The 54,359-nt window shown below is 69.0% G+C and carries 57 protein-coding genes, 1 tRNA gene, 2 pseudogenes and 1 riboswitch (2 of these 61 running past the window's edge); of the genes and pseudogenes, 13 read left to right on the plus strand and 47 right to left on the minus strand.

From position 1 onward, the window contains the following. Positions 1-1,461: the 5' portion of an aminomethyl-transferring glycine dehydrogenase gene (gcvP, locus tag ACFVY3_RS12455; RefSeq protein WP_400159950.1), read on the minus strand. 1,413 nt of this gene lie to the left of the window's left edge; 1,461 of the gene's 2,874 nt are visible here — the first part of the coding sequence; it begins with the start codon at positions 1,459-1,461; its stop codon lies beyond the left edge, outside the window. 158 nt (positions 1,462-1,619) lie between these two features. Continuing rightward, a riboswitch (glycine riboswitch) is annotated at positions 1,620-1,717 on the minus strand. Between the two features lie 474 nt (positions 1,718-2,191). Further along, on the minus strand, positions 2,192-2,731 hold the full coding sequence (locus ACFVY3_RS12460; protein WP_400159951.1) for a TetR/AcrR family transcriptional regulator: 540 nt from the start codon (positions 2,729-2,731) through the stop codon (positions 2,192-2,194). A gap of 67 nt (positions 2,732-2,798) precedes the next feature. Between ACFVY3_RS12460 and ACFVY3_RS12465 the strand changes: the two genes are divergently transcribed. Continuing rightward, positions 2,799-4,361, plus strand: coding sequence for an MFS transporter (locus ACFVY3_RS12465; protein ID WP_400159952.1), 1,563 nt, complete (start codon positions 2,799-2,801; stop codon positions 4,359-4,361). A gap of 131 nt (positions 4,362-4,492) precedes the next feature. On the opposite strand, the gene ACFVY3_RS12470 is transcribed toward ACFVY3_RS12465, so the two are convergent. Together ACFVY3_RS12470 and ACFVY3_RS12475 are read right to left on the minus strand one after the other, a co-directional pair. Then, positions 4,493-4,975, minus strand: coding sequence for a Dps family protein (locus ACFVY3_RS12470; protein ID WP_400159953.1), 483 nt, complete (start codon positions 4,973-4,975; stop codon positions 4,493-4,495). Between the two features lie 122 nt (positions 4,976-5,097). Next, positions 5,098-5,916: a sigma-70 family RNA polymerase sigma factor gene (locus ACFVY3_RS12475; protein WP_290258733.1), complete on the minus strand. Its 819-nt coding sequence runs from the start codon at positions 5,914-5,916 to the stop codon at positions 5,098-5,100. 216 nt (positions 5,917-6,132) lie between these two features. On the opposite strand from ACFVY3_RS12475, the gene flgN reads away from it, so the two are divergent. Continuing rightward, positions 6,133-6,654 carry a flagellar export chaperone FlgN gene (flgN, locus tag ACFVY3_RS12480; protein WP_400159954.1) on the plus strand — a complete coding sequence of 174 codons (522 nt, stop codon included), beginning with the start codon at positions 6,133-6,135 and terminating at the stop codon, positions 6,652-6,654. Here the strand turns inward: flgN and ACFVY3_RS12485 are convergent. The 29 genes from ACFVY3_RS12485 to ACFVY3_RS12625 form a co-directional block, all read right to left on the minus strand. Next, positions 6,651-7,001 carry a carbon storage regulator gene (locus ACFVY3_RS12485; protein ID WP_400159955.1) on the minus strand — a complete coding sequence of 117 codons (351 nt, stop codon included), beginning with the start codon at positions 6,999-7,001 and terminating at the stop codon, positions 6,651-6,653. The two genes, flgN and ACFVY3_RS12485, sit on opposite strands and share 4 nt — an antisense overlap. A gap of 9 nt (positions 7,002-7,010) precedes the next feature. After that, positions 7,011-8,471, minus strand: coding sequence for a hypothetical protein (locus ACFVY3_RS12490; protein ID WP_400159956.1), 1,461 nt, complete (start codon positions 8,469-8,471; stop codon positions 7,011-7,013). After that, on the minus strand, positions 8,449-10,497 hold the full coding sequence (locus ACFVY3_RS12495) for a flagellar biosynthesis protein FlhA (RefSeq protein WP_377973073.1): 2,049 nt from the start codon (positions 10,495-10,497) through the stop codon (positions 8,449-8,451). Before ACFVY3_RS12495 ends, ACFVY3_RS12490 begins: the two co-directional genes overlap by 23 nt. 40 nt (positions 10,498-10,537) lie before the next feature. Beyond that, positions 10,538-11,620, minus strand: coding sequence for an EscU/YscU/HrcU family type III secretion system export apparatus switch protein (locus tag ACFVY3_RS12500; protein ID WP_364138786.1), 1,083 nt, complete (start codon positions 11,618-11,620; stop codon positions 10,538-10,540). Then, a complete protein-coding gene (locus ACFVY3_RS12505; protein WP_400159957.1) occupies positions 11,620-12,378 on the minus strand; it encodes a flagellar biosynthetic protein FliR in 759 nt (252 codons plus the stop codon). Before ACFVY3_RS12505 ends, ACFVY3_RS12500 begins: the two co-directional genes overlap by 1 nt. Position 12,379: 1 nt before the next feature. Then, entirely contained in the window at positions 12,380-12,655 is a 276-nt protein-coding gene (fliQ, locus tag ACFVY3_RS12510; protein WP_290258740.1) for a flagellar biosynthesis protein FliQ, read from the minus strand. Next, the gene (gene fliP, locus ACFVY3_RS12515; RefSeq protein WP_400159958.1) at positions 12,652-13,521 is read right to left on the minus strand and encodes a flagellar type III secretion system pore protein FliP; all 870 of its coding nucleotides are present in this window, start codon (positions 13,519-13,521) and stop codon (positions 12,652-12,654) included. The genes fliQ and fliP overlap by 4 nt, the downstream gene beginning before the upstream one ends. Beyond that, on the minus strand, positions 13,518-14,102 hold the full coding sequence (fliO, locus tag ACFVY3_RS12520) for a flagellar biosynthetic protein FliO (RefSeq protein ID WP_400159959.1): 585 nt from the start codon (positions 14,100-14,102) through the stop codon (positions 13,518-13,520). Before fliO ends, fliP begins: the two co-directional genes overlap by 4 nt. Continuing rightward, positions 14,103-14,831: a flagellar motor switch protein FliN gene (fliN, locus tag ACFVY3_RS12525; RefSeq protein ID WP_290258742.1), complete on the minus strand. Its 729-nt coding sequence runs from the start codon at positions 14,829-14,831 to the stop codon at positions 14,103-14,105. It lies immediately after the preceding gene. Continuing rightward, complete coding sequence (locus ACFVY3_RS12530) at positions 14,828-15,715, minus strand: flagellar motor switch protein FliM (protein ID WP_400159998.1); 888 nt, start codon at positions 15,713-15,715, stop codon at positions 14,828-14,830. Before ACFVY3_RS12530 ends, fliN begins: the two co-directional genes overlap by 4 nt. 58 nt (positions 15,716-15,773) lie before the next feature. After that, positions 15,774-16,643 carry a flagellar motor protein MotB gene (locus tag ACFVY3_RS12535; RefSeq protein WP_400159960.1) on the minus strand — a complete coding sequence of 290 codons (870 nt, stop codon included), beginning with the start codon at positions 16,641-16,643 and terminating at the stop codon, positions 15,774-15,776. Beyond that, positions 16,640-17,461, minus strand: a complete 822-nt coding sequence (locus ACFVY3_RS12540; protein ID WP_290258745.1) for a motility protein A — start codon at positions 17,459-17,461, stop codon at positions 16,640-16,642. The genes ACFVY3_RS12535 and ACFVY3_RS12540 overlap by 4 nt, the downstream gene beginning before the upstream one ends. A gap of 4 nt (positions 17,462-17,465) precedes the next feature. After that, a complete protein-coding gene (locus ACFVY3_RS12545; RefSeq protein ID WP_290258747.1) occupies positions 17,466-17,753 on the minus strand; it encodes a flagellar FlbD family protein in 288 nt (95 codons plus the stop codon). 222 nt (positions 17,754-17,975) lie between these two features. After that, positions 17,976-19,145, minus strand: a complete 1,170-nt coding sequence (locus ACFVY3_RS12550) for a flagellar hook protein FlgE (protein WP_400159961.1) — start codon at positions 19,143-19,145, stop codon at positions 17,976-17,978. Positions 19,146-19,175: 30 nt separating this feature from the next. Beyond that, on the minus strand, positions 19,176-19,634 hold the full coding sequence (locus ACFVY3_RS12555) for a flagellar hook assembly protein FlgD (RefSeq protein ID WP_400159962.1): 459 nt from the start codon (positions 19,632-19,634) through the stop codon (positions 19,176-19,178). A gap of 18 nt (positions 19,635-19,652) precedes the next feature. Continuing rightward, complete coding sequence (locus ACFVY3_RS12560) at positions 19,653-21,329, minus strand: flagellar hook-length control protein FliK (RefSeq protein ID WP_400159963.1); 1,677 nt, start codon at positions 21,327-21,329, stop codon at positions 19,653-19,655. Beyond that, positions 21,326-22,018: a C40 family peptidase gene (locus tag ACFVY3_RS12565; protein ID WP_400159964.1), complete on the minus strand. Its 693-nt coding sequence runs from the start codon at positions 22,016-22,018 to the stop codon at positions 21,326-21,328. The genes ACFVY3_RS12560 and ACFVY3_RS12565 overlap by 4 nt, the downstream gene beginning before the upstream one ends. Continuing rightward, complete coding sequence (locus tag ACFVY3_RS12570) at positions 22,015-22,449, minus strand: flagellar FliJ family protein (RefSeq protein WP_400159965.1); 435 nt, start codon at positions 22,447-22,449, stop codon at positions 22,015-22,017. The genes ACFVY3_RS12565 and ACFVY3_RS12570 overlap by 4 nt, the downstream gene beginning before the upstream one ends. After that, positions 22,446-23,774 (minus strand): FliI/YscN family ATPase, encoded by a 1,329-nt coding sequence (locus tag ACFVY3_RS12575; protein ID WP_364138799.1) that lies wholly within the window; start codon positions 23,772-23,774, stop codon positions 22,446-22,448. The genes ACFVY3_RS12570 and ACFVY3_RS12575 overlap by 4 nt, the downstream gene beginning before the upstream one ends. Continuing rightward, a complete protein-coding gene (locus tag ACFVY3_RS12580) occupies positions 23,771-24,457 on the minus strand; it encodes a FliH/SctL family protein (RefSeq protein WP_400159966.1) in 687 nt (228 codons plus the stop codon). The genes ACFVY3_RS12575 and ACFVY3_RS12580 overlap by 4 nt, the downstream gene beginning before the upstream one ends. Next, positions 24,447-25,460: a flagellar motor switch protein FliG gene (gene fliG, locus ACFVY3_RS12585; RefSeq protein WP_400159967.1), complete on the minus strand. Its 1,014-nt coding sequence runs from the start codon at positions 25,458-25,460 to the stop codon at positions 24,447-24,449. Before fliG ends, ACFVY3_RS12580 begins: the two co-directional genes overlap by 11 nt. Next, positions 25,457-27,073: a flagellar basal-body MS-ring/collar protein FliF gene (gene fliF / locus ACFVY3_RS12590; protein ID WP_400159968.1), complete on the minus strand. Its 1,617-nt coding sequence runs from the start codon at positions 27,071-27,073 to the stop codon at positions 25,457-25,459. Before fliF ends, fliG begins: the two co-directional genes overlap by 4 nt. Beyond that, positions 27,073-27,378 carry a flagellar hook-basal body complex protein FliE gene (gene fliE / locus ACFVY3_RS12595; RefSeq protein WP_290258759.1) on the minus strand — a complete coding sequence of 102 codons (306 nt, stop codon included), beginning with the start codon at positions 27,376-27,378 and terminating at the stop codon, positions 27,073-27,075. The genes fliF and fliE overlap by 1 nt, the downstream gene beginning before the upstream one ends. Beyond that, positions 27,378-27,770, minus strand: a complete 393-nt coding sequence (locus ACFVY3_RS12600; RefSeq protein ID WP_400159969.1) for a flagellar basal body rod protein FlgC — start codon at positions 27,768-27,770, stop codon at positions 27,378-27,380. The genes fliE and ACFVY3_RS12600 overlap by 1 nt, the downstream gene beginning before the upstream one ends. Then, positions 27,770-28,111, minus strand: a complete 342-nt coding sequence (gene flgB / locus ACFVY3_RS12605; protein ID WP_400159970.1) for a flagellar basal body rod protein FlgB — start codon at positions 28,109-28,111, stop codon at positions 27,770-27,772. Before flgB ends, ACFVY3_RS12600 begins: the two co-directional genes overlap by 1 nt. Positions 28,112-28,281: 170 nt before the next feature. Further along, entirely contained in the window at positions 28,282-28,671 is a 390-nt protein-coding gene (locus ACFVY3_RS12610) for a hypothetical protein (RefSeq protein ID WP_400159971.1), read from the minus strand. After that, positions 28,664-29,182 carry a flagellar export chaperone FliS gene (fliS, locus tag ACFVY3_RS12615; RefSeq protein ID WP_400159972.1) on the minus strand — a complete coding sequence of 173 codons (519 nt, stop codon included), beginning with the start codon at positions 29,180-29,182 and terminating at the stop codon, positions 28,664-28,666. The genes ACFVY3_RS12610 and fliS overlap by 8 nt, the downstream gene beginning before the upstream one ends. Before the next feature lie 2 nt (positions 29,183-29,184). Further along, positions 29,185-30,519, minus strand: a complete 1,335-nt coding sequence (fliD, locus tag ACFVY3_RS12620; protein WP_400159973.1) for a flagellar filament capping protein FliD — start codon at positions 30,517-30,519, stop codon at positions 29,185-29,187. A 127-nt stretch (positions 30,520-30,646) separates the two neighbouring features. Further along, complete coding sequence (locus tag ACFVY3_RS12625) at positions 30,647-31,834, minus strand: flagellin (protein ID WP_400159974.1); 1,188 nt, start codon at positions 31,832-31,834, stop codon at positions 30,647-30,649. Between the two features lie 292 nt (positions 31,835-32,126). On the opposite strand from ACFVY3_RS12625, the gene ACFVY3_RS12630 reads away from it, so the two are divergent. From ACFVY3_RS12630 to fliW, 4 genes are read left to right on the plus strand one after another with little or no spacing between them, the layout of a single operon-like run. Continuing rightward, complete coding sequence (locus ACFVY3_RS12630) at positions 32,127-32,615, plus strand: flagellar protein FlgN (RefSeq protein WP_400159975.1); 489 nt, start codon at positions 32,127-32,129, stop codon at positions 32,613-32,615. A 9-nt stretch (positions 32,616-32,624) separates the two neighbouring features. Further along, positions 32,625-34,043, plus strand: coding sequence for a flagellar hook-associated protein FlgK (flgK, locus tag ACFVY3_RS12635; RefSeq protein WP_400159976.1), 1,419 nt, complete (start codon positions 32,625-32,627; stop codon positions 34,041-34,043). 2 nt (positions 34,044-34,045) lie between these two features. Continuing rightward, the gene (flgL, locus tag ACFVY3_RS12640) at positions 34,046-34,969 is read left to right on the plus strand and encodes a flagellar hook-associated protein FlgL (protein ID WP_400159977.1); all 924 of its coding nucleotides are present in this window, start codon (positions 34,046-34,048) and stop codon (positions 34,967-34,969) included. After that, positions 34,966-35,355, plus strand: coding sequence for a flagellar assembly protein FliW (gene fliW, locus ACFVY3_RS12645; RefSeq protein WP_400159978.1), 390 nt, complete (start codon positions 34,966-34,968; stop codon positions 35,353-35,355). The genes flgL and fliW overlap by 4 nt, the downstream gene beginning before the upstream one ends. A gap of 26 nt (positions 35,356-35,381) precedes the next feature. Here fliW and ACFVY3_RS12650 read toward each other — a convergent pair whose 3' ends face one another. From ACFVY3_RS12650 to ACFVY3_RS12675, 6 genes are all read right to left on the minus strand, one after another. Further along, positions 35,382-35,942 (minus strand): hypothetical protein, encoded by a 561-nt coding sequence (locus tag ACFVY3_RS12650; protein ID WP_400159979.1) that lies wholly within the window; start codon positions 35,940-35,942, stop codon positions 35,382-35,384. Positions 35,943-36,196: 254 nt separating this feature from the next. Continuing rightward, positions 36,197-36,499, minus strand: a complete 303-nt coding sequence (locus tag ACFVY3_RS12655; RefSeq protein ID WP_400159980.1) for a DUF4193 domain-containing protein — start codon at positions 36,497-36,499, stop codon at positions 36,197-36,199. Between the two features lie 165 nt (positions 36,500-36,664). Beyond that, the gene (locus ACFVY3_RS12660; RefSeq protein WP_400159981.1) at positions 36,665-37,153 is read right to left on the minus strand and encodes a GyrI-like domain-containing protein; all 489 of its coding nucleotides are present in this window, start codon (positions 37,151-37,153) and stop codon (positions 36,665-36,667) included. Positions 37,154-37,262: 109 nt separating this feature from the next. After that, positions 37,263-38,048, minus strand: coding sequence for an enoyl-CoA hydratase/isomerase family protein (locus ACFVY3_RS12665; RefSeq protein WP_400159982.1), 786 nt, complete (start codon positions 38,046-38,048; stop codon positions 37,263-37,265). Next, the gene (locus ACFVY3_RS12670) at positions 38,045-39,343 is read right to left on the minus strand and encodes a CaiB/BaiF CoA transferase family protein (protein ID WP_400159983.1); all 1,299 of its coding nucleotides are present in this window, start codon (positions 39,341-39,343) and stop codon (positions 38,045-38,047) included. Before ACFVY3_RS12670 ends, ACFVY3_RS12665 begins: the two co-directional genes overlap by 4 nt. Further along, positions 39,340-40,659, minus strand: coding sequence for an MFS transporter (locus ACFVY3_RS12675; RefSeq protein ID WP_377973052.1), 1,320 nt, complete (start codon positions 40,657-40,659; stop codon positions 39,340-39,342). The genes ACFVY3_RS12670 and ACFVY3_RS12675 overlap by 4 nt, the downstream gene beginning before the upstream one ends. A gap of 257 nt (positions 40,660-40,916) precedes the next feature. On the opposite strand from ACFVY3_RS12675, the gene ACFVY3_RS12680 reads away from it, so the two are divergent. Genes ACFVY3_RS12680 through ACFVY3_RS12690 form a run of 3 tightly spaced genes read left to right on the plus strand, consistent with a single transcriptional unit; the run spans position 40,917 to position 43,070 of the window. Beyond that, on the plus strand, positions 40,917-41,741 hold the full coding sequence (locus ACFVY3_RS12680) for an IclR family transcriptional regulator (protein ID WP_400159984.1): 825 nt from the start codon (positions 40,917-40,919) through the stop codon (positions 41,739-41,741). Further along, positions 41,738-42,496 (plus strand): FadR/GntR family transcriptional regulator, encoded by a 759-nt coding sequence (locus ACFVY3_RS12685; protein WP_400159985.1) that lies wholly within the window; start codon positions 41,738-41,740, stop codon positions 42,494-42,496. The genes ACFVY3_RS12680 and ACFVY3_RS12685 overlap by 4 nt, the downstream gene beginning before the upstream one ends. A gap of 10 nt (positions 42,497-42,506) precedes the next feature. Further along, entirely contained in the window at positions 42,507-43,070 is a 564-nt protein-coding gene (locus ACFVY3_RS12690; protein WP_400159986.1) for a hypothetical protein, read from the plus strand. Between the two features lie 60 nt (positions 43,071-43,130). On the opposite strand, the gene ACFVY3_RS12695 is transcribed toward ACFVY3_RS12690, so the two are convergent. Both ACFVY3_RS12695 and ACFVY3_RS12700 read right to left on the minus strand, forming a co-directional pair. After that, positions 43,131-43,204: transfer RNA gene (locus ACFVY3_RS12695), tRNA-Thr, on the minus strand. 154 nt (positions 43,205-43,358) lie between these two features. Further along, entirely contained in the window at positions 43,359-44,249 is an 891-nt protein-coding gene (locus tag ACFVY3_RS12700; RefSeq protein WP_364138827.1) for a DsbA family protein, read from the minus strand. Between the two features lie 306 nt (positions 44,250-44,555). Between ACFVY3_RS12700 and ACFVY3_RS12705 the strand changes: the two genes are divergently transcribed. Then, complete coding sequence (locus ACFVY3_RS12705) at positions 44,556-45,965, plus strand: trehalose-6-phosphate synthase (protein WP_290258804.1); 1,410 nt, start codon at positions 44,556-44,558, stop codon at positions 45,963-45,965. After that, the gene (gene otsB, locus ACFVY3_RS12710; RefSeq protein WP_400159987.1) at positions 45,955-46,758 is read left to right on the plus strand and encodes a trehalose-phosphatase; all 804 of its coding nucleotides are present in this window, start codon (positions 45,955-45,957) and stop codon (positions 46,756-46,758) included. Before ACFVY3_RS12705 ends, otsB begins: the two co-directional genes overlap by 11 nt. 28 nt (positions 46,759-46,786) lie before the next feature. On the opposite strand, the gene ACFVY3_RS12715 is transcribed toward otsB, so the two are convergent. Next, on the minus strand, positions 46,787-47,188 hold the full coding sequence (locus ACFVY3_RS12715; RefSeq protein ID WP_290258782.1) for a VOC family protein: 402 nt from the start codon (positions 47,186-47,188) through the stop codon (positions 46,787-46,789). A gap of 247 nt (positions 47,189-47,435) precedes the next feature. Here ACFVY3_RS12715 and ACFVY3_RS12720 point away from each other — a divergent pair, with 247 nt between their 5' ends. Both ACFVY3_RS12720 and ACFVY3_RS12725 read left to right on the plus strand, forming a co-directional pair. Continuing rightward, complete coding sequence (locus ACFVY3_RS12720) at positions 47,436-48,518, plus strand: ABC transporter ATP-binding protein (protein ID WP_290258783.1); 1,083 nt, start codon at positions 47,436-47,438, stop codon at positions 48,516-48,518. Positions 48,519-48,638: 120 nt separating this feature from the next. After that, positions 48,639-50,060, plus strand: coding sequence for a DUF4032 domain-containing protein (locus ACFVY3_RS12725; protein WP_400159999.1), 1,422 nt, complete (start codon positions 48,639-48,641; stop codon positions 50,058-50,060). A gap of 21 nt (positions 50,061-50,081) precedes the next feature. Here the strand turns inward: ACFVY3_RS12725 and ACFVY3_RS12730 are convergent. From ACFVY3_RS12730 to ACFVY3_RS12750, 5 genes and pseudogenes are all read right to left on the minus strand, one after another. After that, positions 50,082-50,216, minus strand: a pseudogene (locus tag ACFVY3_RS12730) (FAD-linked oxidase C-terminal domain-containing protein); the annotation flags it as partial. A 95-nt stretch (positions 50,217-50,311) separates the two neighbouring features. Beyond that, positions 50,312-50,701: pseudogene (locus ACFVY3_RS12735) on the minus strand (alpha-amylase family glycosyl hydrolase); the annotation flags it as partial. A 394-nt stretch (positions 50,702-51,095) separates the two neighbouring features. Further along, the gene (locus ACFVY3_RS12740; protein ID WP_400159988.1) at positions 51,096-52,094 is read right to left on the minus strand and encodes a sugar ABC transporter permease; all 999 of its coding nucleotides are present in this window, start codon (positions 52,092-52,094) and stop codon (positions 51,096-51,098) included. Further along, positions 52,091-53,752 (minus strand): ABC transporter permease subunit, encoded by a 1,662-nt coding sequence (locus ACFVY3_RS12745; RefSeq protein ID WP_400159989.1) that lies wholly within the window; start codon positions 53,750-53,752, stop codon positions 52,091-52,093. The genes ACFVY3_RS12740 and ACFVY3_RS12745 overlap by 4 nt, the downstream gene beginning before the upstream one ends. A gap of 121 nt (positions 53,753-53,873) precedes the next feature. Continuing rightward, positions 53,874-54,359, minus strand: the 3' end of a protein-coding gene (locus ACFVY3_RS12750) for a maltose ABC transporter substrate-binding protein (protein WP_290258788.1). 819 nt of this gene lie beyond the right edge of the window; only the last 486 of its 1,305 coding nucleotides appear in the window; the start codon falls outside the window, past its right edge; it ends in the stop codon at positions 53,874-53,876.

Below are 54,359 nucleotides of genomic sequence, written 5' to 3' on the forward strand. Positions count from 1 at the left end.
CAGCAGCTGGGTCTCGGAGCGGTGGGTGTTGAAGACCGGGTGCTGAAGGTAGTCGGAGCTGCGTTCGACGGCGGCGTCCAGGGCGAAGGCAGTATCCGTGCCTGAGGCAGGGTCGGCCACGCTGGCGCCGAAGGCGGCGACGACGTCGGCGACGATCGCCGTCGTCGTGGCCTCATCGGCGGAGATGCCGACGGTGTCCGCGTCGATGGCGCGCAGGTTGATGCCCTTGGCGTCGGCGGCGGCGATGATCTCGGCGGCCTTGCCCGGCACCGAGACGGTGACGGTGTCGAAGAACGAGGTGTGCAGCACGTCCAGGCCGGCGGCCTTGAGCGATGCGGCGATGGTCCGGGCGTGGCCGTGGGTGGTCTCGGCGATGGCCTTGAGCCCGTCCGGGCCGTGATAGACGGCGTAGAACGAAGCGACGATGGCCAGCAGCGCCTGCGCGGTGCAGATGTTGGAGGTGGCCTTCTCGCGGCGGATGTGCTGCTCGCGGGTCTGCAGGGCCAGGCGGTAGGCGGGGATGCCGGCGGAGTCCTTGGAGACGCCCACCAGGCGGCCGGGCATGGAGCGCTCCAGGCCCTTCTGGACGGCCATGTAGGCCGCGTGCGGGCCGCCGAAGAACAGCGGGACGCCGAAGCGCTGGGCGGAGCCGACGGCGATGTCGGCGCCCTGCTCACCGGGAGGGGTGATCAGGGTCAGGGACAGCAGGTCAGCGGCGACGGTGACGAGCGCGCCGCGTTCCTTGGCCTCGGCGATGACGGCGGAGTGGTCGAAGACGCGGCCGGAGGCGCCGGGCTGCTGCAGCACGATGCCGTTGATGGTGCCCTCCGGGAGACCCTTGGACAGGTCGGCGACTTCCACCTCGAAGCCGAGGGCCTCGGCGCGGCCCTTGACGATCGCGATGGTCTGCGGGAGGCAGTCGGCGTCCATGACGGTCTTGCCGTCGCGGGCGTCCTTATTTTTGTTGGCCCGGCGCATCATCAGCACGGCCTCGGCGACGGCGGTGGCTTCGTCCAGCAGCGAGGCGTTGGCGATCGGCAGGCCCACCAGGTCCTGGACCATGGTCTGGAAGTTCAGCAGGGCCTCGAGCCGGCCCTGGGAGATCTCGGGCTGGTACGGCGTGTAGGCGGTGTACCAGGCCGGCGCCTCGAGGATGTTGCGGCGGATCACGGCCGGGGTGACGGTGTCGTAGTAGCCCTGGCCGATCATCTGCACGGCGGTCTTGTTCTTGGCGGCGAGCTTGCGCAGCTCGGCCAGGACCTCCACCTCGCTCAGCGCGGCGGTCAGCGCCAGGCCGGAGTCCTGACGGATGTCCTTGGGAACGGCGGTGTCAACGAGCGCGTCGACGGTGTCGTAGCCGACGGCCTTGAGCATGGTCTCGACGTCGGCCTGGCGGCGGGCGCCGATATGCCTGTCGACGAAGGACGTGGAGGCTGAGGTAACGGTCACAAGGAACTCCATAACTAAGGCGGCGCAGGGTACGCCGCAGTGATTCGGGTTCCTCCCCGCTCTGTATTGGACCTGAGAGTTTCCGCGCGACCCTTGGCGGGGTCCCGCTTGCACCGTCGGTGAGCGCGGTATCCCGGGGGGACATGTGGCGCGCTGCTTTCCAGAGTGGCCTCGCCGCGGCGGTACATGGGCCTGAGAGATTCCTGGGGAGGATTTGCTCCTACGGCGCCTGCGTGTACCACTGGCAGGACTCTCCCGCCGCAGATCAAAGGCATATTCAGTTGCTCGTGACCATGGTCACAGCATTCATTGTCCTATGCCGGAGCCCACGTCCGCAAACTTCATTTCTCCCCGCCCGACGCTCCCTCACTTTCGGCGCGATTTCCCGCGACCCTCCCTCACGTCCGCCCCACTTTTCCACGACGCTCACTCAGGTTCAGCCCGATCTTCTGCGACGCTCCCTCACCTCCGGTCCACGTTTCCACGACGCTCCCTCAGGTTCGGAGGTTATTTCCAGACCGCCCGCTCACCCGACATGCGGGTGCATCCCTCAAATGAGCGCGGGACGTGAGGGAGCGTCCGCTGGAGAGGCACCGGACGTGAGGGAGCGTCCGCCGGAGAGGCACCGGACGTGAGGGAGCGTCCACTGGAGAGGCACCGGACGTGAGGGAGCGTCCGCCGGAGAGGCACCGAACGTGAGGGAGCGTCCGCTGGAGTGACGCCGGACGTGAGGGAGCGTCGTTTAGGGGCGGAGGCGGTCGACGGCGGCGAGGAGGCTCTCGACGTCGTCGTCCACCGCCAGCGGCGTGGCACCGGCGCTGCGGGCCAGCATGGCATTGAAATACAGCCCGTCCCCCATGTAGAGCACCGCCTTGGCCATTCCGGGCCCGACGTCGGCGGCGAGCAGTTCCAGCCAACTGGCCTGCACGCCGGCCATGCGGCGCAGGGTCTCGGCGTGCGCCACCTCGGCGAGCCGGGTGGCCGCGACGAAAACCCGGTCCAGGGCGGTATCAGCCCAGACCGAGGACCTAATGAAGTAGGCGGCGGCGCCCTCCGGCGCCGCGGCCATGGCGGCCAGGTCCTCGGCCAGCAGCAGGTCCAGCCGTTCCAGGAGGACCGCGATCATGGCCTCCTTGTTCGGGAAGTGGTACAGCAAGCCGCCCTTGGAGACCCCGGCCCGCTTTGCCACCGCGTCGAGGGTGGCGGCCCGCTCCCCCTCGGCGATGAGCAGGGACTCGAAGGCGTCGAGGACGGCCTCGCGGGCGACGGGTTTCCTGGGCATGGCTCCCATCATGCCCGGTGGATGCCGGATTTCTTAACTATACCGTCCAGACGGTACAGTTATTCGGATGAAGACCCTGCTTCCTCTTGCCGCGAGTCCCGCGACGCGCTCCCGGGCGCCGTGGCGGGACTGGCTGGCGTTGTCGCTGCTGATGTTCCCGGTCCTCCTGGTGGCGGTCGACAACACCGCACTGACCTTCGCCCTGCCCGCGATCGCCCGGGACCTAAATGCCACCGGCGTCCAGCTGCTGTGGATGGTCGACGTGTACCCGCTGGTGCTCGCAGGCCTGCTGGTCGCGATGGGCAGCATCGGGGACCGGATCGGCCGCCGGCGGCTCCTCTTCACCGGCGCGGCCGGCTTCGCGGCGGTGTCCGCAGCGACGGCATTCGCCCCGGGCCCCGAGTGGCTGGTGGCCGGCCGTGCGGCACTGGGGTTCTTCGGGGCCATGCTGATGCCCTCCACGCTGTCCCTGATCCGGAACATCTTCCCTGAGCCGAACCGGCGCCGCCTGGCGGTGGCCATCTGGGCCGCGGGCTTCTCCGGCGGCGCGGCCCTGGGGCCGGTCCTGGGCGGCTGGCTGGTGGAGCACCTCTGGTGGGGCGCGGTGCTGCTGATGGCGGTTCCCATCATCGTGCCGCTGCTGGTCCTTGGCCCCGCCTTCATTCCGGAATCCCGCGACCCGAACCCCGGGCCGGTGGATCTGCCCAGCATCGCGCTGTCCATGCTGGCAATGGCGCCGGCCGTCTATGGCATCAAGATGCTGGCCGTGGAGGGCGCCGGTCCGGTGCCGCTGGCGGCCCTCGGCGCGGGGCTGGTCATGGGGTACGCCTTTGTCCGGCGGCAGCGCAGGCTTGCCGCGGGCGCAACCACCGCTCCCCTGCTGGACCTGGGCCTGTTCGGCAATCCCGTGTTCAGCACGGCCATCACGGCCAACGTCCTGGCGCTGTTCTCCTACAACGGCTTCATCCTCTTCCTTGCCCAGCACCTCCAGCTCCTGGAGGGGCAGACGCCGTCCGAGTCCGGGCTGGCGATGGTGCCCGCGCTGGCCGCGACCGTGGCGGCCGGGCTGCTGGTGGTCCCGCTGGTGCGGAAGGTCCGGCCCGGGTTCGTCGTCGCCGGCGGCCTGCTGTTCAGCGCCGCCGGGTACGCGCTGGTGGCCTTCGGTGACCACAGTTCCGGGCCGGCGATGCTGCTGGCCGCGCTGCTAGTGCTGTGCCTGGGTGTGGGGGCGGCCGAGACCATCTCCAACGACCTGATCCTCGGTGCGGCCCCGGCCGCAAAGTCGGGAGCCGCGTCCGCGATCTCGGAGACCGGGTATGAGGTCGGTTCGCTGCTGGGCACGGCCGTGCTGGGTTCCATCCTGACGGCGTCCTACCAGCGGAATCTGATCCTGCCGGCTGGCCTCCCCCAGGCCGACCCGGCTGCCGCCGGCCAAGCCCGGGAGACCCTGGCTGGCGCGGCGGAACTCGCCGCGACCCTGCCCGGGCCCCTGGCCGACGCCGTGATGACCGCCGCCCGCGCGGCATTCGACTCGGGCGTCCACATCACCGCGGCGATTGCGCTCATCCTGATGGCCGGCGCCGCGGTGCTGGCCGCCGTCGTCCTCCGCCGGGTGCCGCGGGCCCACTGACCCGGGTCCGTTCACTCACGCTCACTGACTCGGGCGCCCCAAAGGGACACCAGCGGCCCTGCACCGGCCCAAAAACGGCAGCGTCCGACGCCGGGACTCCCGACGTCGGACGCTGCACTGTGTCCTTCGGTTTACTTGCCGGCGTCCGCCGTCGTGACGGAGGCCGTGGCCCGCATGGTTTCGGCGTTGACCAGCCAGGCGAACTGCTCGAGCTTGGCGATGAAGGCGTGCAGCAGGTCCGCGGTGGTGGGGTCCTCCTCGTCCACCTCGTCGTGCACCTTGCGCATGGTGCCGACGGCGGCCTCCAGCGCGGCCACGATCTTCTCGATCGCGTCCTTGGTGTTGATCAGGCCGGTGGGAAACTCGGGCAGGGCGGCGGTCTTCGACACCGTCGAGCTGCGGCCGTCCGGGAGGGCGTGCAGGGCCCGCATGCGCTCGGCCATCTCGTCCGCGAAGGTGCGGGCGGCGTCGATGATCTCGTCGAGCTGCAGGTGCAGGTCGCGGAAGTTGGTGCCGACGATGTTCCAGTGCGCCTGCTTGCCCTGGACGTGGAGTTCGATCAGGTCCACGAGCACGGCCTGCATATTTCCTGCGAGGGTGGGTGTTGCTTTCATGAATCCTCCTTGGTGGAGCGTCTGGACGGGCTGATGCCACAGACGCTACCGCAGGCAGGAGACGGCAGGGAGGGTTTTCACGATAAGCTTAGTAAGTGAACTTACTAAGCTGGATTCGGAGTCTAAACGGCCTGATTCAGCGCGGGTCCCTGCGGGAATATCGCCCGCGTGATCCCGCCGGCGGTGGCCTCGGACAGCTGGGCCAGGTAGTCGTTGCGGCGCCGAGGCGTGATCCGGGATTCGGGCTCGAAGCCGCGGTCCGGGTCGTCGGCGTAGTGCGCGGTGAGACCGTCGCGCATCAGCCGGATGGCTTCGGCGCGCTGCTGGGATACCGCGGCGTGGGTGGAGCCGAGTTCCGCGGCGAGGTCCTTGACGGTCCGGTCGCCGAAGTAGATCTCCTCCACCACGTAGCGCATCCGCTCGGGCAGCGACTTCACGGCGGCGCGCAGGTATTGGAGCCGCTCGTCGGCCAGGACCGAGCTCTCCGGAGACAGCGTTTCGGCGGCCAGGGTGTCGACGACGGCGTCGTCCAGCGGGGTGAGGGTGCGCGAGGCATCCGCGAGCGCTGCCTCCACGACGCTTTGCTGGACACCGAGGGCCGCGGCGATCTCGTCGACGGTGGGGGTCCGTCCGAGGGCGGAGGCCAGGGTCTCCTGAACCGACATGGTCTCTTTGATCCGGCGGCGTGCCGAGCGCGTCGCCCAGTCAGAGGCACGCATCTCGTCGGCAAATGCGCCGAGGATGCGGCGGCGGGCGAACGCGCCGAAGGGAACCCCGAGCTCGGGGTCGAAGGAATCGGCCGAGGTAATCAGGGCTACGGCACCAGCCGACGCCAGGTCATCGCGCGAGAGGTGGGACGCCTTCGAGCACAAATCTGAGACGAGGTAGCCAACCAGCGGAAGGTGCTGAGTGACCATCTCGTTGCGTTCCACGCGATTCAATAGTGTGTCCCCCCATGAGACCGGTTCAGGAGCTGTAAAACAGCGGAAGCCGCATCCCCAAACGGCCCCGTGCTCCCCCCATGGGAGTCGGTCTTCGACGGTCGGGTGCAGCACCCAGATCGAAACCTATCACCTGATCCGGAATCTGCGTGTACCCTCAGGAAAAAGCTTGGCCGAAAATGCGGAAAGCCGTCATACGGCCGGGATGGCAAGGGAATGGGGCCCATGGGTGCGGGGGATCTTTCGGCGGCGCTGTGGCAGGAACGCCGGCAGCTTGAGCTGCTGTTGTTCCGGCTCGAAACGCAGCGCCTCCATCTGGCCGCCGGCAACCTCGCCTGGCTGAATTTCACCTCTTCCGAAATCGAAGCCGTGCTGGACCGGCTCCGCTTCGAGGCGCTGGCCCGCAACGTCGAATCCGCGGCCGTGGCCGGTGAGTGGGGCCTCCCGGCGCAGGCCACCTTAGTAGAGCTGATCGCCGCCGCGCCGCCCGGCGCCTGGCCCACGGTCCTTCAAGATCACCTCAACGGGTTGCGGGCCCTGCTCCGGCGGCTCGCCGCTGCCTCCGCAACGAACGAAACTGCACTCCTGGGGCTTGAACCGCCGGCGGCCGCGAGCGCCGAGGCGATGCTCGACCAGCTGACGCTGGCCGCCAACATCGAACGTGCCCTGACCATCACCCGGCGCGCCGCACAGCCGCTGATGGCCCAGTACCTCGGGGACGACGCGAACTCGCTCTAGCCGTTGGCTCCGGCAACGGGTTCGGCGTCGGATGCCGGTGTGGCGGGGTTGGACTGTGCCGGTGAGGCGGGGACCGGTGCGGACGGCACCGGCGTGGCGGGTGCGGGGCCCGGCGCGAGCAGGCCGCGCAGCGCGTCCTCGGTGCCGGACCCGTCGTCGGCTCCCGCTTGGGCGGCCGCGAGGTTCGCCGCGGCGATCGCCTCGATGACTTCACGGCGCTGGATCGGGACGCCGCGGGGTGCCTCGATGCCGATCCGGACGCCGTCGCCGCGGCCCTCCAGAACAGTGATGACGATGCCGTCGCCGATCATGATCTGTTCGCCCGGCTTGCGTGTGAGTACCAGCATGCTCTCAATCTACCCTTCGCTGCCGTCTGCGGCGGCCCATGGAAGCGGGTGACCGGCCGGCTTCCCGTCGATCCATCCCACCGGGATGTTCAGTGCCTCGACGGTTTCCGGCGAGGAGGTGTAGGCGGCGCCGACGACGGCCATGGCGTCGATCTCCAGCCGCGACCGGACCAGGTTGATCCAGCGGGCGGTGTCCGCGTTTTTCCGGCCGGCGTCCACCACCACCCAGACCTGGTCCGGGGAAAGGGCCGCGAGGGCCTGGAGCCGGGCCAGCGCGTGCCGGCCCTTGCCGAGGCCGAAGGCCGCGATGACCGTTTGTTCGGTTTCCACGGCGTGGGCGCGGGCCGCCGTCGCGCTCTGGCGTCCGTCGAGGTGCAGGTGGCCGTAGGCACTGAGCTCGCCCGCGGTGCGCACGTCCGCGCCGCCGGCGGCGATGGACATGTCCAGGGCCGTGTCGAGCGGGTCGTCGCCCAGGCCCACCAGGACCACGAGGTCTCCGGTGCCGCGCAGTGGGCCGGGAGCGGGGATGCGTCTTGGGGCCGCGGGTGCCTCGGACCGTTCCTCGGTCCGGCGGACATTTTCGGCCGGTTCGGCGGGGCCGAGCAGGCTCACGGCGGCGGTGCGGGCACCGGCTGTCGCGGCGCCCGGCGCGGTTCCGACGGGCGCGGTTCCGGCGGGCGCGGTTCCGGCGGGTGCGCCGGCCGGCTGCGGCGCCCGTGCGGGTGCCGGCGCGGCGGGGGCCGATGGCGGTTGCAGCCCGGAGCCGAGCTGGTTCAGCAGTTCGGCGAAGCCGGGCGTCTCGGTGGACAGCGCCGGCTGGGCCGGGCGGTGCATGGTCATCTCGGCGGCATCTGCCTCGGCCAGCAGGGCCGCGATGGCGTCGCCCTGCAGGGCGTGGCCGGGGGCGGATACCCGGGCCTGCTCGCCGGGGGCGGTAGCAGAAGCGGCGGGCCCCGGGGGGGCGCCCCCCGGCGGGGCCGGCGTGGCGGAGGCGGCGGGGTCGGTCTTCGCTGCCCGGCCGGCCTTGGCCGCCTTGGCGGCCTTGCGGCGGGATTTGCGGCCGGGCTCGTCGGCAGCCGGGGCGGACGGGGTCGGTGCAGGCGCCGTCGACGCCGGCTGAGGTACAGCGGCCGGGGCGCCCGGCATGGACGGAGCGGCCGGCACCGACGGCGAGGACGGATCGGACGCCGGCGCCGGGGCCGCCGGGACACCGTCGCCTCCGGTAGCCGGCGTGCCATCGCCGTCGGCGTTCAGCACGTCGGCGTCGGGCACCACCTCACCCGTGACAACGTCGTGCCGCGGCTGCAGCTCGACCACCGCCTCGTAGCGGTTGGCCGCGAACATTCCCGCGATGCCCGGGCTGATGACGCGTTCGGCCGAGACGATCCGCGCCGCGGGACCGTACTGGGCCCGGGCCTTGGCCTGGATCTCCTCGAGCGAGGCTCCCTTAAGCCGATAGCGGTTCGGCATGGCGCACGACTCCTACGGTCTCGATCCGGACGTTGGCGGAGGTGACCTCCCGGTAGGAGAGCACCGGGAGGGACCCGGGCTGGGCGCCCATCAGCCGGTGGATGGCCGGGCGGAGGGCGGGGGCGCAGACCAGCACGGGCTGCCGGTTGGCAGCCGCCGCGGAGTCCATGGCGTTCTGGACCGAGCGGAGCACGGCGTCGAGGCGGTCCTGGCCCATGACGATCTGGCTGCCGCCTTCGGCGGGGCGCATGTCCTCGAGCATGGACTGCTCCAGCAGCGGGTCGATCATGATCACGTTGAGCACCGGGCCGTCCATGAAGCGGGCGGTGAGCGCGGGGCCCAGGGACTGGCGGGCCGCCTCGACGAGGGACTCCGGATCGGTGGAGACCTTGGCGCGTAGCGTGAGCGCCTCGTAGATCCGGGCGAGGTCGTTAATTGGGACCTGCTCGTCCAGCAGGCCCTGCAGGACCCGCTGCAGCTCGGCGAGGGAGAGCAGCGCGGGGGTGAGTTCCTCGACGGCGGACGGGCTCTGCTTCCGCACGCCCTCGGTGAGGACCCGGACGTCTTCGCGGGATAGCAGCCGGGCGGCGTTGGCCGTGACGATCGAGGACAGGTGGGTGACCAGGACGGAGACGCGGTCGATCACGGTGGCGCCGGTCATTTCCGCGTTGTGCCGCATCTCGGCGGGGATCCACTTGCCGGCCAGACCGAAGACCGGTTCGATCATCGCCACCCCCGGCAGGGATTCCAGGGAGTCGCCGAGGGCCAGCATCTGCCCGGCCGGAGCACTGCCCCTCCCGGCCTCCACGCCGGCGATGCGGATGGCGTAGGTGGCCGGGGGCAGGTCCACGCTGTCGCGGGTCCGCACGGGCGGGATGACCAGGCCCAGGTCCATGGCGATCTTGTGCCGGAGGGACCGGACCCTGGCCAGCAGGTCGTCGGAGGCGCCGGAGACCATGTCCACCAGGTCCGGGGCCAGCAGGATCTCCACGGGGTGGATCCGCATCTCCTCGAGCAGCTTCTCGTTCGGGTCCTGTTCGGGGGCGCTCAGCGCGGCGGCCTCTGCCTCGCTGGCCCGGGCGGCCTGCCGCTGCGCGGCGACGGTGCGGCGCGAGGCCAGCACCAGGCCGGCGCCCACCAGGATGAACGGCAGCGGCGGCATGCCGGGGATCAGCGCCATGGCCATCGCGGCCACGCCGGCGATCATCAGGGCGTTCGGGGACTGCAGCAGCTGGGTGGACGCGGTCCGGCCCATGTCCGCCTCGGCGTTGGACCGGGTCACGATCATGCCGGTGGAGACCGCCATCAGCAGCGCCGGGATCTGGGTGACCAGGCCGTCGCCCATGGTCAGAAGACCGTAGGTGCCCAGCGCGTCGCCGATCTGCTGGCCGCGCTGGAGCATGCCGATGGCGATGCCGCCAACGAAGTTGATGATGATAATGATGATGCCGGCGATCGCGTCGCCCTTGACGAACTTGGAGGCACCGTCCATGGCGCCGTAGAAGTCGGCCTCGGCGGAGACCTCGGCGCGGCGGGCGCGGGCCTGGGTGTCCGTGATGAGGCCGCCGTTGAGGTCGGCGTCGATGGCCATCTGCTTGCCGGGCATCGCGTCGAGGGTGAAGCGGGCCCCCACCTCGGCGACGCGCTCGGCGCCCTTGGTGACGACGACGAACTGGATGACCACCAGGATCAGGAAGACGACGGCGCCGATGATCATGGAGCCGCCCACGGTGACCTTGCCGAAGGCCTCGATGACCTGGCCGGCGTAGCCGTTGCCCAGCACCAGGCGGGTGGAGGCCACGTTCAGGCCCAGCCGGAACAGGGTGGCCACCAGCAGCAGCGAGGGGAAGACGGAGAAGTCCAGCGGCTTCTTCACGAACATGCTGGTCAGCAGCACCAGCAGCGCCAGCAGGATGTTGCAGACGATCAGGAAGTCGAGCAGCGGTGCCGGGACCGGGACCACCAGCAGGAGCACGATGCCCACGATGCCGATGGGCACCGCCAGCCGGGCGAGCCTGTTGTTCATGACGCGGTCCTTTCACTGGGGCGTGCGCAGCAACGAGGGTTCATAGTGTGGCTCCCGCCATCCGGTGCAGCCCGGCGGCGGAGCCACGGGCCTTGAGCGACATGACGAAGGCCAGGACGCCAGCGACGGCGTGGTAGAAATCGACCGGGATCTCCTGGCCCAGTTCGCAGGCGCCGTGCAGGGCCCGGGCCAGCGGGATGTCCTGCACCATCGGCACCCGCTTGTCCTCCGCTTCCTGGCGGATGCGGGCCGCGACGTGGCCGGCGCCCTTGGCCACCACGCGCGGGGCGGACTTGCCCGGCTCGTACTTGAGCGCGACGGCGACGTGCGTGGGGTTGACGAGCACGACGTCGGCGTCGCTGATCGCGGCGATCATGCGGTTCCGGCTCATCGCCAGCTGCCGTGCCCGGCGCTGGGAGCGGATCAGCGGGTCTCCCTCGCTGCTCTTGTTCTCGTCCTGGACTTCCTTCTTGGACATCCGGGTCTTCTTGCGGTTCCGGCGCATGACCACGAAGAAGTCCACCGCCGCCAGGCCGATGCCGGCGAAGACCGCGAACTGCACCAGCGAGGCGACGCCGCCGCCGGCCGCCGCGACGACGCCGGAGACCGGCAGGCCGCCGGCGGTCAGCAGCACCGGGATCAGCCCCTGCACCACGGAGTAGAGCACCAGCCCGACGACGGCGACCTTGAGCAGCGCCTTCGCCCCGCCCCAGAGCGCCTGGGTGCCGAAGCTGCGCTTGAGCCCGTTGAGCAGGTTGAAGTTTTCGAAGTCGACCTTGAACTTCTTGACGTGGATGCCGCCCTGAAGGGCGGAGCCGATCAGCACCGCAAGGAACACCACCACCAGCATCGGGGTGATGATGCCCGTGACGGAGCCGAGTCCGTCGGTGAGGGCCTTCAGCGCCTTCGCCGGGTCCGGGTCCGCCATGACGGACCGGACGCTGAAGAGCTGGTCCACGGCAGAGTTGGCGCCGCTCTGGATGGTGGCGGGGATCATCACCGCGGCCGCGCCGACGGCCAGCCAGGCGGTGAGGTCCTGCGAGCGGGACAGCTGGCCCTTGGACCGGACCTCCCGCATCCGTTTGTCGGTGGCTTGCTCGGTTTTCTCCTGTGAATCAGCCATCAGCCCACCCCCAGCACCGTCTTGGCGGCCTGCCCGGCCAGGGTGGACACGATCCGCGGCAGCGCCAGGAACAGGAAGGCGGCCAGCGAGAGGGTGAGCATGATCTTCAGCGGGAAGCCCAGCGAGAACGCGTTCAGCGCCGGCGCCACACGGGTCAGGAGGCCCAGTCCGACGTCGGCGAGGAACAGCACCACCAGCAGGGGCCCGGCAATCTGCACCGCGGCCAGGAACATCCCGGTCACGGCGGAGGTCATGGCCTGGACGGGCTGGGCGAGGTCGAGGCCGCCGGCCAGGGGCAGCGCCGTGAAGCTGCCGGTGAGTCCGGCGATGACCAGCTGGTAGCCGTCGGAGGCGAAGAGCAGGGCCAGGGCAGCCATCTGCAGCAGGCGGGTGAACTGCGCGCCGTTGACCATCATCTGCGGGTCGAACGCCTGGGCCATCTGGAAGCCGCTGAAGAGGTCGATCAGGCTGCCGGCGGACTGCACGGCGGCGAAGACCAGCAGCACCAGGAAGCCCAGGACCAGACCGGTGGCCAGCTCCAGGACCACGGCGGTGAAGAACCCCGCGGTGTCCTTGGCGGTGTAGCCGCCGGAGACGCGGCTGGTGACGGCCAGGCCGAGGCCCACGCCCAGCATCGACTTGATCCGCGCGGGGAAGGCCGCGTGCGCGAACGGCGGTGCCACCACCAGGAACGCGGTCATCCGGACACTCGCCAGGAGCAGGACTTCCAGCCAGGTCTGGTCGATCGGGATGCCCACCTCACATGCCCCCGAGCAGGCCGGGGATCTTGGCGAAGAGGTCGTTGGTGAAGGACACCATCTCGGTGATCATCCAGTGGCCGCAGACCAGCAGGGCCACGGCGACGGCGGCGAGCTTGGGCACGAAGGACAGCGTGGCTTCCTGCAGCTGGGTGATGGACTGCAGCAGCGAGATGGCGAGGCCCACCACGAGCGCGGTGACCAGCACCGGGGCGGAGAGCTTGGCGGCGACGATCATGGCCTGGAGGCAGATGTCCAGGACGGCGTTGGCGTTCATCCGGATCCCGCGTAGCTCTGGATCAGCGAGGTGATGATCAGGCCCCACCCGTCCACCAGGACGAACAGCAGGATCTTGAACGGCAGCGAGATCATGACCGGCGGCAACATCATCATGCCCATGGACATCAGGGCGGCGGAGACCACCAGGTCGATGACCAGGAACGGGATGAAGATGACGAAGCCGATGATGAAGGCCGCGCGCAGCTCGGAGATCATGAACGCCGGGATGAGGGTCTGCAGCGGCACCGCGTCCGGATTGGCGGGGTTCTCCATCCCCGCGGCCCGGGTCATTAGCGCGATGTCCTCCTCGCGGGTGTGCGCCAGCATGAAGTGCTGCAGCGGCACGGAACCGGCGCTGAGCGCGCCGTTGAAGTCGATGGTGCCGTTCAGGTAGGGCTGCACGCCGGTGGTGTTCATCTCGTTAATGACCGGCCACATGACGAAGATTGAGAGGAACAAGGCGAGCCCGGCCAGGACCTGGTTCGGCGGGATCGATGGCAGCGAGAGCGCGTTCCGGGTCATCGCCAGCACCACGAAGATCTTGGTGAAAGAGGTCATCATCAGCAGCAGCGCCGGTGCCACGGAGAGCAGCGTGATGCCGATCAGGGTCAGGACGGCGCTGGAGGGCTTCCCGTCCATGCCGTTGATCTCGATGTTGACGCTGCCGGTGTCAGGGCTCGCCGGGGCGGAGGGGGTTGCCGGGGGCGTCGGCGGCACCGGCGCGGCGTGGCCGGCGGCGGCGTTGAGCCACAGGATGAGGATGGCCAGGAGCACGGCGGCCAGGCCGAGGGCCAGGATTTTCTGGAAGCGGTCGACGGCGGCGGGTGCGGGCTGGAGCGTGGAGGACGTGAGCGGGCGGATCAATTGCGGCGTCCGCTCCTGAGCGCGGCGGCGGCCTGCTTCCAGGTCGATCCGGAGAGGATCGACCCGTGCAGCGGCGGGTGGGTGGTGCCCGGGGTGGGGCGGCCGGCGGCGGTGCGGGGGTGGCCGTCGCGGTGCATGGAGCTGCGGCGGGAGAGCGGGAGCTCCGCGGCGGGGACGCCGGGGACGGGAGCGGGCGCGGCGGTTGCGCCGGGCGCGGCCGTTGCGCCGGCGGCCCCCGTGGCTCCGGCGGCGCCGGTGGCGGCGAGGATCTGGGCGAAGGCGCCGGCGGCACCGCGGCGCGGTTCGGCGTCGGCCACCTCAGCCGGTTCCTCCGGGATCTCCCCGGTGTGCAGGACGTTGACGGCGTGGTCGGTGACGCCCAGCAGGAAGCGCTTCCCGCCGGCGTCGACCACCACCACGGAGGCGCGCTGGCCCACGCTCTGGCGGCTCACCACGCTCAGGGTGGCGTCAGCCCGGCGTCGTCCCGGGCCCTTGCCCAGGCGGCGCTGGAGCACCCAGATCAGGCCCAGCACCGCGCCCAGGGCTACGACTACCCGCAGCCCAAGGATCAGCGAGTCCATTCAGCTAAGTCCCTCGGCCACGTCGAGGATCCGGGTGATGCGCACGGCATAGTCCTGGTCCAGGACCACGACCTCCCCGTGGGCGATCAGGCGGCCGTTGAGCAGGACGTCGGCGGGGGCGCCGGCCGAGCGGTCAAGTTCGATGATCTTGCCCGGCTCGAGGGAGAGCACGTCCCGGACGGACATCCGGGTGCGGCCGATCTCCACGGTCAGGGCCATTTCGATGTTGTTGATGCGGCCCAGGCGGCCGGCCACGGTGTCGCCGCCGCCGAAGAGGTCGCCGCCGCGGTCCTGCCCGCCGCCGTGCTCGCGCAGGCGTACGGCGAACCAGGCGGCCGGGTTGGTGCCGTCGGAGAGTTCAAACACGGCCGTGTCCGGGTCCGTGAGCAGGCCGGAGGCATCCGATTCGCGCAGGTCGGAGAGCACCCCGGCGCCGAAGACCGAGCTGGCGGCCTCCATCGCGGGGCGGAGAACGTCGGTGACGGAGACGACGCCGCCGCGGCCGCCGGCCATCCCGCCCGCCGCCTCGTCCAGGAAGGTGCGGTCGCTGAGCATCAGGGCCAGGTCCGCGGTGACGGATCCGACGAAGGTAGCGGTGACGGCCTGCCGGGCGTACGCCGCGGCGGCCCGCGCCGGGACGAGGGCCGTTACCTTGAGGGCCACCGGGCTGGGCAGCTCCTCGACGAGCCGTTCCGCCGACGATTCGTGCTTGGTCAGGGTCATGCTCATTGGTGGTTCTCCTCGATGGTGACAATGACTGCAGCGGCCCGGGACCCGTTGCGGGCGGGGGCGGCCGTTGCCAGCCGCGTACCGTCCAGGGTCAGGTCAAAGGGCCGGTTTTCCAGGTGCGGGAGGGTCAGCACGTCGCCGACGGCGAGGCCCAGGACCTGGCTGGGGGTGACATAGGAGGTGGCGAGCCGGACGGAAAGTTCCACCGGGACCCGCTCCAGCTGGGAGCTGACCCTGGCGGCGGCGTCGCCGCGGTTGTCCGTGGGGTTGACCTTCTTCAAGCGGCCCAGCAGCAGCGCCGCCGGGACGGCCAGGGTGGCGGGAGCGCTGATGTTGCCGACGTTGATGATGAACGCGGCGACGATCATCAGCTCGCTCGGCGCGGCGGCCTGGGCGAACTGCGAGTTGTACTGGACGGTGTCCACCTTGATGGCTTCGCTCAGCAGCGGCCCCAGCGAGTAGCCGAGGTCCTCAAGGGCTTCATCCATCAGCCCCTTGACCAGCGCCTGCTCGATCTGGGTGAACTTCCGGTCCGGCATGGCCGTGTCCGTGGAGGCGCCCAGCATCCGGTTGATCCAGCCCAGGGCCGCGGGGGCGGGGAACTGGACCACCAGCTTGGAGTCCTGGGTGTCCACGGCGCAGAGCACCATGGCGGTCACCGCCGGCAGGGACGCGGCGTACTCGTCGTAGCTCTGCATCCGCACGTCCTCGAGCCGAACCACCGACTTGACGCGCACCTTGGCGGTCAACTGGGTGCCCCACTGCCGGGCGAAAGTCTCGAAGGCGAGCTCCAGGACCCTGCTGTGCTCACGCGCCAGCGTCGCGGGACGCCGGAAGTCATAGACGCTGACGGTCCGCTCCCGTGCCACTTCCCGTTCATCCATAACACTCACGGATGCCACTATCGGCAAGGGAACCGGGCCGGTAAGGCTGCGGCGGCGCCTATTTCTCGGTGAGTTTCAGTGCCTCGGGGATAAGTGCCCGGACGGTCTCCGGCTCGTTCGAGAGGACCACGATGTCCACGCGGCGGTTGCGTTCCATCAGCTCCGGCGTGGAGTCGTCGTTGACCTGGCGGGCCGAGCCGAACGCGACGGCGCCGATCCGCTCGGGCGGGATGCTGCCGCGGTCCACCATGAAGCGCAGCACGTTGACGGCGCGGGCGGAGGACAGCTCCCAGGTGGAGGGGTAGGCGGTGATGCCGTTGGCGGCGTGGCCCTCCACCATGATCTCCAGCCCGGCCGGGGCGAGGATGGGCGAGATGATTTTGAGGACCTGGGTGGCGCGGTCGGTCAGCTCGGGCCGGTCCGGGGCGAAGAAGGCCTGCGAACCGATCAGCTTCACGGTCAGCCCGCGCTGGTCGATCTGGAACTCGACGTTCTCGGTCAGTCCGGCGGCGGAGAGGCCGGCCTTCATCTTCTCCTGCAGGGCGCGCAGCCGGTCCACTTCCTTCTTGGCTTCCTCCAATTGCTGGGCCTGGTCCGCAGGGGCGGTCGCGGGAATGGACGGAGGCGTGGAGGCTGGGGCCGACGCCGGGCTGGAGGCGGCGGCGAAGGCCTCGAGGTTCTTGTCGACGAAGTCGGGCGGCACCACCGTGCCTTCCGCGGTGTCCACCGTCTGGGTGGCCACCGTTCCGAAGCCGGTGGCCAGGGAGTTGCGGAGCTTTTCGAACTTGTTCGCGTCCACGGTGGACATGGCGTAGAGCACGATGAAGAGGCACATCAGGACGGTGACCATGTCCATGTAGGAGGCCATCCAGCGTTCGTCGACGTGGTGTGCCTCGGGCTTCTTGCGCCCGCGACGGCGGGAACTCACGCCGCGTCGTCCAGGCTGGCGGCCAGCCCGTCGCCGCTGGGGGCCTTCTTGCCGGAGCCGGCGCTCTTGAGCTGGTGTTCGGGCACCATGGAGCGGAGCCGTTCGGCCAGCAGCAGGGGCTGGGCACCGGCCTGGACGGCCAGCATGCCCTCCATCACCAGGGTCATGCGTTCGATTTCCAGTTCGGAGAGCCGGGCCAGGCGGGAGCTGAAGGGCAGCCAGATGAAGTTCGCGGAGAGCAGGCCCCACAGGGTGGCGACAAAGGCCGCGGCGATCATGTGGCCGAGTTCGTCCGGCTTGGAGAGGTTCTCGAGGACGTGGGTCAGGGAGACGACGGTGCCGACGATGCCCACGGTCGGGGCGTAGCCGCCCAGGCTGGCGAAGAACTTCGAGGACGCATGGTCGCTGCGGGTCTTCGTGTCGATCTCGTCCTCCATCTGCACGCGGAGGTCTTCGGCGTCGGTGCCGTCGGCGATGTTCTGGAGGGCGCGGGCGAGGAACGGGTCCTTGAGGCTGGCGGCCTCCTCCTCGAGGGAGAGCAGGCCCTCCGCGCGGGCCTTCTCCGCGAAGCGGACCATCTGGTCGATGCTTTCCTGCGGTTTGGCGGTCTTGCCCATGAACATTGCCGGCACGGCTTTGAAGGCCTGGATGACGTCCTTGAGCGTGTTGCCGGCCAGGCCGACGGCCAGGGTGGCGCCGAACACCAGGACCATGGGCCCGGGCAGCAGCAGCGACGTGATGTTGCCGCCTTCGATGAACACCATGCTGATCACGGCACCGAAGGCGAGGAGTATTCCGATGATTGTTGCGGGATCCATGGGCTTACTTCCTCGGTGCTTCGGGGTCCGGCGAGCCGGCGTCGTCGTCCGTCTCCGCGTCCGGGACCAGGCTCAGCGGATAGCCGGTCACCGCGGGAAAGTCCCGGGCCTTGCTCAACACGTAGGCGCGGTAGTCGGCGATCAGTTCGACCACTTCGGCCAGGCTTTCCAGCACCACGTAGGCGGCGCCGTCGAGCGTGACCAGATGGGTATCCGGGCTCTCGTGGATCCGTTCAATCAGGTCCGGGTTGACCGCGAAGCGCGTTCCGTTGAGGCGTGTGACGACGATCATGGGCCGATTCTGCTTTGGGGACGGCCTGGCCGGGGCGGACAGGCGGGACGGGTGTTCTCCCTTCACTGTCGGCCGGCGGTGCCCGTTCGTTAGGCAGGGGCGTTCCCGGACCCCGCTCCCCCGGGCACTTATCCACCCGGCAGCCCGCGTTGCCCTGTCACCTACGGCTGTTATCCGGCCGGTGTGGCCGCGGTAAGTGACAGGGCAACGACGACGGCGGTGCTAGCGCTTGAGCTGGGTGAGCTCCTGCAGGACCTCATCCGAGGTGGTGATGATGCGGGCGTTGGCCTGGAAGCCGCGCTGGGCGACGATCAGGTTGGTGAACTCCTGGGAGAGGTCCACGTTGGACATTTCCAGGGAGCCGCCGGCAAGGGTGCCGACGCCGGGGTCCCCCGCCGCGCCGAGCTGGACGTTGCCGGAGTTGGCGGTGGCGACGTAGGAGGAACCGCCGGCCTTCTCCAGGCCGGCCGGGTTGGTGAACTTGGCCAGCGCGATCTTGGCGAGCACCTGCTTGGTGCCGTTGCTGAAGGACCCGATGAGGGATCCGTCGTTGCCGAGGGTGAAGGATTCGAGCTTGCCGACCGGCGCGCCGTCCTGGCCCGCGACGGTGAGGGAGTTCATCGTGGCGTAGCCCGAGACCTTGGAGAGGTCGATCTTCAGGCCGCCGGCGCTGGTCAGGGTTCCCCCCGAGGTCAGCTTCCCATCGGCGGAGAAGGTCATGGAACCGATGGAAGTGGCCCCATCCGCGACGTTCCACTTGCCTGCGGTCTTATCGAACGAGAAGTTCAGGGTCAGGGTGCTTTCGGCCCCGCTGGGGTCGTAGACCTTGACGACACGCTGGAGGGAGGTTCCATCTGCGGCGTCGCTGGGCAGGTTGCCGTCCAGCGTGACGGTCTTCGTGGGCGTCGCCACCATGGTGTTCGGGTTCAGCGTGATGTTGCCGATCGGACCGGCCGGATCCACGGTACCGCCGTTAGCGGTCCAGCCCTGCAGGATGCCGCCGTCGGGGCTGACAAGCTGGCTGTTGGCGTCGAAGGTCATGGACCCGGCGCGGGTGTAGAGCTGCTGGCCGCCCTTGTTCGTGATGAAGAAGCCATCGCCGGAGATCATCATGTCCGTGGCGCGGCCCGTGCTCTGCGAAGAACCCTGGGAGAAATTGGTGCTGACGCCTGCCACGCGGACGCCCAGGCCGATCTGCGCCGGGTTGCTGCCGCCGGTCTGGCCCTGCGGTGCGGAGGCACCCTGGGTCATCTGGGAGAGGGTGTCCTGGAACTGGGTGGTGGAGGACTTGAAGCCCGCCGTGTTGACGTTGGCAATGTTGTTGCCGGTGACGTCGAGCATGGTCTGGTGGGCACGGAGGCCGGAGATTCCGGAGTACAGCGAGCGGAGCATGGGAACTGCCTTTCTACGGGGAAGAGCTGATTAGGAGGCGGCGGGCGCCGTAATGCCGGAAATCGAATCGAGGGGAATGGAGAGGGTGCCAACCTTGACGGTCGGCACGCTGCCTGCGAAGGACACGGAGCCGGCGAGGCCGGTCCCGGTGGTGCCGTCGCTGAGGGTGTATTCAACGTTGTGACCCATCAGCTGTGCGGCGGCGGAGCGCATCTGCAGCGAGAACGCTTCCTTGCTGTTGGTGGTCATCTCGGTGGTCTTTTCCATCATGGAGAGCTGGATGGTCTGGCTCATCATCTGGTTGGTGTCCATCGGGGCGCTGGGGTTCTGGTTTTTCATCTGGGCCACCAGCAGCGTCATGAAGACATTGGCGTCCATGGTCTGGACGGGTGAGCGCACGGATGACGCCGGTGTGGAGGTTCCCCCGACAGCCTGCGGGGTGACCGGCTGAGGGGTAACGGACTGCGGGGTGATCGGCTGGATCGTCATGGGTCGCGTTCCTTCGTGTCAGGCGAGAATGTCGAGGGTGGTCTGGGGACCGTTCAGGATCCGGGCGGTGCGGAGCGAGGATTCGTCCGCCAGGTCGTCCCACCGGTGGCCCGGCCGGCGGGCGCCCGGGGTGTCCTGGCCTCCACCGGACCCATATCCGCTGCGGCCGGGGTCCTGTCCCCCGCCCAGCCAGGCGTCGGGCCGGTTTTGCTGGGCCCCGTCCTGGCCCCCTGCCGGCGGGCCGCTCTGGTTCGAGAGGTTCAGGCTGGCACCGAAGCCGGCGCCTGCGAGTTCCTTCCGCAGTTCCGGCAGGAGATTACGCACCGCCTCGCGGCCGGCCTCCGCCGGTGCGAACAGTTCGATTCTCACGCCGGCCGCGTCGATGTGGGCGCGGACGGTGAGCGGCCCCAGGTCCTCGGGGGAAACCTTCAGAGTCATGATGTGCTGCCCGGGCGCGGCCGCAGCGAGGGTGAAGAGCGGCTTGGCCAGCTGGGGCAGGAGCGGCGGCTGCGGCGCGGCGGGAGCGGGTGCTGCCGACGCCGGGACGGCGGACGGCGCGGCGGGGGCAGAGGCTGCACCGGCGAAGGCCGCAGCGGCCGAAGCGTCGACGGCGGGAGCAACGGCAACCGGCGTTCCGGAAGCGTCCTGTGCGGCGGGTGCGCCGGCGGCGGCAGCCGCCGCGGGAACCGGCTGCGCAGCCGACACTGCCGTGGCGAAGGCGGCCGGCACTGCCACGGATGCGGCGCCTGCCGGGGCCCCGGCGGGCGCGGCCGCGGCTACTCCTGCGGCGCCCACGACGCCGGTCCGGTCCTGACCCGCGACGAGGCTGGCTGTTCCGGTCTTTGGAAGGATGGTCCCGGCGGCAGGATCCGCGGCAACGGCTCCGGCGGCAGGGCTCTCCGGCTCGTGACCCGAGGCTGCGCCGCCGGGACGGGCACCTGCCGCCCCGGCGGCGTCAGCGGCTGGTGCGAACTGCTGAGCCGCAGAGGCCGCACCAGACGCTGTAGCGGCAAGCCCAGCGATGGGTTCGGCTGCCTGCCCTCCGGTTGCGGTGGGGCGTCCTGCCGGTGCTGCGGCCTGGCCAAGGGTGCGCGCGAGCGCCCCCGGCAGGCGGAGCGCGTCGGCGGCTACGGCTGTCGGGGCAGGCGAGGTGGCTGGCGTTTCCCCGCCGGCTGCGACGGCGGGCTGCGCGGCACGGGGATCAGCAGTCACAATGCCGGCAGTCGCCGGTCCGGTCAGATCAGGTGTGGCCGCAGCGGCCTGAGCCGCATCGGAAGACGTCGCACCGGCCTGCGAGGCCCCGGGCTGCGCGGCTACGGCCTGCGGAGAAGCGGGCTGCGCCGTGGCGGCAGCGGCAGAGGCTCCGGCACCAGCGCCGGCGGCCTCATCGCTCGGAGTGGAAGCGACGCCGCGGCGCGCAGTCTTGCCGGTCGCGTGGCCGGCGGCGTGCCCGTCCGGGCCGCCGTCGTGCCCGGAACGTGGTCCGGCGGCAGCCGGCGCCGGGCGCCCTGCCCCGGCGTCGTACGGGGCTTCCGGCTGGGACCTGCGCGTGGTGGCCCCGACGGCGTCGTTCAGGGCACTGCCAAAGCGTTCCCCCGTCCCCGCGGCGGCACGGGAACCCGACTGCGCGCCGCGGGCCGCGGCCGTCGTCTTCGTGAGGGCGGACGCCAGGTCCGCCGATACCGGGGCCTTCACGAGGCCGCCCCTGCCGGGACAATCCGGCGGATAGCGGTCAGGTTGGACTGCTGCTCCCAGGCGTCCCGGATCTGGATGGTCTTGCCGGGGACAGGCGCGTCGATCGCCTTGCCGTTGCCGAGGTAGATGGAGATGTGGTTGCCGCCGAAGCTGATCAGCAGGTCACCCGGCTTGGCCTGGGCCAGGGATGCCACCGGGGTGCCCACCTTCATCTGGTCGCTGACGACGCGGGGAATGTCAATGCCCAGGTCCTTGAAGACTCGCTGGGTGAACCCGGAGCAGTCCATGCCCGTGGCCGGGTTGGTCCCGCCCCAGACGTACGGCACGCCGATGTACTTCTTGGCCATGGCGACGACGTCGGTGCCGGTGGCGCTGCCGGGAGCGACCGGCGCTGCTGCGGGCGTGGTCGGGAGGGCCAGTCCGGTCAGGGCGCCCAGGCCCAGCCCCGGGGCCGCCCCGGTCAGGGAGGACAGGTCGGTCTGAGTGGTGCCGCCGGTGCCGCCGAGGGCCGCCGTGAGCGCGTCGGTAAACGCGGCGGAGTTTGCGGTTCCGGTGCCAGCGGCCAGCGTCGACACGGCCGAGGCCTTCTGTGCCGCGGCGGTGCTCTGCGCGGTCTGCGCGGGACGGGTCAGTTCCGCGATCATCGATTGGATGCCCTGCATCCGGCCCAGGGCCTCAGCCATGCTCATGAGCGCACCTGCTGTTCGTCCCGGTGCCAGATGATGGAGGAAATCTCGTCCAGGGCGGACTGTTCGGCGCGGAGCTCCTCGGAGGCGACCTCGGCGTGGTGCCGGGCGGCCAGCTTCTCCAGGCCCACCGAGCGGGTGCGCGCGGCGATGAACTCCTCGCGTGCTGCGGTCTCGTCGGCTTCGGCCATGCGGCTGAGGGTCTGCAGGTCCGCCAGCATGCTGTGCGACGCCGAGCGGGCCGCAGCGACGGCGCGCATCGACGCCGAGCTGACGATGTCCGGGTCAGTGTCCGCCAACTGGCGGCGGGCCGAGGCTTCCCGGGCGCGCGCAGAGGTGGACCGTGACCGGGCGCGGGCCAGGCCGGAGGCGGCCTGGTCCTGCTGGATTTGGCGCAGGCGCAACAACCCGGCCAGAGAGAATTGCCGGCTCATGCTGCGGCTCCCAGGATCGACGTGAGGTGGCCCAGCTGGCGCCAGGACTCGGGGTGGGGGGTTGACTCTTCCATCGGCTGCTGCAGGAACGCGGCTACGGCGTCTTCGTTGGCCAGTGCCGCGTCCACGAGCGGGTTGGTGCCTGACTGGTAGGCGCCGACGTCAATCAGGTCCTGCGCGGACTTGCGGGCCGCCATGACCTTGCGCAGGGCTGCGGCGGCCGCCAGGTGGGGCCTTGCGTTGACCTTGGACGCGACGCGGGAGACGGAGCCGAGCACGTCCACGGACGGGAAGTGACCGGTCACGGCGAGCTTGCGGTCGAGCACCACGTGCCCGTCCAGGATGGAGCGGGCCGCGTCGGCGATCGGTTCGTTGTGGTCGTCGCCGTCCACCAGGACCGTGTAGATCCCGGTCACGGACCCGGTTTCGGCGGTGCCGGCACGCTCCAGCAGGCGGGCCAGGATGGAGAAGGTCGACGGCGGGTAGCCGCGGGTGGCGGGTGGTTCGCCGGCGGAGAGGCCGATCTCGCGCTGGGCCATGGCGACACGGGTGAGCGAGTCCATCATCAGCACCACGTCCTGCCCGGCGTCGCGGAAGGACTCCGCGATCCGGGTGGCGGTGAACGCGGCGCGCATGCGCATCAGAGCCGGCTCGTCGGAGGTGGCGACCACGACGACGGAGCGGGCCAGGCCTTCGGGGCCGAGGTCGTCCTCGAGGAATTCGCGGACTTCACGGCCGCGCTCCCCCACCAGGGCGATCACGGACACCTGGGCGTCGGTGCCCCGGGCGATCATGGAGAGCAGCGAGGACTTGCCGACGCCGGAGCCGGCGAAGAGGCCCATGCGCTGGCCCTTGCCCAGGGTGGTCATGGTATCCAGGACCCGCACCCCGGTCTGCAGCGGGGTGTCGATCCGGGCGCGCTTCATGGCGTTGGGCGCCTCGTTGTCGATCGGCACGCGGGGGCCGCTGAGCAGCGGTCCCTTGTCGTCGATCGGCCGGCCCAGGCCGTCGACGACGCGGCCGAAGAGCCCCGGGCCGGTAGGCACCAGGACGTTGCCGCCCTTGGCACGGACCGGGTCCCCGGCGGCGATGCCGGCAAGCCGTCCCAGCGGCATGCAGCGCACGGAGCCGTCCAGGGCGGCGACCACCTCGGCGTCGAGCCCGGGGTGTTCGCCCACCGTGAGCAGGTCACCGAGCGCACAGTCCAGGCCGGAGACCTCCAGGCCCAGGCCCATGACGGAGGTGACGATGCCGACGCGCTGCGGGGCGGCAGCGGCGAGGGCGGCTTCGAAGTCCGCGGCGCGGGGCCGCCACAGGGTTTTCACGGCCGGCCTCCCGGGGCGGGAGGGGCAGCGGGGTATTGGTGGTCGTCGAGCAGGGCAGCCTTGGCCCGGGCCAAGGCGGTGCCGAGGCTGGCGTCGAGCCAGCCCTGCTGGTATTCGACCTTGGCGTCGCCGCGCTGCAGGGACGGGTCCGCCACGAGCGGCAGCCCGCCGGGTTCGTCCTGCCCCTCGCGGCGCAGGACTTCGATGTCGGCCGGGTGCAGCCGGATGGCCAGCACGGTGGCGGCGTCGGACCCGGAGAGGGCACGGGCCAGCGCGGCCCGGGCCGTCCGGGTGCCCTCGGCGAGTTCATAGCCGAGGATGGCCTCGGCCAGTTCCAGGGCGGTGCGCGCCAGGACCTCTTCCGCGTCGTGCAGGGCCTGGACGTTGCGGTGGGCGAAGTCAGTACGGGCGACGGCCAGGGCGCGGACGGCCCGGTCCAGGTCCTGCTGCCCGGCGGCCAGTGAGGCTGCCTGTTCGGCGGCCATCCGGTCACGCCAGCGGCGCTGTTCCTTGGCGGCCGCGCGGACGCCGGCGGCGTACCCGGCGGCGTGGCCCTCGGTGTAGCCGGCCTGTTCGTTGGCGGGGCCGGTGGAGCGCAGCGACGGGAAGACGATCCGGGCAGGGGCCTCCCCCGCGGCGCCCGCCGTCGTCGCGCCCGCGGCGCTCCGCCCGTCAGTAAACATAGTCCTCTTCGTCCCCGCGGTGGATGACGATCTGGCCCTCGTCGACGAGCTCCCGGATGGCGCGGACGACGGCGGCGCGCGCCTCCTCGATCTGCGACGCGCGGAGCGGGCCGAGGGCTGCCATCTCGGATTCGAGGATCTCCAGGTTGCGGCCGGAGACGTTGGTGGTAATGGTTTCCAGAACCTGCTCGGTGGCACCCTTCATGGCCACGGCCAGGACGGAAGCGTCCAGGCCGCGGAGCACCAGCTGCACGTCACGGCGTTCCAGTTTGATGATGTCGTCGAAGGTGACCATCTGCGCGCGGATCTCCACGGCCAGGTCCGGGTCCAGCAGATCGAGGCCGTCCAGGACCGAGCGTTCGGTGCCGGCGTCGGTCCGGTTGATGATTTCCAGCAGCGGCTGGATGCCGCCCACCACCTTGGAGGCCTGCTGCGAGACGGCCGCGCCGCCGCGGAGCTTCAGGGTGTCGGCGACGATACCGATGGCCTCGGGTGCGCCGGAGCCCATGGTGGCGATGCTGAGGGCGACGTCGGCGCGCAGCGAGCCGGGCAATCCGGACATCACTGCGGAGGCCTTGCGGGGGCTCAGGTGCGCCAGGACCAGGGCGATAGTCTGCGGCAGTTCGCCGTCGATAAGGGCCAGGATCTGCACGGGCTCGATGTCCTCGAGGAACTCGAAGGACTTCCCGGCCATGTTCACGGTCAGGCGGTTGATCAAGCCGGCGGCCTTCTCCGAACCGAAGGAGGCCTCCAGCAGGCCCTCGGCCAGTTCCCGGCCGCCGCGGGCGGAGCGCGGGCTGCTCAGGGCAGTCTCGTGGAAGTCCTTCATGATCTTCTCGGCGGTCTCCGGGTCCACCTTGCGGAGCCGGACGATCTCCGCGGCGATCTCCTCGGCCTCCATGTCGGTCAGCTGGGCCATCACCAAGGCCGCGTTGGTGGGGCTCATCTGCATCAGGACGACGGCGGCGCGCTGCGTGCCGGTCAGGGCCTCACCGGTTTTCACGCCGGCTGCCTGTCATCCATCAGGCCGCGCAGGTAGTCGGCGGCCTTCTCCGGGTTGTTGGCCACCATCGCGTCGATTTCCTGCATCCGGCGCTCGGCCTCGAGGACCTCCGGGGCCGGCGCGGGCAGCGGCAGGGGCTCCACCGGCCGGGCGATCAGCGGGATGGCGGAGGTGGCCGGTGCGGGATCGAGCGCGGTGACGGTGGGGACCGGAGGGAGCAGGTCCAGGCGTTCGCCCAGGTCCACCGGTTCCCGCTTCTGGCGGCGGCGCAGGATGATCGTGATGATCAGGGCCAGGATCAACAGGCCCAGCAGGATGCTGCCGGCGGTGACGAGGGTGCCGAAGAACGCCTGCTGCTTCTGCGCCTCGATCTCGGCCTTGGCTGCATCCAGGGAGGCGTTGGCCTGGTCGGCGGCCGCTGTGCTGAACGGGATGACCTCGACGGTGACGACGTCGCCGCGGTTCTTGTCGACGCCGGCAGCGGAGGTGACCAGGGCCGTGAGGGAGCCGATGTTCAGTCCGCCGGCGGCGGACTGGCTGACGGCCACGGAGATGGTCTGGCGTTTGATGGCTCCCGGCGGGATGGTCCGGTCCTCGGTGACCTTGTTGACGGCGTTGTTCTTGGTCTCCGTGGTGGAGTCGAAGTTGCCGTTGCCGCTGCTGCCGCCGGGCACGGAGATGTTGTCCGGGCCCAGAACGCCGGCGGCGCCTCCCCCGGTTCCGGTGTACTTCTCGGTCTTTGACGACTCGCTCAGCGGCAGGGCTCCGGCGGTGTTGGAGAAGGTCTCACTCTTCTGCTGTGCGGATTCTCCGGTGACGTCCGCGGCGACGGCCACGGTGGAGTTGCCCGGGCCCACCACGCGGTCCAGGACGGCGCGGACGGCGTCGCCGGTGCGCTGCTGATAGTCCGTCGCCTGTTTGGAGGAGCTGCCCGCCGTCGTGCCGCCGACCGTGGACAGGACGTTGCCCTGGGAGTCCACGACAGAGACGTTGGAGGGCTTGAGGTTTTCAATCGCGGCGGAGGTCAGGTGGACGATCGCCTGGACCTTGTCGCTGGAGAGGGTCACGCCGGGGGCGGTCTCGATGAAGACGGAAGCGGTGGTGTCCGGAGTCTTGGAGACGAAGACGGTCTTCTCGGGGATGGCCAGCCGGACGGCGGCGGTCTTCACGCCCTCCATGGCGCCGATGGTGCTGGCGAGTTCGCCTTCGAGGGCGCGCTTGTAGGTGACCGACTGCTGGAACTCCGAGGACGTGACGCCCATCTTGTCCAGCAGCGAGTAGCCCGTTGCGGCTGCGGTGGGCAGGCCCGCGGAGGCTGCCTTCAGCCGCTCGTCGTAGACCTTTTCCTGCGGCACCAGGACGGTGGCGCCGCCGTCGCTGAGTTCGTAGGGGACGCCGTCCTTTTTCAGCTGGTCGACGATCGCGCTGGCGTCGGCGCTCTTCAGGCCGGAGAACAGCGGCGTCATGGAAGGCTTGGACAGCCAGGCCGAGAGCGCCACGATGCCGACCACCAGGAGGGCAGCGCCGATGACGGCCAGGGTGCGCTGGCCGGTGGTGAAGCTTTTGAGTCCGTTGCCGAAGCGCTGGAAGAAGATGGTGATCTGCGGAGGCATCAGGCCTGCATCCTCATGATCTCGTTGAACGCGTCAACGCCCTTGTTGCGGAGAGAGGCGACCAGCTCCAGGGTGACCTGGGCGCGGGTGGCGGCGATGGTGGCGTCCTGGATGTCGTTGAGGTTGCCGGTGACGGCGGAGACGGCCAGCTGGTTCGACGTCGACTGCAGTTGCTGGAGGTTATCGACGGCGCCGGTGAGGGACGCCGCGAAGCCGGAACCGTCCGTGCCGGAGACGGCCGAGGCTCCGCCCACGTAGTCCGTGGGCATGACGCCCTGGACCGGGGCGATGGGGGAAACGGGCATCAGGATCGTCCAATCTCAAGGGCAGCCATGTAGGTCTCACGGGCGCGGTCAACCACCTGGGCGTTGGCTTGGTAGCCGCGCTGGGCGACAATCAGGGAGCCCATCTGTTCGGCCATGTCGATGTCCGGGTATTTGACGTTGCCGTTGGCATCGGCGAGCGGATGGTCCGGTTGGTACACGATCCGGCCGGCGCCGCTGCCCAGGGGCGTGCTCTTGACGTAGACGCCCTGGCCGTCCGGGCTTTCGGACGCCTCCACATACTTCTGCTGGAAGGCGTTGCCGGAGGTGGCGGAGACATTGTTCATGTTCGCGAGGTTGTCCGACACGGCATCGAGCCACTTGCGGTGGACCGTGAGGGCGGAACCGGCGATGCCGATGGCGTCAAAGGTCATTAGTTGGTCCTCATTGCCGAACGGACGCCGCTGAATTCGTAGCCGATCGCACGGGACGCGAACTGGAAACGGAGCACGGTGTCAATGTTGGAAAGCGTCTCGGTATCCAGGTTCACGTTATTGCCGTTGAGCTGGGTGGGTTCCAGGGAGGACGCCGTGGTGGCCTGCACCCGGCCGTCGCCGGACTGCACTGACTGGGCCAGGGCATCCTCGAAGCTGACGCGCTGGGCGTGGTAGTTCGGCGTGTTGACGTTCGCGATGTTGTTCGCGATCGCGCGCTGGCGCTGGGACAACCCGTTAAGGGCGCTGGCCAGGGCGGCGGAAGTCACGGATTCGAGCACAGAGTCCTGCCTGGGAAAGGGTGGGGCTTGGCCGATCCGTGGCCGGGAAACGAGCGATCCGTGCTCTTACTGTGGTTATCGGCACAGCTCAGGGCCGCGTTAGGGAAATTTGAAACAACTTTTTCGGGAGGGTTTTGCCGAATGCCGGCGACAGGAACTATCCCCGGAAATCAGCCCTGAACGTCGAGGTAGACGGCCCGCGACGGGGAGCTCAGGCTCGGGACGGTGCTGAGCGCGTGGAGCTGGCGGGAAACGTCCTGTTTGGCCGCCTCCAGGCGTTTGGCGACGCGCTCCTGCGCTGCGGAGAGGGCCATGGCGCGGCGCCGGGCCTCGGGAGGCAGTGGTCCGCTGAGCACCGGCGGGCTCCAGCGTTGCACGGGCAGCGCTGACTCCGGCTGGTGCAGCGGCGCCGAGAGCGGCCCGAGCGGATCGTTCAAGGTTCTCTCCGCGGCATTCACGGCCATTTCCAGGACGTCCAGCACCAGGAGCCATGCGGCGGCTGCGGGATCATCGGTGTGCTCGGCGAGCTGGTCCTCCCCCCGGGACTCTTGTTCAGCCAAAGCCCAGGCTCCCGCTTCCCGCTCCGGAGGAAGCAGCCCAGGAACCTGCGGCGGCGAACGTCGACGGCGCCGTGGCCTGGGTGGGCTGCGCGGCGGGGATCGCTGCGGCAGCCTCGTGCCAGGCCTGGCGGAGCGGTTCCAGGAGGTCGATAGCCTCACGGGTCAGCGCGGGGTTGCGCTGGATGTTGGCGTTGATCAACGCGGTGGAGGCGTAGTTGTAGAGGCCCAGCAGACCGTCGGCGCCGTCCCAGGCGTCGGTGTTGAGAGAGGAGGAGAGCTCGGTGATGATGGCCTGGGCGTGGATGAGGTTCTCGGAGGCGAGGGACCAATCGGCCGTCTGCTGCGCGGCCTCGGCCCGGCCGAGATCGAGAAGGAGCCGGTCGTAGAGCATCGTCAGCAGCCGGGCGGGCGGGGCAGAGAGTACCGATTCGTTCAAGTACTGGTTCCGTTGAGCGGAATTGCCGTAGCCGCCGCTTCCGTAGGAGGGGTTTCCCATGAAGGGGGTGGTCATTCTTACTTGCTCCCTGCGGAAAGGCTGGTCAATTGCGAGGTCAACCATGCCGACTGGGACTGCATGGTGCTAAGGGTGACTTCCAGGTTGGCGTAGGTCTGCTTGAGTGCGGCCTGCCGGTCGGAGAGCCGCTGGTCCCAGGTCGAGATCTGGTCCGCAAGGTCCTTGGATCGCGCCTGCTGACCGGTGATGTCCGTCGTCAGGGTTCCGTTGTACTTGTCGGAGGCGAGATTGGCGGCCGCCGCAACCCTGTTGGCCAATTCCTGGAAGTCGGCTTTCGTTTTGACGGGATCTGCTGCCAGTGCGGCGGTGAATTTCGCCGCATCGAATTGGAAGGAGCCGTCCTTTTGGATGCTGATGCCGAATTCGGACGGGGACCTGCCGCTGCTGCCCACCGGCATGGAGGCTGCGTTCACCAGGTTCTGGTTGACGTCCCGGACGGTGGCTTCACCGGTGAAAACTCCGCCGCTGACCTTGGGATTACCGCTGGAATCGGTGCTGTTGACCACCGCGCTCTGCGTGGAGATTGCGGCAAAAATCCCGTTCAGGGATGACACCAGGTTGGAGGCGACGGCGGAGATCCTGCTCGTGTCCTTGGCAACGGTGACCGTCACGGCATCGGTGGAGGCGGCGGTGACACTGACGGAGACCCCGGGCAGCAGGTTGGTGAACGTATTGGTCGGCGAGGTGATGGTCTGGGCGGCCGTTGTGTTGGCGTACAGGGTCACCTGGGCGTCCGTGGCGGTCTTGATTGATGTCAGAGTCGCGTCGGAGACGGTGAATCCGGCCGCGGTTCCGGTGGCGCCGGCGCTGAACTGCAGCCGGAACAGGGCGTTGCCGGAGGCGTCGACTTCGCCGGTGGCGATCTTGAGGACATTGACGCCGGCGGCGGAGTTGTTCACAGCGGTGGCGACGTCGTCCAAGGACGTGGAGGCCGCAATGATGGTCGTCGGCGTGCCGGCGGCGCTGGTAATGGTGAAGGTGTTGACCGGCCAGGTGGCGACCTTGTCGCTGACCGAGACCTGGGCCTGGGCGGTCGCACCCACCACCACGTCGATGGACCCGGCCGCGGCACCGGAAGCGGCAGTGGCGGTCACGGCCGCCGAGCTGCTGGTGGCGGAGAACAACTCCAGCGAGTCGGGCTTGCCGGCTGCCGTGGCCACGGTTGCGAGGGAGGCCACTTTACTGTTCAGGCCCTGGAGGGCGGAAATCATTGATTGAACCGATGACGACTGGTTCTTCAGTAGGGTCTGAGGGATAGCCTCGACCTGCATCAGCTGGCTGATGAGGGAGGTGGTATCCAGCCCACTGGCCAGGCCAGGAAGTGAGAGCCCCATGGATTGTCCTTCTGCCGTCGTCGATCAGTGCGTATGCGGTGACGGCGGCCGGAGAGCTGTGGCTCTCCGGCCGCCGTTAGGTGCCAGTCCCTATCCGGCCAGGCCGGAAGGAGTCAGTCGTTGCAGCTTAGCGCAGCAGCGAGAGGACGCCCTGGGTGGACTGGTTGGCCTGCGCGAGCATGGCCGTTCCTGCCTGGGACAGGATGTTGGAGCGGGTGTACTTCGACATCTCGTCAGCCATGTCGACGTCGCGGATCCGGGACTCCGAAGCCGTGAGGTTTTCCTTGGCAACACCGATGGTCTGCACTGCGGATTCCAGGCGGTTCTGGGAAGCACCCAGGGCCGCGCGGGCGGTGGAGACGTCCTTGATCTTCTGGTCCAGCAGGTTGATGGCGTTCTTCGCGCCCGTGGCGCTGGAGAAGTCCAGACCGGTCATCGTGGTGCCGGCAACAGCCGCGCCGGTACCAAGGTCGGTGGAGGGTGCCGTGGTGGCAACCGTGCCGCCATCCTTGGAGGAGACGATGATGCCCTTCGTGCTGCCATCAGCGTTCTTCGCAACCGTGGCGCTGAAGTTGCTGGCGAAGCCGGCGTCGCCGTTGAGCTTGGAGACCAGGTCCTCCGCGCTGGTCGGGGTACCCGTGGCAACGGTTACGCTCGAGGTGGCGGTGCCGTTGGTGGAGCTGAAGGTGTACGCGCCGCCGGCGATCGTCGGCGTTCCGGTGGTGCCGCTGAAGGCCGCGAAGTCGAACTCCTGGCCGGCGTTCGAGGCAGTCTGCAGCGAGCTGGCGATCCCGCTGACGTTGGCCTTGCTCAGGTCCACGGTGATCTGGCTGCTGGCGTCGCCGCCGGCACCGATCTGGAAGCTCAGCTTGCCGTCAGCGCCCGCGCCAGCCTTGCCGTTGAGCAGGCTGATGCCGTTGAAGTTGGTACCGTCGCCAATGCGGCCGAGCTCGGACACCAGGCCGGTTGCCTCGGTGGCGATGGCGGCGCGGGAGTCGGCGTTGTTGGAGTCGTTACCGGCCTGGACAGCCAGGTCGCGGAGACGCTGCAGGATCGCGTGGGTCTGGTTCAGGCCGCCTTCAGCGGTCTGGACCACGTTGATGCCGTCCTGGGCGTTGTTGGCTGCGACGCCCAGGCCGTTAACCTGCGAACGCAGGCCTTCGGAGATGGCCAGACCGGCTGCGTCATCCGCAGCGCGGTTGATGCGCAGGCCGCTGGAGAGCTTTTCCAGCGACTTGTTCAGGTTGGTCTGGGTGTTGCTGAGGTTGCGGTAGGCGTTTGCTGCCGCGATGTTGGTGTTGACGACCATTCCCATGATGTTTCCTCCATGATTTGGGACGATGTGCGATGGCCCATCCGTGGGCCTTCATGGGTAGTTATCGCCCGTCGGCCGGCATAGGTAAGCGAATTTACAAAAAGAGTTTTGGGATGGCCCCTTTTCGGCAGACGACGACGTCGGCCTCCCCGCGTCGCTAACGAAGGCCGGACCCCTGCCGATAGTTCCAACGAACCCGAAGAGTGGCTCGCGTCGTCCGCACGACCCGAATGCTTGCCATGGGTAGCCCGTCAGCCCGCACACCATTGACTTATGAGGAGCCGTCCAGCCCATGGCCATCCACGAACTTTCCGCCTTGCTCTGGCGGGAGCGTGAACTCTTGGACGTTCTGACCTTCAAGCTCGAAGAGGAACAGCTGCTGCTCACGTCCGGTAACTCGCGGTGGCTTCCGCTCGGCACCAAAGAGGTCGAGCAGGTCCTGGGGCACCTCTCCCAGGCCAGCCTCGCGCGGACCATCGAGGCCGCCGTCGTCGCCGAATCCTGGGGCCTGCCCACCGACGCGACACTGAGCGAACTGGTGACGGCGGCACCCGAGGGAGCTTGGGCCGAGGTGCTGAGCGCCCATCTGACGGCACTGACCCGGCAAACGTCCCTGATCAAGGAGCTGCGGGACACCAATGAGCAGTTCCTGCGGTCCGCCGTCCGCTCCACCCAGGAGTCGATCGCCGACCTGCAGCCCTCCTCGGCCGCGGGTACCTATGACGCCCAGGGCAAGACCGGGGCAACCGCCGGTTCCCGTATTTTCGACCAGAGGTTCTAAGGAGCCAGCATGAGCACTTTCGGTGCCCTGAACACGGCCTACCGTGGACTGACCGCGGCCCAGCAGGGAATGAATGTGGCCGGGCAGAATATTGCTAACGCAGCCACTGAGGGTTACACCCGCCAGCGCGTGCAGCAGTCGCCGCTGGCGGCACCGGCGCAGGGCCTCTGGGGCGCGGGTGCACCCCAAGTCGGTCAGGGCGTCTCGGTTGACGCGATCGCAAGGCTGGGAAGCAGCTTCCTCGACGGCGGCGTCCGGTCCGCAGGCGCCCAGGCCGGGTACGCCAGTGTACGGTCCTCCGCCCTCCAGAACATCGAGGGCGTCCTCAACGAACCCGGCGACAACGGTGTTTCCGCCGCCCTGCAGGGGTTTTGGTCCGCCTGGCAGGGTGTCGCCAACCAGCCCGGCGAAGCCGCTCCGTCCGGCCTGGTGATTCAGGCCGCGAACACCCTGACCACCCGCATCGCCACTGCTTACCAGGCGCTGGACGGGCAGTGGAGTGACGCCCGGGGCCAGGCAACCGACGCCGTGAGTGCCGTCAATTCGGCGGCCTCCCAGGTCGCCGCCTACAACACCACCATCCGCTCCACCCTCGCCGCCGGCGGGTCGGCCAATGAGCTCATCGACGCCCGGGCCAAGCTCACCGAGAGCATCGCCCGGCTGGCGGGCGGCACCGTGCGCGAACAGGCGGACGGCACCGTCGACGTGCACATCGGCGGCAACGCCCTGGTGATGGGTTCCTCCGTGAGGACGCTTGCCCTCACAGGAGCGGCGACCATGGCCGGTTCGGCCGCCACACCGGTTCAGCTCGAGTGGGCGGACCGGCCCGGCGTTGCCGTGGGGCTCGACGGCGGCCAACTGGCAGGGTCCTTGTCCGTCCTGGCCCCGGCCGCCGGCGGATCCGGCGGCGTGATCGCCGAGGCCGCCGCTTCCTACGACCGGCTGGCCACCCAGCTCGCAACAGATGTTAATGCCGTCCACTCCGGCGGGCTGACTGCCGCGGGCGCACCGGCGGGCAACTTCTTCACAATCGACGCCACCCGTCCCGCGGCCCTTGGAATCAGCTCCATCCAGGACCCGGCCCTCCTCGGCGCGGCCGCCGCCGGATTCGGGGCCAAGGACGGGCACAACGCCGATGCCCTGGCCCAGATCGGCACCCGGACCACCTCCCCTGACGCCACGTGGCAGTCAATTGTGACGGGAATTGGCCTGCAGTCCCGGAACGCCCAGCAGCACGAAACCATGACCGCCGCCGTGGCAACCTCCGCGGAGACAAGCCGTGCGTCGTCCGCGTCCGTCAGCCTGGACGAGGAAAACGTCAGCCTGCTCACCAACCAGCACGCGTACCAGGCTGCGGCCCGGGTGATGACCGCGGTCGATGAAGCCCTGGACGTTCTGATCAACCGCACCGGCTTGGTAGGAAGGTAGCCATGCTTAACCGAGTCACAAACCTCACCATGTCCGCGGCTGCGCAGCGCAACCTCCAGCTGCAGCAGTCCAAGCTCGCCGGGCTGCAGGACAAGGCGTCGTCGCTGGACAAGATAGGCCGCCCCTCAGATGACCCGTCGGCCACCGCGCAGGCGCTTCAGACCCGCACCCGCCAGGCTGCGGCGGCCCAGTACAGCCGGAACATCGACGACGGGAACGGCTGGCTGACGGTCGCCGACTCCGCACTGGGCCAGGCCACCAATATCCTGAACCGGGTCCGTGACCTGACCCTGCAGGCGTCGAACGATTCGCTGGGCCAAAAGGAACGCGACGCCATCTCCACCGAGCTGAAGGGCCTGAACGCTGACCTGCTGTCGGTGGCAAACACGCAGCACCTGGGCCGGAACATCTTCGCCGGCACCTCGGACAAGGACGGCGCCTTCGCCCCGCCGATACCACCGGACCCGGCGATCCCCGGCGACCCGGGCACACCGCCTAAATTCAATGGCACGCCCGGAGCCTCAGTGGAGCGGCGCGTCAGCGATAACCGGACCATCCGGGTGGACGCCGACGGCGCCACGATCTTCGGGGACGCCGGCACGTCCCTCTTCGCCTTGATCGGACAGATCACCGGCGATCTTGACGCCGGGAAGGCGCCCAACACCCATTTGACCGCCTTGGACCAAGGCATCAAGAATGTCATCAGCGGCCGCGCGGAAATCGGCACACGGCAGGCCGAACTCGAACGCGCAGGAACCGTCAACACAGATTTGGAGGCCAGCTTGGACGCCCAGAAGACGGGAATCGAGAAGGCAGATCTCGGCAGCGTGATCATGGACCTGAAGCTGCAGGAAACCAATTACCAGGTGGCCCTGGCCGCCACGGCGCGGGTCCTGCAGCCCACGCTGATGGACTTCCTGCGATGAACTCCGTCCTGAGCAGCACCCCCGTGACCTTCACCGCCCCCATGCCGGGGCTGGAAGCGGTCCACGACTTCGCGCTCCGCAGCATCGACAGCGCCCCCGGACTCTTCGCCCTCGAATCGGAGTCCGCGCCCGTGCGGCTGTTCCTGGCGGACGCCGCCGTGTTCGTCCCCGACTACAGCCCCCGCCTGCCGCGCCCCGCGCTGGAGGCCCTTGAGCTCTCCGACGGGGAGACGCCCCGCCTGCTCGTGGTGGTCAACCACTCCCCCGAGGGCACCACCGTGAACCTGATGGCGCCGATCGTGCTGAACGAGACCGCCCGCAAGTGCACCCAGCTGGTGCTGGACGGCAGGGAGTATCCGCTCCGGGCAGTCCTCGGCGCCGCCTAAAAGCTGTAACCGGCCCGGCTTAGCGCCTACCAGTAGTGCCCGACGTCGATCACCAGCCGTGAACCGGCGTCCGGACCCGGCAGTGTGAACACCCGGAATGGCAACCGGGCCCGCACCCCGAGCCCAAGGGTGCTGTACCCCTCGAAACTGCCCGCCCAGGCGACCTGGCGGAACGTCCGGTATCCGGTGACATCAGTCAGTTCGTTCTTGTTGGCCGGCGAATACGTGGCCTGACCGGCGTCGTCGTAGGCCGGTGAATTTACCGTGATCTGCAGGAACGCCTGGCCGCGCAGCGGTACCGGCATCCCGGAACCCTCCTGCGCCACCTGCGGGACGTACCTCACGGTGTAGCCGCCCGCCGGCCCCTTGAGGTCAACCACCAGCCGGTCGTAACAGTAATGCTGGCCGGTCCGGACGTTCGTCACCGGGGCCCGGCCCATCGCCGGATCCGATTTGGCCAGCGAGCCCCAGACCTGGCCGCAGTACGGCGCTGCGACGGCGGCCCCGGGAGCCGCCAACAGCAACCCGGCCGCGAGCAGCAGGGCCATCAGCCAGCCTGCAGGTTTCCGTGAACGGATTCGAGTCATCACTGCCACCCCTCGGGCCACCCGGATTTCATACTTTTCCCGGATTCTTCCAGCGTAGGCCCGCTGTCGCCGGACGGGGAGGGCCCAAGGTCCGGCGGTCCATCAACCGTGACCCGTCATCAACCGCAGGTAACGCCAGTATAGGAATGCAGTACACAAAAGCGCCCGGCGCCGCTCCCCAAGGGAGTCGGCGCCGGGCGCTCAGGCGGTAAAAACTGGTACGGGCCGTGGTGCCGGCCCGAGGGGAAGGCTGTTTAGCCCTCGCAGTCGCGGCAGTACTTCAGGCCGTTCCTTTCCTTGGCGACCTGGGACCGGTGACGGACCAGGAAGCAGGAGGAGCAGGTGAACTCGTCGGACTGTTCGGGAACGACGATCACCGTCAGTTCTTCGCCGGAAAGATCGGCTCCGGGAAGGTCGATGCCCTCGGCGGTGTCGTTCTCGTCGACATCGATAACAGCAGTCTGGGCGCCGCCGCCACGGGACGCCTGAAGGGCCTCCAGCGATTCAGCGGGAGATTCTTCTTCTGTCTTGCGTGGGGCGTCGTAATCGGTAGCCATAACGGGATTCACTTTCGTTGCTGCATAGCGCCATTTCAGGCACCTCAGTGAAGCAGTTTAGGGCATCATCCCAGAAGTTGAAGAATAGTGTGCGCAAGGCGACATTTGGGGCAAAAAATCCCCGTGATGGCGCGGAAAATGTCGGTTTTATTCTGCCCGCACTGCTCAGGCGACCGGCCAGACCACCAGCGTTTTCCAGGTGGCGGGGTCCGGCTCCGCGGCCGGGTCGGTGAGGTAGTACTCCCACATGGCCTCCCCCGGGGTGAGCCCGTCCGCCTGCATCTTTGCCATGACGGCTCCGTAGGTTTGCGGGAGGGTGTCATACGGGCCAACGTGCGTGGCCTCCAGCGCCCGGCCGCCGGGAAGGGTCCCGGCGACGACGGCGCCGTCGCCCCCTCCCGGGTAGGGGCCGGCCAGGGGGAAGCCGGCTTCGACATCGACGACGTCGGTGGGTGTCCCCCGGTACAGCGCGAACGGCGGGCCAGCCAGCTGGACGTTCTGTTGCTGGACGGCGGACATGACGGAACGGTATGCCCGGTCGAAGAAATCCCGCAGGTCCGCCATCGACACTGTTTCGTGGATGACCGCGGTGGGCTGCTCCTGCCGGTCGCTGACGGTGATCTCCGGGGCGGCGTGGGGCTGGTGTTCGTTCATACGGCCACCCTCCCCGCGCCCCCGGTTCCGGTCAAGGGCCGGTTGGACCCCAGATTGGCCCCCGGTCGGTCCCCCGCGGGGAACTCCCCCGCGACCCTAGGACGCGCCCCTAGGAAGCTGCCGGACGGCGGTTGCGGTGCAGGAACCGGTTGACCCGTGCCCGGAATTCCACCGGATCCGCGGCCGGACCCGGCGGCAACGCCTTGGCCGGCTGTTCCACCGGGGCCAGTCCCTGGTTAACCGCCGCCTTGGACGCCCGCAGCGAAGCCAGGGACAGTCCGGCCCACTGCTCCGTCAGCCCAGCCACCGCGGCAGGACCACGGCCGGGGCCCGCCAGGGTGCTGACGAGTCCCGTCGCGTAGGCCTCAGCGGCGGAGAGGATCCGGCCGCCGAAGAGCAGATCCTTGGTCCGGGACGGCCCGATCCGCAGGGACATCCGGTTGGCAAAGGTGGGCGGAATGAGCATCCCCAGCCGGGCGATCGGCATCCCGATCCGCGCATTCTCCTCCAGCACTTGCAGGTCGCAGGCGAGCGCCAGCTGGCAGCCCGCGCCCGTGGCGACACCCTGCACCAGGGCCACCGTCGGCACCGGGATGGCCTCCACGGCCTGCAGCGCTGCCTCGATGGCACCGAAGGCGCCGGTCACCTGGTCCCCGCTCGCGTCCTGCCACTCCCGCAGGTCTGAACCGGAGCAGAAGGTCCCGCCGGCACCCCGGATCACCACGGCCCGGACGGCGGGGTCCGCGGCCAGCGCCCGGGCCTCCGCCGCGAGCGCCCGCCACTGGTCCGAGTCGAGGGCGTTGAAGCGTTCACCGGTGCCCACCTCAAGATGGGCGACGCCGTCGTCGTCGATGTCCAGCCGGACTCCCGGGGCGTGCCCCACCGCGGCCGTCACTGCACCGCGCCGCTGCTGTGCAGGGCGTAAATCCGGTCCGCGTCAAGGCCCAGCGACGCCAGCACCTGGTCCGTGTCCTGGCCCAGGACCGGCGGGGCGGTCCGCACCGAGGCGGGCGTCCGGGTCAACCGCACCGGGCAGCCCACCACCTTCATGGGTCCGGCGGTCGGGTGGTCCAGCTCGGCCACCATCCCACGGGCCAGGACCTGGGGATCGGCGAGTGCCTGGTCCACAGTCTGGATCGGTCCCACCGGCACACCGGCCTCGTCCAGTGTGCGCACCCAGTCCTCCGTGGTGCGGGTCCGCATGATGGCCTCGATCGCGGGAATCAGTTCCTCCCGGTGGGCTACGCGCGACGGATTGCTCGCGTACCGCGGATCCCCGGCGAGCGCCGCGTCGCCGAGGGCGTCCGCGAAGCGCCGCCACAGCCCGTCGTTACCGACGGCGACCATGACGAAGCCGTCCGCTGAGGGGAACGCCTGGTACGGGGCGATCGTGGGGTGCGCCGAGCCGTAGCGGCGCGGAACCTCTCCGCTGGCGAAGTAGCCGCTGGAGACGTAGGTCAGCCAGGAGACGGACCCGTCGAGCAGGCTGATGTCCACCCACTGGCCCTGCCCGGTGCGCTGCTTCTCATGCAGGGCGGCCAGGACGCCGATGGTGGCCCACATCCCGGCGACCAGGTCCGCGCTGCTGACGCCCACCCGAACGGGCGGGCCGTCGGTCTCCCCGGTGACGCTCATGATCCCGCTGCGGGCCTGGGCGATCGCGTCGTAGCCGGGCCGGAGCGCGTCCGGGCCGGTCTGGCCGTAGCCGCTGATGGAGGCGTAGACCAGGCCGGGGTTGTCCTTGGAGAGCTCCTCGTAGCCCAGGCCCAGGCGGGCGGCGGTGCCGGGGCGGAAGTTCTCCACCACGATGTCGGCGCGGCGGGCGAGTTCCCGGACCACCTCGAGCCCCTCAGGGGACTTCAGGTCGACGGCGAGGCTGCGCTTGTTCCGGTTCACGGAGAGGAAGTACGCGGCCTCCTCGCCTTGGAACGGAGGGCCCCACTGGCGGGTGTCGTCGCCGGCGCCGGGCTGCTCGATCTTGATGACGTCCGCGCCGAGGTCCGCGAGGGTCATGGTGGCGAACGGGCCGGAGAGAATCCGGCTCAGGTCCAGGACCACCAGGTCCTTCAGCGGTCCGGCGGCTTCCGTGGTCTCCGGGCCGGCCACTGTCTGCGGGCCTGACGTCTGCGGGGCTGCCGCCCCGGCGTCGTTCGTTGCCTCTTGGCGGAGTGCGGTGTCTGTCAGGCTCATACGGTGGCTTCCGTCTTGGTGGCGGCGCTGGTCGGGAAGCGGTGGCCGGCCTTGGGCAGGAAGATCAGGGCCAGCATCGCGACGGCGCAGCAGGCAATGATGTACAGGGCGATCGCCGTCGAGTTCCCGTACTGGGCCAGGAGGGCCGCGGCGATCAACGGCGCGGGGCCGCCCGCCACCACGCTGGCCAGCTGGTAGCCCAGCCCGGCGCCGGTGTAGCGGATGTCGGCGTCGAAGCTCTCCGCGATCAGCGCAGCCTGCGGGCCGTACTGGATGTCGTGCAGGATCAGGCTGACCACGATCGCGACGCCCACAATGAAGGGTTCCCGGGTGTCCAGCAGGGCGAAGTAGGGAAAGGCGAAGAGCGCGGTCAGCACGATGCCCACGCCGTAGACCCTGCGCCGGCCGAAGCGGTCCGAGAGCCGGCCGAACAACGGCACGCTCACCAGGCCCAGCGCGGCGGCGATCAGGGTGTCGTCCAGGATCGAGTTGCTGTTGAGCTGCAGGTGCTTGACGGCGTAGGTGATCACGAACGTGATGAAGAGGTAGAACGGTGCCTGCTCGGACATGCGGACCAGGGCCGAGAGCAGGATTTCCTTGGGCTGGCGCTTGATGACCTCGATCAGCGGGTTGCGGACGACCTTGTTGGACTTGCGGATGGCTTCGAACTCGGGGCTCTCGATCACGCGCATCCGGACGAAGAGGCCGACGCCGATCAGCAGGATGCTGATGATGAACGGGATGCGCCAGCCGAAGCTCGCAAAGCCCTCGGTGCCTGTGATGCCGGAGGTGATGCGGACGACGCCGGTCGAGAGCACCAGGCCCAGCGGCACGCCGATCTGCGGCCAGCTGGCGGAGAAGCCGCGGCGCTGCTGGTGGCCCCATTCCATGCTGAGCAGCACGGAGCCGCCCCATTCGCCGCCGACGCCGATGCCCTGGATGATGCGCAGCAGGGTCAGCAGGATGGGGGCGGCGACGCCGATGGCCTGGAAGGTGGGGAGGAAGCCGATCAGCACGGTGCCGAAGGCCATCAGGAAGAGGGTGACCATGAGGGTGGTCTTGCGGCCGATCCGGTCGCCGTAGTGGCCGAAGATGGCGGCGCCGACGGGGCGGGCCACGAAGCCGACGAACTGGGTGCCGAAGGCGGCCAGGACGCCGGCGAAGGCCGACTGTCCCGGGAAGAAGAGCTGCGGGAAGACCAGCGCCGCCGCCGTCCCGTAGAGGAAAAAGTCGTACCACTCGATGGTGGTGCCCACGACGCTGGCGACGGTTGCCCGCCGTGCGGCCTGCTCTCGGGTTACTGCCTGAACTGTCATCATCACTCCGTTGTTATGACGCGGCTGGGCCCAATGCCCTTGCTTGGATGGAGGCGTTGCCGGGTACTCGCGGGCTCCTGGCCCTTTCACCCTATGCGCAAAACCCACAATATGGTTTCGCAACCCATATTGCGGGTTTAGCCTAATGCTGTCAATGGAAACTCGGAGGTTTAGCCGACGATCGCGGGGCGCGTAATCCATCAGGACACCGGGACCCGCTGGCTATGATGGACACCCGTAGAGAAAGACGGTGGCAGGTGGCAGCTGGCAACGCGGCGGCAAAAGAGCAGGGTGACCGGACGACCCCCATCCTTGTGCTGGGCAAGGTCAGCGACATCCTGAATTGCTTCTCGATCGATGCGCCGGAACCGACGCTGCAGCAGATTGCCCGGGCCACCGGCCTGCCGGCGAGCACCTGCCAGCGGCTGGTGCAGAACATGGTGCGCGAGGGATTCCTGGACCGCGACGGCGACCGCTACCGGATCGGCCTGCGGCTGGTCCAGTGGGCCGCGCCGGGCACCCTGGGCCTGGACGTGGTCCGGCTGCTGCACCCGATCATCCAGCAACTCCGCGACGACAGTGGTGAGACGGCGTGCGTCTACATGCGGGACGGGCAGTACCGCACCGTGGTGGCCGTGGCCGAAACCCGTCACGTGGTGATGCGGCCCTTCCTGGTGGGCCAGGTGATGCCGATCCACGCCGGCGCACCCGGCAAGATCTTTCTGGCCTTCGACCCGGGAGCGCGGGAGGCCCTCAAGGACACCGAACTGACCCGGTTCACCGACGTCACACCGATTAGCTGGGCACAGCTCGACGCGCAGGCGGAACAGGCCCGCGAGCAGGGCTTCTTCGCCGCGTTCGGCGAACGGAACAGCGACGTCGGATCCATCAGCGCCCCCGTCTTCCGCTTTGACGGGCAGCTCGCGGCCGTCCTCGGAGTGGGCTTCCCGACCCAGCGGGTCAGCGCGGCGGACGTCCCGCGGCTGGGCCCCATGGTGGCCGGCGCCGCCCGTGAAGCCAGCGCCGCCCTGGGCTACCGGCCACCCACGCCAGCATCCGCCATCGAAGGGAACCATCCGTGACCGCTGCCGACGCCGCACCCCGCCGTCGTACCTACGACGCGCTGCTGCAGGACATCGAGGCGGACCTGCGTTCCGGGAAGATCAAGCTCGGCGACCGGCTGCCCGGGGAGCGCACGCTCGCCGAAAACTACGGGATCTCCCGGGCCTCGGTGCGGGAGGCCATCCGCATCCTGGACGCGATGGGCGTGCTGCGCAGCTCGGTCGGGTCCGGCCCCACCTCCGGCGCGATCGTCATTTCCAACCCGTCGGCCGGCCTGTCCTCGGCCCTGCGGCTGCATGTGGCCAGCAACCGGCTACCGGTGGAGGACATCGTGCAGACGCGCATCCTGCTGGAGACCTGGTCCGCGCAGGCCGCCGCCACCCGGCCCCGCGACGAGGGCGATGCCGGTCTGGAGCAGGCGGCCCAACTCCTGGAAGCCATGGACGATCCGGAGCTGGACCGGCCCACCTTCCACGAACTCGACGCCCGATTCCACGTCGCGCTCAGCTCCCTGGCCGGCAACACGGTGGTCGCCACCATGATGGAGTCGCTCAGCGGCGCGATCGTGGACTACGTCAAGGGCGCCATGGACGCAATGGAGTCCTGGCCGGAGGTCCTCGCGGTCCTGCGTGCCCAGCACCACGGGATCTACGACGCCGTCCGGGACCAGGACGGCGAGCGCGCGGCCCGGCTGCTGCGCGAGCACATCGAGTGGTTCTACGAGCGGGCGCAGGAAGTCTCGCCGCGGCAGCCCTCCCCGGTACCTAGCGATTAGACTCGGCCCCATGCCACGTCGTGGGGGAACGAGGACCATCCGGACCGGTGCCGTGCTGAGCGGGGCCGTGCTGCTGTGCCTGGCGGCCGGATCGCTGGCCGGTTGCACCTACGAGGACGACGACGGCGGGCGGCCACCTGCCACACCGACGTCGGCGGTTACCCCCAGGCCGGGCCGCACCATCCCGGCCGGCCCATCACCCGATGTTCTGGCCGCGCAGCAGCGGAACGAGGCCGCACTGGAGCGGCTGCTCGCGGGGGCGACGGGGCCCGTCGTGCTCGCAGATTCAGGACCGGCGGACGGCAACGGCGTCGGCTTCCAGAAGGCGGGACGGGTCAGGACCGCGGGCGACTACCAGGTCACGGCCGCCTGCGTCGGGGTCGACGCCTCGCAGGTCATCATCTTCCAGGACCAAACCCCGACCGGCCCCACGTCCATCGTCGTGGACTGCACGGCGCCTGTGTCCCGGACGGTGAGCCTCCTGCCCGGCCCCGTGAGCGTTCAGTTGACCCGAAGAAATCCCACCGGCCCGTGGACCGGTGCGGTGGCCGGCGTCCGGATCACCGGGCCCTGAGCCGGGCACAAAGAACCCCTCCATCCCGGTCAAAATCACAGGAACGGAGGGGTATCACTGGGCCCCCTGTCGGATTCGAACCGACGACCCCCGCTTTACAAGAGCGGTGCTCTGGCCAACTGAGCTAAGGAGGCAATCCGCCGTCGTCGTATCCGGCGGAAAGCGCGCGAGGACAACGGCTAGATAAGGGTAGCCCACCGATGCCCGGCGGTAAAAAATCCTCCGCCACACGAAAGCGGCCCGGTCCCGGAGAACTCCGGGACCGGGCCCCACCAGCGGACGTGGCGCTTACTTCTTGGCGTCCACCGCTGCCTGCAGGTACTGGTCGAACGGGGTGTTGGCGCTGTCGCCCTTGCCCCACTGCTTACCCTCGACGAAGACCGTCGGCGTGCCGGTGACCCCGATGGCCGCGGCTTCCTGGGTCGTGTACTTCACGTACGGGCGGTAGGTCTTGTCATCCACGCACTTGTCGATGTTCTGCGCACCGGTGTCGGTGGCCAGCTTCTTCAGCTCGTTGTCCGAGAGGCCGGCGCTGCCCTCGGCGGGCTGCTTGGCGAACAGGGCGTCCACGAAGGCCGCGTACTTCTCCGGCGACTCGTTCACCACGCAGGCCGCGGCGGCGGCGGCGCGGGAGGAGTAGTTGGTGGTGGAGCGGGTGTCCAGGAAGCCCAGCGGACGGTATTCGACGGTGATCTTGCCGTCGTTGCGCAGCTTGGTCAGGGTGTCGTTGTACTGCGCCTCGAAGTTCTTGCAGACCGGGCAGATGAAGTCGATGTAGAGGACAACCTTGACGGGCTTGCCGGCCTCGGCATCGGCGCCGGGGGCCTTCAGGTCTGCCGGCGGGGTGGCCGGGGCGGCGGGAACATCGGAGAGCTTGACCGTGGCGGCGTCAGTCTTCGCCACCTCCGTGTTGGCCAGCAGGGTCACGCCGCCGTGGACGTTGCCGTTGGCGGGCGTGGGCCCGGAGTCAGCTACGGGGGCGTTGTTCTTGATATTGGAGGTCACCACGAGGGCCACCACCACGATGATGGCGACGACGGCGGCGACGATGCCCCAGCCAATGAGCAATTTGTTGCGCTTGTCCTTCTTGAGCTGGGCCTCACGGATCTCACGGGCCTTCTCGCGGGCCGCGGCGGTGCGCTCAGCTTTGGACTGACGGGGTTCGTTTGCGGGGCTCATTGGTTCCTCGTGTCGATCGGCCTGGACTGCGCCAGCGGGTGGCACGGTCATCATTTTAGGTGAGAAAGCTGGGGAGCTTGCGCTTTCAACTTTCTTCCCGTGTGCCCAACGGACGAATAGCCCGGAAGATTCCGCCCCGATAGGGTGAACACAAGCCACAAGCGACCCCAGGGAGCACGAATGCAAGCAACCGAAAGCGCAGAGCACCGCGCCGAGAAGCACCAAGAGCATGGCACCGACGCGGGAACCGAGGGCAAGGCCGCGGGGCACCAGGGCGGAACGGACGACGTCGACCGTTTCGACTTCATGGTGGTGTCCAACCGCATGCCGGTGGACCGTTGCTCCCCCGACGAGCCCGGCTGCGAGGACGGCTGGCGCCGATCCCCCGGAGGCCTGGTCACGGCACTGGCGCCGATGATGACCAAGACCGACGGTGCCTGGGTGGGCTGGCACGGCGCCCCGGACGAGCACCTCGAACCCTTCAGCCACGGCGGCATCGACCTGATCCCAGTGCAGCTGAGCACCCGCGACGTGGAGCTGTACTACGAGGGCTTCTCCAACGCGACCCTGTGGCCGCTCTACCACGACGTGATCGCTCCGCCGGAGTTCCACCGCGCCTGGTGGGACACGTACCGGAAGGTCAACAAGCGGTTCGCCGACGCCGTCATCCGGCACGCCGCCGAGGGCGCCACGGTCTGGGTCCAGGACTACCAGCTGCAGCTGGTCCCCCGGATGCTTCGCGAGCAACGACCGGACCTGAAGATCGGCTTCTTCAACCACATCCCGTTCCCGCCTCCGGAGATCTTCGCCCAGCTGCCTTGGCGCCGCGCGATCATCGACGGCCTGCTGGGCGCGGACCTGATCGGCTTCCAGCGCAGCAGCGACGCCGGGAACTTCATGCGCTCCGCCCGCCGCTTCCTCGGCGCCAGCGTCAAGCAGCAGCAGGTGCACGTCAAGGGCGCCGACGGCCAGACCACCCACATCGCCCGGGCCCAGGCCTTCCCCATCTCCATTGACGTGAAGCAGATCAGCGAGCTGGCGCAAAAGCCGGAAGTCATCGAGCGGGCCAAGCAGATCCGCCGCGACCTCGGCAACCCCAAGACCATCCTTTTGGGCGTGGACCGGCTGGACTACACCAAGGGGATCCGGCACCGGCTCAAGGCCTACGAGGAACTCCTCGAGGACGGCAAGGTCACGGTGGAGGACGCGTCCCTGATCCAGGTGGCCAGCCCCAGCCGCGAGCGCGTGGAGCAGTACCGACTGCTGCGCGAAGAGGTCGAGGGCACGGTAGGCCACATCAACGGCACCTACGACACCATGCAGAACACCGCCGTCCGCTACCTGCACCACAGCTACCCCATCGAGGAGATGGTGGCGCTCTATCTGGCCGCAGACGTCATGCTGGTCACCGCCCTCCGCGACGGCATGAACCTCGTCGCCAAGGAGTACGTCACGGCCCGCACGAACAACGACGGCGCGCTGGTGCTCAGCGAGTTCGCCGGCGCCGCGGACCAACTCAAGCAGGCCCTGCTGATGAATCCGCACGACATCGACGGGCTCAAGGACACCATCATGCGGGCCGTGAACATGGAGCCCGCCGAGGCTGCCCGCCGGATGCGGGCCATGCGCAAGCAGATCCTGACCAACGACGTCGATCTCTGGTCCGCGGACTTCCTCCGCGCCCTGCAGGAAAAGGTGGTGCGTGATGACTCCTGAGCCCGACGCCAAGCTCTCCCTGTCCCCCGAACTGCTCGCGGCGGTGCGGCGTATCGCCGGCACCGAGGAGCTGCTGGTGGCCATGGACTTTGACGGCACCATGGCCCCGCTGGTGGATCACGCGGAGGACTCCCGCGCCCTCCCCCGCTCGGCCGCGGCGTTTGCCGCCCTGGCCGAACTGCCGCGGACCACGACGGCGCTGATCTCCGGCCGGGCACTGGACACCCTGCGCTCGGTCGCGTCCCCGCCGGAGAAGACCCTGCTGATCGGCAGCCACGGCGCCGAGATCTGGATGGGACCGGGCTCGGCCGAGCTTCAGCTCGACGAGGACCAGCGCCGGCTCCTGGCCGACGTGCGGGCCGTCCTGGAGGAGATCGTCCACGTGGCACCCGGCACCCTGCTCGAGGAGAAGCCGGCCGGCGTCGTGCTCCACACCCGCCTGGCCGCTAACGACGTGGCCGAGGACGCCGTGGCCGCGGCGAAGTCCGCCCTGAAGGACCGCGCCGGGGTTTACCTGAAGACCGGCAACCGGGTCCTGGAGACCTCCGTGGTCCACGCCTCCAAGGGCGAGGCGGTGTCCTTCCTTCGGCAGGCCACGGGCGCGACAGCGGTGGTCTTCGCCGGGGACGACACCACGGACGAGGACGCCCTGCGCAGCCTGGTCTCCGGTGACCTGGGAGTGAAGGTGGGCCTGGACTTCACCCAGGCGGAGTTCCGGGTGGAAGCCCCGCCGCACGTGTCCGAACTGCTGGAGGCACTGCTGCGCGAGCGGAAGGCCGCCGTCGGCAGCTGACCGCTGAGGGCTGCGGCTGCGACCGGGCTCAGGACTCGGGTTCGTAGCCGATCAGCCAGTGCAGTCCGTGCCGGTCCACCACCTGGCCGTCGGACGCGCCCCAGGGCTTCGGTCCCAGCGGGTCGATGACGCGTCCGCCGTCTGCCAGCCGGTCAAACCACGCGTGCAGGACCTTGGGCTCGGCCGTCCCCAGCAGCGAGAGCATCAGCCCCTCGCACCGGACGGTGGCTTCGCCCTCGGCCGCGTCGGAGCCGGCCAGGCGCACGTCACCCCTCAGCTCACCGTGGGCGATCGCATCGGCCGGACCGTCGGTGCGGTTGAACTGCTCGTAGGTGAACAAGGCCAGGTCACCGCCGAAGACATCGGCGTAGAACCCGAGCGCCTCGCGCGCGGTACCGGGGAAACTCACGTAGATCTGGAGGGCCGTCATGCGCACAGCCTACACAGCGCCGCACGGCCACGGGTGGTAGGGATCACCAGTGACATCCGTAACCTTTTCCCCCACTCGCGATCCATCTGACATACTCTGTATGTGATGTGGCGCACAGCTACCGTGCGGCGTCGCTGGCTGCTCCTCGGCTTCGGCCGGGGAGCAGGCGCAAGACTCACAACTGAATAAAAAGACCATTCACAACGGATCGTCCGGCACGTACCTGCCGGTGAAGGGATTGAAAACTGTGGCAACAGTTACTTTTGACAACGCAACGCGGCTCTACCCGGGCACCGAAAAGCCCGCGGTCGACAAGCTGAACATCGAAATCGCCGACGGCGAGTTCCTGGTTCTCGTCGGCCCCTCCGGCTGCGGCAAGTCCACCTCCCTGCGCATGCTCGCAGGCCTCGAAGACGTCAACTCCGGCCGCATCCTGATCGGTGACCGCGACGTCACCGACATGCCGCCCAAGGACCGCGACATCGCGATGGTGTTCCAGAACTACGCCCTGTACCCGCACATGACCGTCGCGGACAACATGGGCTTTGCCCTCAAGATCGCCGGCGTCAGCAAGGAAGAGCGGGCCGAGCGCGTCCGCGAAGCCGCTAAGCTGCTGGACCTCGAGCCGTACCTGGACCGCAAGCCGAAGGCCCTCTCCGGCGGTCAGCGCCAGCGCGTCGCCATGGGCCGCGCGATCGTCCGTAACCCGCAGGTCTTCCTGATGGACGAGCCGCTCTCCAACCTCGACGCCAAGCTCCGCGTCCAGACCCGCACCCAGATCGCGTCGCTGACCCGCCGCCTGGGCGTCACCACCGTCTACGTCACCCACGACCAGGTCGAGGCCATGACCATGGGTGACCGCGTCGCGGTCCTCAAGGACGGCCTGCTGATGCAGGTGGACACCCCGCGCAACCTCTACGACAAGCCGAAGAACGTCTTCGTCGCCGGCTTCATCGGCTCCCCCGCCATGAACCTGCTGGAGTTGCCCGTCGTCGACGGCGGCGTGCAGTTCGGCGGAACCGTCTACCCGGTGCCGCGCGATGTCCTTGAGGACGCCTCCGGCTCCACCGTCACGCTGGGCAGCCGTCCCGAGGACCTGGAGACCGCCAGCCAGGGCGAGGGCCTGCAGGTTGAGGTCGACGTCGTCGAAGAACTCGGCGCCGACGCCTACGTCTACGGCCACACCACGCTCGACGGCAAGGACCACGACATCGTGGCCCGCGTCGACGGCCGCCGCCCGCCGATGAAGGGGGAGACCATCTGGGTCCGCCCGCAGTCCGGCCACGTGCACCTGTTCGACACCAAGACCGGCGAGCGCCTCGGCGACTGACGCAGTCTTATCCGACGGCGGTCCTCCTGCGGGAGGGCCGCCGTCGGCCGTTAACCGCCCCGTGGTTAGGCGCGCCGCCGCCGGGTGCGGGAGAATTGCCCCATGACCGAGGAGAACCGCATGAGCGAGGACAACGGTGCCCAGTGGCACGACGAACCCACTGACTACGGCCAGATCGGGAAGCTGCCCCGGTACGTGCCCGCGAGCGCCAATGACGACAAGACGATCTCCAGCTCCCTGAGCATCACCGCCGCCGCCACCGAGCCGGAGCTGCTGGACCTGCCCTGGCACATCGCCCTCGAAGACTGGCCCGCCGAGTACCTGGCCGCCCTCCCCCGCGGCATCTCCCGGCACATCGTCCGGTTCGCGCACCTGGGCGGCTCGGTCATCGCCATCAAGGAAACCTCCGAGCACATCGCCCGGCACGAGTACCACATGCTCCGCAAGCTGGCCCGCCTGGATGTCCCCTGCGTGGAGCCGGTGGCGGTCATCACCGGCCGCACCACCCCGGACGGCAAACCCCTGAACCCCGTGCTGGTGACCCGGCACCTTAAGTTCTCCATGCCCTACCGCGCCCTGTTCTCACAGATGCTGCGCAAGGACACCCTCACCCGCCTGATCGACGCCCAGGCCCTCCTGCTGGTCCGCCTGCACCTGATCGGCTTCTACTGGGGCGATGTGTCCCTCTCGAACACCCTGTTCCGCCGCGACGCCGGCGCCTTCGCCGCCTACCTGGTGGACGCCGAGACCGGCGAGCTGTACCCGGACCTGTCCACCGGCCAGCGCGAGTACGACCTGGAAATCGCCCGGGTCAACATTGCCGGTGAACTGATGGACCTGCTCGACGGCGGGCTGATCGAGGAGAAGGTGGACCCCGTGGCGACGAGCGAGCTGATCATGGAGAGCTACCGCCGGCTCTGGACCGAGCTGACGGAGAAGGAATCCTTCGAGGTCGGCGAGCGCTGGCGGGTGGCCGCCCGCATCCGGCGGCTCAACGAACTCGGCTTCGACGTCGAGGAATACGCGATCAAGACCACCCAGAACGGTTCCACCATCCAGCTTCAGCCCAAGGTGGTCGACGCCGGACACCACCAGCGCCGGCTGCTGCGGCTTACCGGCCTGGACGCCCAGGAAAACCAGGCCCGCCGGCTGCTGAACGACATGGACTCCTTCCGCGCGGACAACAACCCCGGCATGGACGAGGAGTACAGCGCCCACCTGTGGGTCAGCCAGATCTTCGAGCCGATCGTCCGCGCCATCCCCCGCGACCTGTCCGGGAAACTCGAACCCGCGGAGGCCGTGCACGAGATCCTGGAGCACCGCTGGTACATGTCCGAGAAGGAAAACCGGCACATCCCGCTGGCCGAGGCCGTGCAGTCCTACATCGACTCCGAGCTGCGGCACCGGCGCGACGAGGCCGCGATCATGCTGAACCCGGACACCGAGCTGCTCAAGATCCTGGAGGTCGAGACCGAGGAGTCCCGCTACGACGGCGACGAGACCCCCGACGACGAAGACGAGTACCCGGACGCCGACGACTAGGCCGGTTGCAGCACAGCCGGGCTAGATGGCCTTGCCGGGGTTCAGGATCCCGGCTGGGTCGAAGAGTTCCTTGATCCGGTACTGCAGCTCGCGGACCGGTTCCTTCTGCTCCAGGCCCAGCCAGCGCAGCTTGTACTGGCCCACACCGTGTTCGCCGAGGGCACGCCGTACCAGGCCTCGTAGCTGCTGTGGTCCGGGGAGAAGTAGTAGTAGCCCGCCTCGGGCGCGTCCGGGCCGGCCAGTGCGTTCCGGAACCATTCGTGGGCGTCGCCGGAGTGGTTGGCGGTGAGGTCGCCCATCACCTTGAGCCCGCGGGCGTGGGCCGCCTCCACGAGTTCCACCAGCGCCTGGTCTCCGCCGAGGAGCGGGTCCACGGTGGCGAAGGTGGCGGCGTCATAGCGGTGGTTGGAGCGGGCCGGGAAGAAAGGGGTGAGGTACATGATGTCCGCCCCGAGCGCCTGGATGTGGTCCAGCCGTTCGGTGATGCCGGGCAAGTCGCCGCCGTAGAACTGGTACGGCGTCACCGCCGACGCGCCCTCCACCGGAGTGGTGTGCCAGTCCGCGGGGACGGCCCAGTCCGGTGCCGGGTGCGTGTCCGCCTGCGCGGAACGGGCGAACCGGTCCGGGAAGACCTGGTACATGGTCCCGGTCCGCAGCCAGTCCGGCCCGGCCGGGTAGGTGCCCAGCCGGAAGTCGGCGTAGTCGGAGACGTCCCGGCCGAAGAGGCCCTGGGCGTTCAGCTGCCAGTTCCGGCCGCCGGCCTCGATCAGGAACCGGTAGCGGAGGACGGGGTTGGTGGCCGTCGTCGCCGCCTCCCACCACGCCCAGCCGTCGGCGCTCCCGAGGAGGTCGCAGGGATCGTAGCGTGGTTCCCCGTCGTGCAGGGAGCGGAGCCAGACGCGGGACGCCTCGCCCCACCCGACGGGGATCCGGAGCCGCAGCCGAACCGGGCCGCCGCGCTCCACGCCGTCCGGGGCATGGAGCGCGGAGCCGTCGTGGTGCGGCAGGAGCCCGGCGGCAGCGGCGCCGGACACCCTAGCCCTTGACCGAGCCGGCCGTGAGGCCGCTGACGATGTACCGCTGCAGGTAGAGGAACAGGGCCATGACGGGCAGGGCGGAGATCACGGCGCCGGCGGCGAAGACGCCCCAGTTCTCCGAGCGCTGCTGGGCGACGAAGGAGTAGAGGCCGACGGCGAGGGTCTGGCTGTCCGGGTCGGTGAGCACCACGGAGGCGATGACGAACTCGCCGGAGATGGCGATGTAGGTCAGGAGACCCACGACGGCCAGGATCGGGGTGACCAGGCGCATGATGATGCCGAAGAAGATCTGGGTGTGGCTGGCGCCGTCAATCTTGGCCGCCTCGTCCAGGGACTGCGGCACGGTGTTGAAGAACCCGTACATCAGGTAGGTGTTTACGCCCAGGGCGCCGCCCAGGTAGACCATGATCAGGCCCAGCTGGCTGCCCAGCCCCAGGGCCGGGATGACCTCGGAGATGCCGCTGAGGAGCAGGAAGATCGCGACGACAGCGAGCAGTTGCGGGAACATCTGCAGCAGCAGCAGGCTCAGCAGCCCCACCCGGCGGCCGGTGAAACGCATCCGGGAGAAGGCGTAGGCCGCCATGGCGCCGAGGAACACGGTGGCCGCGGAGGTGATGCCGCCGACCACCAGGGTGTTCAGGAACCAGCGGGCGAAGGGCCGGGACGGGATGTTGAACAGGGCGGTGAAGTTGCCGAAGTCGATCTTGCTGAATAGGGCGTTGGATCCCACCAGGGTGCCGGTGGAGTTCAGCGCGGCGGAGAGCACGTAAAGGAGCGGGAAGATCGCGAAGATGGTGACGGCGATGCCCACCAGGTGCCGCCAGCCCTTGTCCGCGAACCAGACGCCGAAGGGGCGGCGGCGGTGCGAGGACTTGAGGCGTTCGACGTCGGCGGCGGTGGCGCGGGCTGCCTCCCCCGTTGCAGGCTCCGCCGTCGTCCCGGTGGCCTGGTCCGTCGGGGTCGCCGACGATGCGGTGCGCGATGCTGGCCCGTTCATGAGTTCACGTCCTCGAGTGCCTTGGTCTGCTTGAAGCTGATGGCCGATACGGTGGCCACGATGATGAAGATGATGATGGCAAGGGCGCTGGCCAGTCCGTAGTCGCGGCCGGTGCCCTGCCCGAAGGCCACCTTGTAGACCAGGGTGATCAGGATGTCCGTGGCGCCGATGTCCCGTGTGGTGTCCGCGAAGCGCGGGCCGCCGCCGGTGAGCATGAAGATGACGTTGAAGTTGTTGAAGTTGAACGCAAAGGACGAGATCAGCAGCGGGGCGATCGAGACCAGCAGCAGCGGCAGCTTGATCGACCGGAACACCCGCCAGGCGCTGGCGCCGTCCATCCGGGCAGCCTCGTCGAGTTCGGAGGGCAGGGACTGCAACGCGCCGGTGCAGACGAGGAACATGTACGGGTAGCCGAGCCAGAGGTTGACCACCAGGACGCTGATCTTGGCCAGCACCGGATCCGTCAGCCAGCCGATATGGGCGCCGCCCAGGAGGGTCTGGTTCAGCCAGCCGAACTCCGGGTTGAGGATGCCGGACCAGACCAGGCCGGTGAGGAAGGCGGGGAAGGCATAGGGCAGGATCATCAGGATCCGGTAGACCTTCTTGCCCTTGAGGTCCTCGCGGTTGAAGGCGATGGCCAGGAACAGGCCCAGGGCGAAGGTCAGCGCCACGGAGGCAATGGCGAAGGTGAAGGTCCAGAGAATGACGCCCAGTAGCGGCCCGCGCAGGCTCGGGTCGGTGAAGGCGCGGGAGAAGTTTTCGAAGCCGACGTCGATCTTCCAGCCGGTGGACAGCGTCTGCCCGTCGGCCGCGGCGAAGGCGCCCTTGCCGTTGTCGCGGTAGACGGCCCCGCTGTCCGTGTCCGTGAAGGTGTCCGCGCCGGCGTCGTACTTCAGCGAGGGCTTGAACTGATAGGCGTTGCTGCCGTCCGCGGTGCGCAGTGTTCCGTCGGCCGGGTCGGCGGAGACGGGGACGGTCAGGGCCAGGATCTTCTGCTGGTTGGCGACGATCTCCTGGAAGTTCAGGGTCTGGTAGCCGTCCAGGGACTTGGCCTTGCCGGTGGAGTCCTTGACCGCGCCGGCGGCGTCCTCAAGGGGCTTGTCCGTGCTGCCGAGGGAGACCTTGCCGGCCGGGTCGGTGAAGAGCAGGTAGAACGAATCGCCCTTGGCCAGGACCGAGGTCTTATAAGCCGGGGAGTCCGGGACGCGCTTCTGGGCGGTGAGCTGGATGGCGGCGATCGCGTCATCCTTGGTGCTGTTGTGCCCGTCGCCGTAGTTGGTGAAGGCGATGTAGCCGCTGAAGACCACCACGAAGACCTGGAAGATGAGCAGGAACAGGACACCGGGGGCCAGGTATTTGGCCGGAAGTCCGCCCTTGCGCAGGTAGATCCAGTTGATCGCCAGGACCACGACGGCGGAGACCACCAGGACGGTCCAGGAGTGGCTGAGGAACAGCATGGTCAGGACGAAGACGGCCAGCGCATCGACCAGGCCCAGCAGGACGATCTTGGCGATGATGCCCTTGGTCCCGTCCGGGGAGGTGCGGCGGCGGGCTGACCCGGCCTGCCGTCCCGTGCGCTTGCCCGTGCGGGATCCCGCGCCCGGGGCTGGCGGTGCGGCGGAGGGGTCGGTGCCCTCGCGGAGTTCTGTATCTGGCATGGCTCTTCAGTCCTTGGGAGAAGCAGGGTGATGCAGGAACGGGCCGGGCGGTGTGGTGCCGCCCGGCCCGGAGCTGTCCGGATCCCGCCGCGGCTGTTCGCGGCGGGATCCGGGGCGGGGGCTAGCCCCCGATCTTGGTCTTGATGCTGGCAGCCATCTTGGCCCAGTCGGCGGCCGGGTCGCCCTGGCCCTTGATCAAGGACAGTTCGGTTGCACCCCAGTCAGCCCAGACGGCGCTCATTTCCGGGATGGCCGGCATCGGGACGCCGGTGGCGCCGATCTTGCCGAAGGCCGCGACGACCGGGTCGCTGGCGGCCTTGTCGAAAGAGGCCTTCAGTGCCGGCGGGCGGCCGCCGGCCTTGTACATGGAGTCCTGGGCTGCCTCGGAGGTGAGGTAGTTGGTGACGAACTCGTTGGTGGCCAGGGCGTTGGCGCTCTTGGAGCTGATGAAGAAGCCGTTGACGCCGATGAACGGCTGCGCCGGCTGGTCGCCTGCGGTCGGCAGCGGGTCAACAGCGAACTTGATGCCCTTCTTCTGCACGTCCGGAACGTTCCACGGGCCGGTCAGGTAGTACGGGGACTCCCCGGCCAGGAACTTCTCCTTGGC

Origin of the sequence: Arthrobacter sp. BPSS-3 (genome assembly GCF_044628475.1) — a bacterium.
In the GTDB taxonomy this organism is placed as follows: Bacteria; Actinomycetota; Actinomycetes; order Actinomycetales; family Micrococcaceae; genus Arthrobacter.

Bases quoted from the DNA above. Each gene is read 5' to 3' on its own strand.
- ACFVY3_RS12460 (WP_400159951.1), bottom strand. From the start codon at position 2,731: ATGCCCAGGAAACCCGTCGCCCGCGAGGCCGTCCTCGACGCCTTCGAG.
- ACFVY3_RS12465 (WP_400159952.1), top strand. From the start codon at position 2,799: ATGAAGACCCTGCTTCCTCTTGCCGCGAGTCCCGCGACGCGCTCCCGG.
- ACFVY3_RS12470 (WP_400159953.1), bottom strand. From the start codon at position 4,975: ATGAAAGCAACACCCACCCTCGCAGGAAATATGCAGGCCGTGCTCGTG.
- flgN (WP_400159954.1), top strand. From the start codon at position 6,133: ATGGGGCCCATGGGTGCGGGGGATCTTTCGGCGGCGCTGTGGCAGGAA.
- ACFVY3_RS12485 (WP_400159955.1), bottom strand. From the start codon at position 7,001: ATGCTGGTACTCACACGCAAGCCGGGCGAACAGATCATGATCGGCGAC.
- ACFVY3_RS12490 (WP_400159956.1), bottom strand. From the start codon at position 8,471: ATGCCGAACCGCTATCGGCTTAAGGGAGCCTCGCTCGAGGAGATCCAG.
- ACFVY3_RS12495 (WP_377973073.1), bottom strand. From the start codon at position 10,497: ATGAACAACAGGCTCGCCCGGCTGGCGGTGCCCATCGGCATCGTGGGC.
- ACFVY3_RS12500 (WP_364138786.1), bottom strand. From the start codon at position 11,620: ATGGCTGATTCACAGGAGAAAACCGAGCAAGCCACCGACAAACGGATG.
- fliQ (WP_290258740.1), bottom strand. From the start codon at position 12,655: ATGAACGCCAACGCCGTCCTGGACATCTGCCTCCAGGCCATGATCGTC.
- fliO (WP_400159959.1), bottom strand. From the start codon at position 14,102: ATGGACTCGCTGATCCTTGGGCTGCGGGTAGTCGTAGCCCTGGGCGCG.
- fliN (WP_290258742.1), bottom strand. From the start codon at position 14,831: ATGAGCATGACCCTGACCAAGCACGAATCGTCGGCGGAACGGCTCGTC.
- ACFVY3_RS12530 (WP_400159998.1), bottom strand. From the start codon at position 15,715: ATGGATGAACGGGAAGTGGCACGGGAGCGGACCGTCAGCGTCTATGAC.
- ACFVY3_RS12540 (WP_290258745.1), bottom strand. From the start codon at position 17,461: ATGGATCCCGCAACAATCATCGGAATACTCCTCGCCTTCGGTGCCGTG.
- ACFVY3_RS12545 (WP_290258747.1), bottom strand. From the start codon at position 17,753: ATGATCGTCGTCACACGCCTCAACGGAACGCGCTTCGCGGTCAACCCG.
- ACFVY3_RS12550 (WP_400159961.1), bottom strand. From the start codon at position 19,145: ATGCTCCGCTCGCTGTACTCCGGAATCTCCGGCCTCCGTGCCCACCAG.
- ACFVY3_RS12555 (WP_400159962.1), bottom strand. From the start codon at position 19,634: ATGACGATCCAGCCGATCACCCCGCAGTCCGTTACCCCTCAGCCGGTC.
- ACFVY3_RS12565 (WP_400159964.1), bottom strand. From the start codon at position 22,018: ATGAGCATGGCTGAGGCCCTGGGCCGGATGCAGGGCATCCAATCGATG.
- ACFVY3_RS12570 (WP_400159965.1), bottom strand. From the start codon at position 22,449: ATGAGCCGGCAATTCTCTCTGGCCGGGTTGTTGCGCCTGCGCCAAATC.
- ACFVY3_RS12580 (WP_400159966.1), bottom strand. From the start codon at position 24,457: ATGTTTACTGACGGGCGGAGCGCCGCGGGCGCGACGACGGCGGGCGCC.
- fliF (WP_400159968.1), bottom strand. From the start codon at position 27,073: ATGCCTCCGCAGATCACCATCTTCTTCCAGCGCTTCGGCAACGGACTC.
- fliE (WP_290258759.1), bottom strand. From the start codon at position 27,378: ATGCCCGTTTCCCCCATCGCCCCGGTCCAGGGCGTCATGCCCACGGAC.
- ACFVY3_RS12600 (WP_400159969.1), bottom strand. From the start codon at position 27,770: ATGACCTTTGACGCCATCGGCATCGCCGGTTCCGCCCTCACGGTCCAC.
- fliS (WP_400159972.1), bottom strand. From the start codon at position 29,182: ATGACCACCCCCTTCATGGGAAACCCCTCCTACGGAAGCGGCGGCTAC.
- fliD (WP_400159973.1), bottom strand. From the start codon at position 30,519: ATGGGGCTCTCACTTCCTGGCCTGGCCAGTGGGCTGGATACCACCTCC.
- ACFVY3_RS12625 (WP_400159974.1), bottom strand. From the start codon at position 31,834: ATGGGAATGGTCGTCAACACCAACATCGCGGCAGCAAACGCCTACCGC.
- ACFVY3_RS12630 (WP_400159975.1), top strand. From the start codon at position 32,127: ATGGCCATCCACGAACTTTCCGCCTTGCTCTGGCGGGAGCGTGAACTC.
- flgK (WP_400159976.1), top strand. From the start codon at position 32,625: ATGAGCACTTTCGGTGCCCTGAACACGGCCTACCGTGGACTGACCGCG.
- flgL (WP_400159977.1), top strand. From the start codon at position 34,046: ATGCTTAACCGAGTCACAAACCTCACCATGTCCGCGGCTGCGCAGCGC.
- fliW (WP_400159978.1), top strand. From the start codon at position 34,966: ATGAACTCCGTCCTGAGCAGCACCCCCGTGACCTTCACCGCCCCCATG.
- ACFVY3_RS12650 (WP_400159979.1), bottom strand. From the start codon at position 35,942: ATGACTCGAATCCGTTCACGGAAACCTGCAGGCTGGCTGATGGCCCTG.
- ACFVY3_RS12655 (WP_400159980.1), bottom strand. From the start codon at position 36,499: ATGGCTACCGATTACGACGCCCCACGCAAGACAGAAGAAGAATCTCCC.
- ACFVY3_RS12660 (WP_400159981.1), bottom strand. From the start codon at position 37,153: ATGAACGAACACCAGCCCCACGCCGCCCCGGAGATCACCGTCAGCGAC.
- ACFVY3_RS12670 (WP_400159983.1), bottom strand. From the start codon at position 39,343: ATGAGCCTGACAGACACCGCACTCCGCCAAGAGGCAACGAACGACGCC.
- ACFVY3_RS12675 (WP_377973052.1), bottom strand. From the start codon at position 40,659: ATGACAGTTCAGGCAGTAACCCGAGAGCAGGCCGCACGGCGGGCAACC.
- ACFVY3_RS12690 (WP_400159986.1), top strand. From the start codon at position 42,507: ATGCCACGTCGTGGGGGAACGAGGACCATCCGGACCGGTGCCGTGCTG.
- ACFVY3_RS12700 (WP_364138827.1), bottom strand. From the start codon at position 44,249: ATGAGCCCCGCAAACGAACCCCGTCAGTCCAAAGCTGAGCGCACCGCC.
- ACFVY3_RS12705 (WP_290258804.1), top strand. From the start codon at position 44,556: ATGGTGGTGTCCAACCGCATGCCGGTGGACCGTTGCTCCCCCGACGAG.
- otsB (WP_400159987.1), top strand. From the start codon at position 45,955: ATGACTCCTGAGCCCGACGCCAAGCTCTCCCTGTCCCCCGAACTGCTC.
- ACFVY3_RS12715 (WP_290258782.1), bottom strand. From the start codon at position 47,188: ATGACGGCCCTCCAGATCTACGTGAGTTTCCCCGGTACCGCGCGCGAG.
- ACFVY3_RS12725 (WP_400159999.1), top strand. From the start codon at position 48,639: ATGAGCGAGGACAACGGTGCCCAGTGGCACGACGAACCCACTGACTAC.
- ACFVY3_RS12740 (WP_400159988.1), bottom strand. From the start codon at position 52,094: ATGAACGGGCCAGCATCGCGCACCGCATCGTCGGCGACCCCGACGGAC.
- ACFVY3_RS12745 (WP_400159989.1), bottom strand. From the start codon at position 53,752: ATGCCAGATACAGAACTCCGCGAGGGCACCGACCCCTCCGCCGCACCG.